This is a genomic window from Modicisalibacter sp. (assembly GCF_055145905.1).
Map to the genome: position 1 here is coordinate 1 of NZ_JBSREH010000016.1, position 55,596 is coordinate 55,596.

The following is a 55,596-nucleotide window of genomic DNA, read 5'->3' on the forward strand; positions in this document are numbered from 1 at the left end:
TCGGCCTCGGACGAGCAGACCCGGGGGATCGAGCAGATCAACCAGGCGGTGGCGCAGATGGACGAGGTCACCCAGCAGAACGCCGAGCGGGTACAGACCTCGGCGCGGGCCGCCCAGGAACTCGACGAGCAGGTGGTGCGCCTGGCCGAGGCGATGGGCGTGCTGCGCCTGAGCGGCAGCGGCCGGGAGCAGGTCGACCGCGAGACACGCTTCCGGGCCGCCAAGGCCCGCAAGCAGGGCGGCAGGGAGACTCCGGCGCTGAGCCACGGAAAGGCCGGCAAGTCGCAGGCCGGTTCATCCCGCAGCACCACGGCGGACAGTGAATGGGTGGCCTTTTGACTACCTGGACGGGGCCCGGCGATCCGGCGGGCGATAGCGCACCGGCCTCGACGCCGGGTCTGGATCGGGATCTGATCATGACCGATGCCGACTTCAATCGGGTGCGTCAGCTGATCTACCAGCGGGCCGGCATCGTGCTGGCCGAGCACAAGCGCGAGATGGTCTACAGCCGTCTGGCACGCCGCCTGCGGCTGTACAAGCTGACGCGCTTCGCGGACTACCTGGCGCGCCTGGAGCGGCAGCCGGATGCCCGCGAGTGGGAGGCCTTCACCAACGCCCTGACCACCAATCTCACGGCCTTCTTCCGCGAGGCGCACCATTTCCCGTTGCTGGCCGATCATGTCCAGCAGCGCAGCGGGCCGATTCGTATCTGGTGCGCGGCGGCGTCGACCGGGGAAGAGCCCTACTCGATCGCCATGACGCTCAACGAGGCGCTGGGCCCGCGTGCCCGCGAGGCCAGGGTGGTGGCCACGGACATCGATACCGACGCTCTGGCACGGGCCCGCGAGGCAGTCTACCCGCTGGAGCAGGTCCTCAAGTTGCCCGATGAGCGGCGCAAGCGCTTCTTCCTGCGTGGCGGCGGCGCCCGTTCCGGGTTGGCGCGTATCCGGCCCGAACTGATGTCGATGGTCGAATTTCGCCCGCTCAACCTGCTGGCGCCGTCCTGGCCGCTGGACGGGGGCTTCGATGCGATCTTCTGTCGCAATGTGATGATCTACTTCGACAAGGAAACCCAGGCGCGGATCCTCGACCGGTTCGTGCCGCTGCTCAAGCCGGACGGCCTGCTCTTCGCCGGCCATTCGGAAAACTTTTCCTACATCAGCAAGGCCTTTCGCCTGCGTGGACAGACGGTCTATGAACTGGCCGATTCAGCCTCAAGTCGCGCGGCGGTTCGCCGATAAGAAGAGACAATGCCCCGGCGGCTCGTACAGGAGCGGCCGGGCAATGGATAGGAGACCCTCTCTTGAGTGCCCGGAAGATCAAGGTGTTGTGCGTCGACGATTCGGCGTTGATTCGCGACCTGATGAGCGAAATCATCAACTCGCACGATGACATGGAAGTGGTGGCGACGGCACCCGATCCGCTGGTGGCACGTGACCTGATCAAGCGTACCAATCCTGACGTCCTGACCCTCGACGTGGAGATGCCGCGCATGGACGGCATCGACTTTCTCGAGCGGTTGATGCGGCTGCGTCCCATGCCCGTGCTGATGGTGTCGTCGCTCACCCAGGCCGGTTCGGAAGTGACGCTCAAGGCGCTCGAGCTGGGAGCGGTGGACTTCATCGCCAAGCCGCAGCTGGGCATTCGCAGCGGCATGCTCGAGTACAGCGAGATGATCGCCGACAAGCTGCGGGCCGCCGCACGTTCGCGACCGCGGGCCGCGCCCCGCAAGGACGCGCCGCGTGCCGCCGCCCCGGTCAAGGCACCGCTGATCTCGAGCGAAAAGCTGATCATCATCGGCGCATCGACGGGCGGCACCGAGGCCATTCGTCAGGTTCTGGAGCCGCTGCCCGCCAACGCGCCGGCGATCCTGATCACCCAGCACATGCCAGGCGGTTTCACGCGATCCTTCGCGGAACGGCTCGACCGGCTGTGTCGAATCGAGGTCAAGGAAGCCGAGGATGGCGAGCGTGTACTGCCCGGCCATGCCTACATCGCCCCCGGGGACCGCCACCTGAAGCTGGCGCGCAGCGGTGCCAACTATGTGGTCAAGCTCGATGACGGCGAGCCGGTCAACCGGCACCGCCCCTCGGTGGACGTGCTGTTTCACTCCGCCGCGGTCAACGCCGGCCGCAACGCGGTCGGCGCGCTGCTGACCGGCATGGGCCGCGACGGTGCCGCCGGACTGCTCGAAATGCGTCAGGCGGGCGCCCATACCCTGGCGCAGAGCGAGGAAACCTGCGTGGTATACGGCATGCCGCGGGAAGCCGTGGCGCTGGGTGCGGCCGCCGATGTGGTCGATCTCGACCAGGTGGCCTCGCGCATCATGCAGCTGGTCGCCGCCTCCGGACGTGCCCAGCGTGTCTGAATAATCACGATGCCGGCTGCAGGCGGCCGGCGAGTCTGTTGAATCCCCTGAACACATCGATTGAGAACGAGGAACGACGATGGCCGATAAGAACATGAGCATTCTGGTGGTCGATGACTTTCCCACCATGCGCCGCATCGTGCGCAGCTTGCTCAAGGAACTGGGCTACAACAACGTCGAGGAGGCCGAGGACGGTCAGGACGCGCTGGGCAAGCTGCGCGGCGGCAACTTCGAGTTCGTCGTATCCGACTGGAACATGCCGAATCTCGACGGCCTGGAAATGCTCAAGCAGATTCGCGCCGATGATGCCCTCAAGTCCCTGCCGGTGCTGATGGTGACCGCCGAGGCCAAGAAGGAAAACATCATCGCGGCGGCGCAGGCCGGTGCCAACGGTTATGTCGTCAAGCCCTTCACGGCCGCGACCCTGGAAGAGAAGCTCAACAAGATCTTCGAAAAACTCGGCAAGTGAGCGCCGCCGCGAAGGAGGGTTAGCCATGAGTGCTGAAGCGCAGCACGACGGAACACAGGCCAGCGACGACCTGATTCAGCGCATCGGCCAGTTGACCCGCATGCTGCGTGACAGCATGCGTGAGCTGGGGCTGGACAAGGAGATCGAGAAGGCGGCGGAAGCGATTCCCGATGCTCGGGACCGGCTCAGTTACGTCGCCTCGATGACCGAGCAGGCCGCCGAGCGGGCGCTCAATGCCATCGACCGGGCCCAGCCCCTGCAGGAGTCGCTGGAGGAGCGGGCCAAGTCACTCGATGCCCGCTGGGCCGAGTGGTTTGCCGAACCCAAGGAGCTCGATGAAGCCAAGGCGCTGGTGCAGGACACGCGCACTTATCTAAGCGACGTACCGGCGCAGACCAAGGCCACCAATGCCGAACTGTTCGAGATCATGATGGCCCAGGACTTTCAGGACCTGACCGGCCAGGTGATCAAGCGGATGATGGACATGATCCGCGAGATCGAGAATCAGCTGGTTCAGGTACTGCTGGACAACGTGCCCGACAGTGAAGATCGTCAGGAGCTGCGACGCTCGATCGAGAACGAGCGCGAGACGTCGCTGCTCAACGGCCCGCAGATCAAGCCGGAGGGCGAGGACGTGGTCAGCAGCCAGGACCAGGTCGACGACCTGCTGGACTCGCTGGGCTTCTGAGTGTGGTCGGCGCCTCGCGGCGCCGTTTTCACGATATCCCCTGGCGCGGCAATCGAGGATTAACGCTCGATTCGTCGCGCTTTTTGCGTGTTCGTCCGCCGGGCCTGCCACGCAGAATAAGCCACGACTCCGAATGGGCCAGGGTGTGGCATAAAGGCGATGGCCGAGGACAGCAGCGACGAGGACAAGACAGAAGACCCGACGCCACGACGCCTTGAAAAGGCGCGTGAAGAAGGGCAGATCGCTCGTTCGCGGGAGCTGACCACCTTTCTGATGCTGCTGGCCGGCGTGATCGGCCTGTGGAGCCTCGGTACACAGCTCTACGACCAGCTCGGCATGATGATGGAGCAGGCCTTCCTGTTCGACCGTGGCATCGCCTTCGATACCGCGCGGATGATGGCCAAGCTGTGGACCCTGGGTGAACACAGCCTGCTCGCCGTGCTGCCCCTGTTCCTGCTGCTGACTGTGGTGGCCGCCATCGCCCCGGCGCTGCTGGGAGGCTGGGTGCTGTCGGGCAAGTCGCTCAAGCCGCAACCCTCCAAGCTCAACCCGCTCAAGGGTCTCAAGCGCCTGGTGTCGTCGCAGATTCTCGCCGAGCTCTCCAAGGCGATTGCCAAGTCGCTGCTCACCGGCAGCGTGGCCGGGGTCTTCCTGTGGTTCAAGCGCGGTGAATTGCTCGGTCTGATGAGCCAGCCGCTCGAGCAAGCCTTGGCCGATGCGCTGCGCCTGGCGGCGATTTGCTGTGCGCTGATCGTGCTTTCGCTGGTGGTGGTGATTCTCATCGACGTGCCCTACCAGCTGTGGAGCCACAACAAGAAGCTGCGCATGACCAAGGACGAGATCAAGAAGGAGCACAAGGAATCCGAGGGTGACCCGCAGATCAAGGGGCGGATTCGTCAACAGCAGCAGGCCATGGCGCGCGGACGCATGATGAGCAAGGTGCCCGAGGCCGACGTGATCGTCACCAACCCGACGCACTACGCCGTGGCCCTGAGCTACCGTGACGGCGAGATGGGCGCGCCGCGGGTGGTCGCCAAGGGCGCGGACGCCGTCGCCGCGCGGATTCGCGAGATCGGCGACGAGCACCATGTACCCCGGCTCGAGGCACCGCCGCTGGCGCGGGCCCTGTATCGTCACGTCGACCTGGATCAGGAGATCCCGGTCGACCTCTACACGGCGGTCGCCGAGGTCATGGCCTGGGCCTTCCGCCTGCATCAGGTGCGTCGCGAGGGCGGCGAGACGCCCGAGCCGCCCGGCAACCTGCCGATACCGGCCGCCATGGATGACGACGCCGCATCGTCCCGCGAGGAGACGCCATGAATCTGATGGATACGCTGGGCCGCCAGAGCTGGCTCGGCGATGCCCGAATGAAGCTGCTGGCCGGGCCGCTGCTGATCATCATGATCCTGTCGATGATGATCCTGCCGCTGCCGCCGTTCGCGCTCGACATGTTCTTCACCTTCAACATCGCCATGTCGGTGATGGTGCTGCTGGTCAGCATGTTCACGCAGAAGCCGCTGGACTTCGCGGCGTTTCCCGCGGTGCTGCTGTTCACCACGCTGCTGCGCCTGTCGCTCAACGTGGCCTCGACCCGCGTGGTGCTGATGAACGGCGACGAGGGCGGCGACGCGGCCGGCAAGGTGATCGAGGCGTTCGGCGAATTCCTGATCGGCGGCAACTTCGCCGTGGGCCTGGTGGTCTTCCTGATCCTGGTGATCATCAACTTCATGGTCATCACCAAGGGGGCGGGGCGCATCGCCGAGGTGGGCGCGCGCTTCACCCTGGACTCCATGCCCGGCAAGCAGATGGCCATCGACGCCGACCTCAACGCCGGCCTGATCGGCGAGGAGGACGCCAAGCAGCGTCGCGCGGAGATCGCCCAGGAATCCGACTTCTATGGCTCGATGGACGGGGCCAGCAAGTTCGTGCGCGGTGACGCCGTGGCGGGCCTGATCATCATGGTGGTCAATCTGATCGGCGGGCTGCTGATCGGCGTGATCCAGCACGACATGGCGGTGGCCGACGCCGCGCGCACCTATGCCCTGCTGACCATCGGCGACGGCCTGGTGGCGCAGATTCCGGCGCTGGTGATCTCCACCGCCGCCGGTGTCACCGTCTCGCGGGTCAACACCGACCAGGACGTCGGCCAGCAGATGATCTCGCAGCTGTTCGCCAACCCCCAGGTACTGGTGCTGGCCGCCTGCGTGATGGGGCTGCTGGGGCTGGTGCCGGGCATGCCCAACCTGGTGTTCCTGCTGTTCAGTACCCTGCTGGGCTCGCTGGCCTGGTGGATGATCCGCCAGCGCGACGACAGGCTGGCCGAGCAGGCCATCCAGGAGGCGCCGCCGCCGTCGCCCGAGGTGCCCGAGGCCAGCTGGGACGACGTCCAGCTGGTCGACACCCTGGGGCTGGAAGTCGGCCATCGCCTGATCCCGCTGGTCGACCACCGCCAGGACGGCGAACTGCTGGGACGCATCAAGAGCGTGCGCAAGAAGTTCGCCCAGGAGGTCGGCTTCCTGCCGCCTGTGGTGCACATCCGCGACAACCTCGAGCTGGGGCCCAACACCTACGTGCTGACCCTGAAGGGCGTGGAGATCGGTCGCGCCGAGGCCCATCCCGGCAAGTGGCTGGCCATCGATCCCGGTCAGGTCTCGGGGCAGCTGGAGGGCACGCCGACCCAGGACCCGGCCTTCGGGCTGCCCGCCGTGTGGATCGACGCCGGCCAGCGCGAGCATGCGCAGGTCTACGGCTACACGGTGGTGGATGCCAGCACGGTGGTGGCGACGCATCTCAATCACCTGCTGCACCGCCACGCCGGCGACATGCTGGGGCGCCAGGAGACGCAGCAGCTGCTCGACAAGCTGGGCGAGGAGAGCAAGTCGCTGGTCGAGGACGTGGTGCCCAAGCTGGTGTCGCTGACCACCCTGCAGCGCCTGCTGCAGAACCTGCTCGAGGAGGAGGTGTCGATTCGCGACCTGCGGACCATCCTCGATACCCTGGCCGAGCATGCCACGCCCCAGAGCGACACCCAGGACCTGACCGCCGTGGTGCGCGTGGCGCTGGGCCGCGCGATCACTCAGCAGTGGTTCCCCGGCCAGGGCGAGCTGCACGTCATCGGCCTGGACGCCAACCTCGAGCAGGTGCTCAGCCAGGCGATGAACGGCGGCGGCGCCATCGAGCCGGGGCTGGCCGACACCCTGATGCAGCAGACCGAAGCGGCGGTGAACCGCCAGGAGGCCCTGGGCGAGCCCACGGTGCTGGTGGTGCCGCACAGCCTGCGTCCGCTGCTGTCGCGCTTCCTGCGCCGTCGGCTGCGCCAGCTGGTGGTCATGTCGCAGGCCGAGATTCCCGATGATCGAACCATCCGCGTCACCGCCCTGGTCGGAGGCCGTCAATAATGAGTGTCCAGCGTTTCGTCGGTGCCAACAGTCGCGAGGCCATGCGCCGGGTCCGGGCCGCGCTGGGGGATGACGCCCTGATCCTGGCCAATCGCCGGGTCGCCGAGGGCGTCGAGATCCTGGCGCTGGCCGAGGAGATGGTGCCCCCGGCCGAGCCGGGCCCGACCGGCGACGACACCCGCACCCTCGACGAGCCGCCGGATCGACCGGGCGGCGCCCATGCCGGGGCGGCCTCCCGCACCCAGCCGCCACCGGTGGCGGACGCTCCGCCGGCAGCGTCACGCCCGGAACCGCCGAAGCCTCGGCCGGAACCGTCAACGCCTGCCGAGAGCGCGCCTCCCGCCACGCCGGCGGACCCGCATCCGGGCGACCCGCATCCGGGCGACCCGCATCCGGGCGACCCGTTCGCCGCCTTCAGCGAACGGCTGCTCGGCGAGATGCAGGACCTGCGCGCGCTGCTGGTCGGCCGCCGGGACGCCGGTGCGCCCGTGGGCACGGCCGAGGACGACAATCGCGCGACGCTCAACCGACAACTGCAGGCCGCCGGTTACGGCAATGCCCTGGCGCGGGAGCTGCTCGACGCCCTGCCGCTGGAGCTCGTGCACGCCCCGGCGGACGAGGCGCTGGCCTGGCTGGAGCGGCAGCTGGTGTCGCGGCTGGCCGTGCTGGACGACGAGTCCCGACTGCTCGACGAGGGCGGCGTCTTCGCGCTGCTGGGGCCGACCGGCGTCGGCAAGACCACCACCACCGCCAAGCTCGCCGCCCGCTACGTGATGCGCCACGGTGCGGACGGGGTCGCGCTGGTGACCACCGACAGTTACCGGATCGGCGCTCACGAACAGTTGCGTATCTATGCCCGGCTCATGGGGGCCGAGGTGCATGCACTGGATGCCGAGGCGCCGCTGGACGACCTGCTCGCACGCCTCGCCGACAAGCGCCTGGTGATCATCGACACCGTGGGCATGAGCCAGCGTGATCGCCGGCTGGTCGATCAGGTGGCCATGCTGGGGCAGGGGGCACGCCCCGTGCGGCGGTTGTTGCTGCTCAATGCGGCGAGTCACGGCGAGACCCTCGAGGAAGTGGTCGAGACCTACCAGCGAGCCTCGCTGGCCGCGGGGGCACCGCTCTTCGGCGCGATTCTCACCAAGGTCGACGAGGCGCCGCGCCTGGGCGCGGTGCTGGACATCGCCATCCGCCACGATCTGCGGCTGCATTATGTGTCCCAGGGCCAGCAGGTACCGGAGGATCTGCGTCTGGTCGACCCGCATGAACTGGTCGGGCAGTCGCTGGCCACCGCCGACGACTCGGCGTTCGTCGGCGAACCGCTGGCCTGGCAGGCGACCCCCTCGGCGCGGCGTTGGCGGGGGCTGTCCCGCAGCCTGCTGGGTCAGGGTCGCTCACTGGCGGTAGTGATGGCACAGTTGCGGGCCCGGGTCGGCGGCTTCACCGCGCTCGACGCCGCCTGGCCATTGCTGACGATGCCGCTGTCGCGGCAACGGCTGCATCTCGACCGGGTGCGGGGGATGCCCGCGGCCCGCGAGGAGGACGCGGCGATGATGCTCTGGCCCCGCCATGTACCGATCAGGGGCAGCCAGTGTCGTCTGCCGGCCCTGTGTCTCAATGCCAGGGCCCTGCCGCTGGCAGCGCCCTGGCCGAGCCCCGGCCAGCCGGCGGGCGAGGCGGAAAAACTCTCGGCCGCCGAAGTGCGGCTGGGTACCGATCGCCATTTCCTGCCGCGCTGTCCGTCGGCGGCGGCCCGTCGCCATCTGCTGGACGCCGGCAGCGACTGGCTGGCGCTGGCCCAGGCCAACACCCGGGTGGTCTTCGAAGGCGAGCGCCTGCCGCTCAAGGCCCTTGCCGAGCAGGCGGATGCCGGGCACGAGGTGGCCTGCCGCTATCGGGGGCGGAGCGGGCGCCTGGCGACGGGTTGGCTGCCGGTATCGCTGAACGACGGCACCCCGGTACAGGCCTGGTTTGCGGTATTGCATGACCCCGACACCGGCCGTCGGCGCCTGACGCGTTACTGGCTGGCGGCGGACAAGGAGGCGGCTTCGCGCCCGGCATTGCTGGCCGCGCACCTGGTTGCCGAGGAGTGGAGCTCGCTGGCCGGCCGTGCCTGGCAATGGCTGGCGCCGGAAGCCGGCGAGGGTGTCGATACCGAGCTGCGTGCCTGGTTGGCCACCGCCCTGGCGGCCGTGGCGGTGCGGCTCGATCAGGAAGGCGATGACTGGGCGATGGACGTGCGCGGTCATCTGCTGGCGTTGCTGGGCGGTACACGCAAGCGCAGTGCCGCCGCCCTGCTCGAGGCCCTGTGGCACCTGCTGGCCGCCCGCGACGCCTTCGTGCTGGCGGCCGCACCACTGATGGGGGAGGTGACGACGCACCATGAGTGAAGGCGATCAGGCCGCCGGGCTGCGACGCTGGGCCGCCGAAATGGCGCCGGCGGCTGACGATGGCGAAGAGGGGGCAGCGCCGGAAACACCTGCCATGGCGGAGGAAACCGGGACGCCGACCTGGATTGCGGAGACGCTGGTTGAGCTGGCAGCATCTGCGTCCCTGGCGGCCGAGACGGCGCCCGCGCCCCGCCGGCTGCTGATGGTGCTGGGTCTGCCGGGCGGTGATGAGGCGGATACGCGGCCGGTCAGCGAGGCATTGGTGCGCTGGCAGGCGCAGGGGCAGCGCTGGGTTGGCGAGGCGGACGACTGGCGCATCGTGCCTACTTCGGTGGACAGCCCCCACCTGCCGGCACTGCTCGACGAGCAGTCGCGCTGGGCGCTGTGGGTGGGCAACGATGCCGATGCCTTTAGGCGCACCTATCGGCTGCTGAAACGCCTGGCACAGCGAGGCGGTCCGCGTCGCCTGCTGCTGGTGCACCCGCCGCTGGCCTCGCGAGCCGGGCTGCTGGCCAATCTTCAGCAGGCGGCGGCGAGCTTTTTCGGCTTCGAGTTGTGGATCGTGCCCGTCCGCCGGCGTCGGCGGCACGGTGCATGATCGGGGCGCGGCGTACGGCGGCCTGCCTGCTGTTGGTCGGCCTCGGGCTTGCCGGGTCTGCCCTCGGCGCGGGAAGCTGGGTCGGGCGGGCGCCGGCCGTGAATTTGGGCACGCCCGGGCGTGTGACAGCCGCCGAGCCCATCACGCCCCCGGCGGGGTTGCGACCCGGATTGATAACGTCCGTGTCCTGGCGTTTCCGAGCGCCACCGGGGCTCCCCGATCTGGAAGCCTGGCTGTGCCACCCACGCCGTTGCCTGCCGCTGACGGCGGCGCGCGGGCGAAGCGACGGGCTGCGCGGCCTGCCGGCGCGCGAGCCGCTGACCCTGCATTTTCGCCTGCCGCGCAATGCCCATGCCGGAGCGGTGCGTCTCACGGGGCTCCAGGTGATCGTCAACTACCGCGAGCCGCAAAAGGGTAAATAGCCTGATGCCCGGTCGGGTATTCGCCGCTTGGTGCCCCCTGCGAGAACGACATAATGCCGGTATCGGTGGCCGATCGGCGCCGCCACTGGCTGCAGGCTGGGAACCGAAGGATGTACACGGCACAAGGTAAAATCGATCAACGGGCCTTGCTGGACCAGTACCTGCCCGTCGTACGCCGACAGGCGCTGGCGCTTCAGGTCCGCCTGCCGGCCAGCGTCGATCTGGACGATCTCATCCAGGCCGGCATGGTGGGGCTGCTCGATGCGCTGGGCCGCTACAGCGCCGACCAGGGCGCGAGCCTGGCGACCTATGCCAGCCAGCGGATTCGCGGGGCGATGATCGACGAGTTGCGTAGTCGTGACTGGGTGCCGCGCAGCGTGCGGCGCAACGCCCGCGAGATCGACGAGACCATCCGCCGGCTCGAGCAGCAGCTGGGTCGCCAGGCCGAGGAGCGGGAAATTGCCGATGCTCTGGCGCTGGAGGTCGATGAGTATCGCCAGCGTCTGGCCGATACCAACGGCGGTCACCTGATGGGGCTCGACGAGATCATCGAGGAGGGCGGCGAGCCCGAGGCCGGTGACGGGGCGCCTCAGTCGCCCTTCGAGGCGCTGGCCGATTCGCAGCAGCGTGCGCGACTGGTCGCGGCGATCGAGCAGCTTCCCGAGCGCGAGAAGCTGCTGCTCGGCCTGTACTATCAGGAAGAACTCAACCTCAAGGAGATCGGCGCGGTCCTCGGGGTCAGTGAGTCCCGGGTCTGCCAGCTTCACAGTCAGGCGGTGGCACGCCTGCGCAGCCGGCTCAGAGCCGCCGAGGATGCCGAGGACGAGTACTGAATCGGCCGCCGTATCTTCTGTCTGTTGGTCGCCTGTCAACTCGAGGCGATCAGTGTGTCTTGGCGGATTCTCCTGCCGTTTTCGTTTCCTGCGCTCCGCCCGGGTGCTGCCACTGGCGTCGGATCTCTTCCGCGATCCGCTTGGCCACGTTGTTCCAGCTGTCTCCCAGGGCCTTGACCAGTGCCGGGTAGCCATCCTCCTTCAGCACTTCGTCGGTCTGGAAAGGCGTCTGGCGGCGAATGTCCCCCGCCCCGTCCCGCAGTTGCCACAGTCCTTCGGCGACGGCCCGGCCGTCGTAGCGTCCCTGAAACTGATCGACCTCCACAGAGAGATGCCAGGCCGTCTCGGGGCCGGCGCCCTCGAGCACCCGGGTTCCGGGCAGGTTTCGGCTCAGCCGGCGGCGCAGTGCCCGTGCCAGCTGTCGGTCAAGCGGTTCCGCCCACTGGTGTTGAGTGGCCGCCTGCAATCGTAGAGGGTCCGTCTGCAGCACGATGCCCGGGTCATCGAGATAACGGGCGAGGCGCACGTCATCGATGACCAGGGTGTGCTCCACCGGCCCTGACGACGTTTCCGCTGCCGCGTCGCTGTCGCCGGACGGCAGCAGGTAGCGCTGTGTCGTCGGCCCGCCGCCGGTGGCGCAGCCGGCCAGCAGAGCGCTCAACAGCAGCAGGCAAAGCGGCTTGGTGACTGGCATTCCTTGTCTCCCTGTCAACGATCGGCCTTCGGGGCCTGCGGGATGGGGTCGCTCGCCGGCCGGCGGTCGAAGATCAGCGCGTTGGGCTGCTCCTTGAGGGTTTTCGCCAGTGGTTGCAGGTCCCTGACCAGGCGTTCGATACCCTTGAGGGTATCGTTGAGCTGGCGGTAGGCCGCGGAGTTCGGCGACAGGCCGTCGAGCGTGGTGCGCAGGTTCTGAAGCGTGCGGTTGAGGTTGCCGGGGATCTCGCGGGTCGCCGGGTCGTCGAGCATGTCGCGCAGCGCTTCGGCGCTGTGCTGCACCTCCTCCAGGGTGGCCTGCGAGGTGGCCAGGGTCTGGTCGAGCTTGTGGAGAATCGGCTCCACCTGCAGGGCGTTGAGCTTGTCGAGCAGGTTGGAGACCTTCTGCTCGATCTGCGCGAAGCCGCCGGCGGTGGTGGGGAAGACCGTCTTGCCCTCGAAGGTTTCCGGCTGGTAGTCGCCGCGCAGTTCCTTGTCGAAGTTGAGGTCCACGAACAGCGCGCCGGTCAGCAGGTTGCCGGCCTTGAGCGAGGCGCGCAGCCCGTAGTCGAACATGCGCGTGAAGCGTTCGTGCCAGGCCTCGAGATCGATCGGCGCGTCGCTGCCGGCATTCAGCCGCTGGGGCTCGATGCGGATCAGCACGGGAATGGCGAAGCGCTGGCGGGTGTCGGGCTGGGGGGCGGTGAAACGCCAGGGCACGCTGACCACGGTGCCGACGCGTACACCGCGATATTCCACCGGCGAGCCCTTGGACAGTCCGCGTACCGTGTCATCGACCAGCAGCACGTATTCCAGATAGCGGTTGTAGGTCCCCTGCAGGGCGCTTTCCTCGTCGGGGAAGAGCTGATAGGTGCTGTCCGGCTCGGCCTTGGGGCCGGGCGCCACGTCCTCGGGGATGCCGAAGGTCACACCGCCGCCGACCACCGCCTCGAGGGATTCCACGTTCAGGCTGACGCCTTCGGAGTCGAGACTGACGTTGATTCCCGACGCCGACCAGAAGCGGGTCGCCTCGGTGATCAGCACGTCGTAGGGGGATTCGATGAACAGCCGGTGGTGCATTTCGCGATCCTCGGGATCGAAGGTGGCGTCCTCCACCCGACCCACCGTGAAGCCCTGGTAGGTGACCGGGTCGCCGACGCGCAGTGAACTGCCCAGCTGGCTGACCAGATTGATGCGGATGCCCTTGGCCCCAGGCGGGGCGACCGGCGGCTGCTCCAGCACCGTGAAATGGTAGCGGGATTCGTCGCTTTGCCCCGGCTGCAGCTGGATGTAGGCCCCCGATAGCACGGTATTGAGGCCACTGATGCCCTCGCGCCCGATGCGCGGCTTGACCACCCAGAACTGGGTACCCGCATTGAGCATGCGCTCGGCGTCCTCGCTCATCCGCGCGGTGACCACCGTGTGGGTCAGGTCATCCGACAGTCGCACACTCTCGACGCGACCGACCTCGACGTTGCGGGTCTTGATCAAGGTCTTGCCGGCCTCGATACCTTCGGCGTTGGGCATCTCTAGGGTGATCTGCGGACCGCGGCGGCTGACATTGTCATACACCAGCCACAAGCCCAGCAGCAGCGCGACCAGAGGCACGATCCAGATCGGCGAGATGCGGGACTGGGTGTGGCGGCGGGCGCGGTGCGCTTCAGGCATGAGAGGCTTCCTTCTCAGGGGGCCGGGGTGCCTGCCACAGCAGGCGCGGATCGAAGCTGATGGCGGCCAGCATGGTCAGCACGACCACGGCGGCGAAGGCCAGGGCGGCGGGCCCGGGGGTGATCGACATCAGGGCGCCGGCGCGGATCAGGGCGACGAGGATCGCCACCACGAAGACGTCGACCATCGACCAGCGACCGATCAGCTCGGTGAGACGATACAGCCGGGTGCGTGTCATGCGAAAGCGCCCGGCGCGATGGCGCAGCGCGTAGCACAGCCAGCCCAGGGCCAGCAGCTTGCCCACCGGGACCAGCACGCTGGCGACGAAGATCACCAGCGCCACGGGGTACGATCCCATCTGCCAGAGCTGCACGACGCCGCCGATGATGGTCGAGGGGTGGGCCTCGCCCAGGTGCGTGGTGATCATGATCGGGTAGAGATTGGCCGGCAGGTACATGAACGATGCAGCGATGATCAGCGCCCAGGTGCGCTGCAGGCTGTGAGGCAGCCGGGCATGCAGGCGCTCCCCGCAACGCTGGCAGCGGCCGCGCCCCTGTTCATCGAGGCGATTGACCAGCCCGCAGGTGGGGCAGCCCGCCAGACCCTGCTCGGCGGCCGTGGCCCCGGTACGGCTGTGGGCCGGAGCCAGCGGCTCGCCGGTCAGCGAGAACCACATCCAATCGCGGTCCAGTGACAGGGTGGTCAGCAGCAACAGCAGCGCGAAGGCGCAGAAGGCCCAGAAAGCGACCCCCAGGCTGATCGCGGCAAGGCTGGCGACCTTGATCAGGCTGACCAGCGCGCCGACGATGAACACGTCAGCCATCATCCACGGGTGCATGTGTTCCAGCGAGCGGGCGATGGTGCGGCTCAGGGGCAGGGGGTGTCGGCGCAGCAGGCCGATCTGCAGCCAGATCACGCTGCACAGATACAGCGCCGGCAGCACGGCGATGGTGAGCATGACGGCGATCGCCACCAGCGGCTGATGAAAGTGCACCAGGCTCGCGGCCGTATCGTAGAGCTCGATGCGATTGCCGACGCCGCTGATCTCGAAGCTGATGAAAGGGAAGCCCAGCGCCAGGGCGAGCGCCACCAGCGCGGCCATGGCCAGGGCCAGGCTGCGCTGGGCCGGCTGGGCGTGGCGGGTGACCAGGGTGTGACCACAACGCGGGCAGTCGGCCCGCTCGCCCGGACGCAGCGGCGGCAGCGCCACCAGCCAGTCGCACTCGTGGCAGACGCGCAGGCGCCGCCGCGTCCTCGGTGGCGGCGCGAGCGGCAGGCGGGGGGTGGCCGGCGAGGGCGTCCGAGGCATCACCGGCATGCAAGAGGTGCATTGGACATGTGGCTAGTGTAACCCTTTCAAGTCACGGGTCGAACACCGTTTCGTGCCCCCGCGGCTGGCCGCCGCGGTTGATCTTGGGCATCATGCGGCGTGCCGAAGCCGTTTCGGCTTCGATGGATCATGAATCAAGGGAGTCTACACGTGCTATTGGCAATCGCAGCCATTCTCGCCGGTCTCGTGCTGCTGGTCTGGAGCGCCGATCGCTTCATCGACGGTGCGGCGGCCACGGCCGCTCACCTGGGCGTGCCCTCGTTGCTGATCGGTATCCTGATCATCGGTTTCGGCACCTCGGCGCCGGAGATGATGGTCTCGGCGCTGGCGGCGCTGGATGGTAATCCCGGGCTGGCGCTGGGCAACGCCTACGGGTCCAACATTGCCAATATCGGCCTGATTCTGGGGGTGGTGGCCCTGGTCAGCCCCCTGGCCGTGCATTCCCAGGTCATCCGCCAGGAATTGCCGCTGCTGGGCGTGGCCACCCTGATCGCCGGTGCGTTGCTGCTGAACGGCACGATTTCGCGGTGGGATGGCGTGCTGCTGCTGGTCATGCTGGCCGGGGTGATGACACTGAGCGTGGTTCGTGCCCGCCGGCAGGGCCGGGACGCGCTCGGCGCCAACACCCAGGAGAGCATGGCCGAACACCCCATGTCGCTGCGTGCCGGCATTGTCTGGACGCTGGTTGGCCTGCTGCTGTTGATCGTCAGTTCGCGGCTGCTGGTGTGGGGGGCGGTCTACGTGGCCCAGGCCTTCGGTGTCAGCGACCTGATCATCGGCCTCACCATCGTGGCGCTGGGCACCTCGCTGCCGGAACTGGCCTCGTCGATCGCCGCCGTGCGCAAGAACGAGCACGACCTGGTGCTGGGCAATGTGGTGGGCTCCAACCTGTTCAACCTGCTGGCGGTGGTAGGCCTGGCGGCGGTGATCAAGCCGATCGGCGTCGATGCCGAGGTGCTGGTTCGCGACTGGCCGGTGATGGCGGTGCTGACGCTGGCCCTGCTGATCTTCGGTATCGGCGTGCGCGGGCAGGGGCGCATCAATCGGCTCGAGGCGCTCACGCTGCTGCTGGCCTACCTCGGCTACAACGCTTATCTGGTCAACACCCTCGTCACCGCGATCTGAGCGTTTGCGGGGAGCGCTCATTCCCCACGATACCCACCATGGCTCCCGGTCCGGCCGGGAGCCTCATGCGGCAACATGCCCCATCCGGGTGCGGCAACGCGCCCCATTCCATGCCTTAAGGGCATGCCACGGCGGGCGTATGATGATGGTCGAGCTTGCCTGGCTCGCGGGACGGGAGCGTCTACGCTGACAGGCAATGGTGAATCGTGAATGCCTGCGCGACGGCCAAGCGGCCCGAGAGACAACCAGCTTCGCAGCGACGATGATCCAGGCCCTGACTTCATCGAGGTATCGTCATGGAACTAGATCCGATCCTGCTGTCGCGATTGCAATTCGCATTCGTGGTGTCCTTCCACGCCATCTTCCCGGTCTTCACCATCGGGTTGGCCTCCTATCTGGCCCTGCTCTACGGGCTGTTCGTCAAGACCGGCAATCCTGCCTGGGAGCGCCTCGCCGAGTTCTGGACCAAGGTGTTCGCGGTGGTCTTCGGCATGGGGGTGGTCTCGGGCATCGTCATGTCGTTTCAGTTCGGTACCAACTGGAGCAACTTCGCCCAGGCCACGTCGAACTTCCTGGGACCGATGCTCAGCTACGAGGTGATCACCGCGTTCTTCCTCGAGGCCGGTTTCCTCGGCGTGCTGCTGTTCGGTCGTCATCGGGTGTCGCCCAAGGTCCACCTGTTCGCGGCGATCATGGTGGCGATCGGCACGCTGATCTCGGCGTTCTGGATCCTGGCCACCAACAGCTGGATGCAGACCCCGGCCGGCGTCGAGTACCGGGACGGCGTCTTCCATGTCACCTCCTGGCTGGAGGCGATCTTCAACCCGTCGTTCCCGTATCGCCTGGCCCACATGGTCATCGCCTCCTTCCTGACCGGCGGTTTCGTGGTGGCCGGGGTAAGTGCCTGGTACCTGCTGCGCGGTCACGATGTCGAGGCCAACCGCAAGGCGCTGTCGATGTCGCTGTGGCTGCTGCTGATCGCCGCGCCGGTGCAGGCCGTGGTGGGCGACATGCACGGGCTCAACACCCTGGAGCATCAGCCCACCAAGGTGGCGGCCATGGAAGCCAACTGGGAGCGCGAGTCCGGCGTGCCGCTGCTGCTGTTCGCGCTGCCCGACAAGAGCACCCAGAGCAACGACTTCGAGATCGGTATTCCGCATCTGGCGAGCCTGATCCTCACCCACGAATGGAACGGCGAGGTCCCCGGGCTGCGCGAGGCACCGGCCGACGAGCAGCCACCGGTCTGGATCACCTTCTTCTCGTTCCGCGTCATGGTCGGGCTGGGGCTGCTGATGATCGTCTTCGCCGTGGCCGGTCTGTTGCTGCGTCGCGGCGGGCGCCTGTACACCAGCCGGCCCTTCCTGCAGGGCCTGCGCCTGATGAGCGTGGCGCCGTTCATCGCGGTGCTGGCGGGCTGGTTCGTCACCGAGACGGGGCGTGCCCCCTGGCTGGTCTACGGCATGATGACCCAGGCTGAGGCGGTCACGCCGTCGCTGACCGGCGGCATGGCGCTGTTCACGCTGATCGGCTATGTGGCCGTCTACGCCGTGGTGTTCTATGCCGGCGTCTACTACCTCACCCGGGTGATTCGCCAGGGCATGACCGAGGAGGGCGAGGTCGAGGACGTTGAGCGGGCCATGCGCCCGCTGTCCGCGTCCCACGTGCCCTATGACGACGACTTCCGCGACGGCTACACCACCAGGAGCTGACCCATGGCGACTATCGACTTGTCTCTGATCTGGGCGGTGATCATCGCCTTCAGTGTCATCATGTACGTGCTGATGGACGGCTTCGACCTGGGCGTGGGGATCCTGTTTCCCTTCGCGCCGGATGAGGAGTCGCGCGACGTGATGATGAACTCCGTGGCGCCGATCTGGGACGGCAACGAGACCTGGCTGGTGCTGGGTGGCGCGGGGCTGCTGGGCGCCTTCCCGCTGGTCTACTCGATCCTGCTGCCGGCGCTCTACATCGGGGTGTTCCTGATGCTGGCCGGGCTGATCTTCCGCGGCATCGCCTTCGAGTTTCGCTTCAAGGCGCGGCGCTCGCGGCGCTGGTGGAACGTGGCCTTCGCCGGCGGCTCTGCGGTGGCCAGCTTCGCCCAGGGCGCCGTGGTGGGGACCTACATCCAGGGCTTCGAGACCGCGGACCGGGTGTTCACCGGCGGCGCGCTCGACTGGCTGACGCCGTTTTCGGTGCTGACCGGGCTGGGCATGATGGCCGGCTACGCGCTGCTGGGCGCCGCCTGGATCGCCATGAAGACCGAGGGTCATATCCAGCAATGGGCGCGCGGACTGGTACGCCCGCTGCTGCTGGCGGTGCTGGCCGTCTTCGTCGTGGTGAGCCTGTGGACGCCGTTCATCGATCCCAATGTCTGGGCGCGCTGGTTCGGCCACCTGGAAGTGATCTGGATCCTGCCGGTACTGGCGCTGGGCTGTGCGCTGCTGGTCTGGCGCGGTGCCGCCCGCGGGGGCGAGAAGCTGCCGTTTCTGGCGACCATGGGCATGTTCGTCTTCACCTACCTGGGGCTGCTGGTCAGCCGCTGGCCCTACGTGATCCCGCCCGACTACACGTTGTGGGATGCCGCCTCGGCGCCCGGCTCCCAGCTGTTCCTGCTGGTCGGGATGCTGTTCGTCATCCCCATCATTCTCGGCTACACCGGCTGGGCCTACTGGGTCTTCCGCGGCAAGGTGCGCCCCGGCGAGGGGTATCACTGAACTGACATGCTGGCCGAGAACACGACACCGCGTGCCTGGCTGGCCGAGCTGGCCGGCCGGGTGCGTGGCTGGCTGTGGCTGACCGGCGCCGCCGGGCTGCTGGCGGGGCTGTGCACCGTGGCGCAGATGGGACTGCTGGCCTGGCTGGTGGACCAGCTGGTGACCCGGTCGCGCGACCCCGCCGAGCTGAGCCCTGCCTTCGGCCTGCTGCTGGGCGTGCTGGCGCTGAGGGCCGTCGCCCAGTGGGCGCAGGAGCGGGCGGGCTTCGAGGCCGGCCGCCGCGTGCGTGAACGGGTGCGAGAGCAGCTGCTCGATCACCTGGTGGCGCTGGGGCCGGTCGGGCTCGGCGATCGCCACACGGCGGGGCTGGGCCAGCAGTGGGTCGAGCAGGTCGAGGCGCTGGACGGCTATTTCGCCCGCTTCCTGCCGCAGCTGGGGCTGGTGATGGCGCTGCCGCTGGTGATCCTGGCCGTGGTGGCCTGGCTCGACTGGCTGGCGGCGCTGCTGCTGCTGGCCTCGGCGCCGCTGATTCCGCTGTTCATGGCGCTGGTGGGCATGGGCGCCGAACGCCTCAATCGCGAGCAGTTCGAGTCGGTGACCCGGCTGGCCGGTCACTTCCTCGACCGGGTGCGCGGCATCGCCACTCTGCAGCTGTTCAACCGCGCCCAAGAAAGCACCCGGGAAGTGTATATCGCCGCCGACGACTATCGGCGTCGCAGCCTGCGCACGTTGCGCCTGGCCTTCCTGTCCTCGGCGGTGCTGGAGTTCTTTGCCTCGGTGGCGATCGCCGTGGTGGCAATCTATATCGGCTTCGGCCTGCTGGGTTACATCGCCTTCGGGCCCGCCGATTCGCTGACGCTGTTCAGTGGCCTGCTGATCCTGCTGCTGGCGCCGGAGTTCTTCCAGCCGCTGCGCACGCTCTCCCAGCATTACCACGACCGGGCCGCGGCACTGGGCGCGGCCGACGGGCTCGTCGCGCTGCTCAAGGAGCCGGCAGAGGCACCGTTCCAGACGGCGACGGGCTCCCGGGAGGCACCGTTCCAGACGGCGACGGGCTCCCGGGAGGCACCGCGTATAACGCTGAGGGGCGTGACGCTGCGCCATCGCGGGCGCGACGCCTGCCTGGGCCCTTTTGACCTGAGCGTGGCGCCGGGCGAGTGCGTGGCACTGGTGGGGCCGTCCGGCAGCGGCAAGTCGTCGCTGCTGCAACTGCTGGGCGGCTTCCTGGCGCCGGAGGGCGGCGAGGCGACGATCACGCCGCGTGGGCCGGCTGCGTGGATGGACCAGCGCCCCTGGCTGGTGCAGGGCAGCCTGGCCGACAACCTGCGCCTCGCCGCGCCGATGGCCGACGAGGCGGCGCTGTGGCAGGCGTTGCGCGAGGTGCGCCTCGATGGACTGGTGGCCGGGCTGCCGGCGGGGCTGGACACACCGCTGGGCGAGCGCGGAGTCGGACTGTCCGGCGGCCAGGCGCAGCGCCTGGCGCTGGCGCGGGTGTTCCTCGCCGAGGCGCTGCTGCTGCTGCTCGACGAGCCCACCGCGGGGCTCGATGCGGACACCGAGGCGGCGGTGATCGAGGCGCTGCAACGGCTGATGCGGCGCGGGGCGACGGTGGTGATCGCCACCCATCAACCCGCCCTGTGCGCGGCCGCCGATTGGGTGCTCGAGCTGACCTCGATGGATGCAAGCCGGGAGGCCGCGGATGTCTGAGCGTTGGAAGGTATCCACTTCAGGCCGCGATTCGCTGGTCGCGGACTTCCGCCCCTGGCTCGGCCGGCTGGGGCGTCGCCGTCGCCGCCTGTGGCTGGGCGGGGCGCTGATGCTGCTGACGGCGGCCGCGGGGATCGGTCTGCTGGCACTCTCCGGCTGGTTCATCACCGCGACCGCGGTCACCGGTGCCCTGATCGCGGCGGGCGTAGCGGCGACGCTCGAGGTCTACGTGCCGGGCGGCGGCATTCGTGCCTTCGCCGTGACCCGCACCGTGGCGCGCTACACCGAGCGTCTCTACAACCACGACACGGTGCTGCGGGTGCTGGCGGACCTGCGGGCCGATCTGTTCGCCGTGCTGGTGCGGCTGGACGGCCAGGCGTTGTCGCGGCTGCGGGCTGCGGAGTGGCTCAACCGCCTGACCGCCGATATCGATACCCTTGACGGCCTGTACCTGCGCCTGCTGGCGCCGCCGGTGGTCGCCCTGTTGGCGATGCTGGCGGTGGTGGGGCTGCTGGGGCTCATGGCGCCCCCGGTGGCTTGGGGAGCCGGCCTGGTGCTGATGGCGCTGTGGGGCTGGCTGGTGATCGGCCAGCCGGCCTGGGGGATGGCGCCCGGGCAGCGCGAGGTGGCGACCCGTGACCGGCTGCGCAGCCGGATGATCGAGCTGCTGCAGGGGCTGGCGGAACTGCGCGGCTACGGCACCCTGGCGCCACGGCGCGAGGGGCTGGCGGCACTATCCCGGCGGCTGTATGCCGATCAGCGCCGGCTGGCGTCGCGTCAGGGCGTCGCACAGGCGCTGGTCGGCTTCGGCGTGAGCGCGGCGGCGGTACTGGCGCTGTGGCTGGGCGCCCGGGCCCACGCCGCCGGGCAGATCGGCGCCGCGACCCTGGTCATGTTGCCGCTGGCGGTGCTGGCGCTCGGCGAGGTGTTCGGCGCCTTGCCGGGGGCCTTCACCCGGCTGGGGGGGACCCGCGCCGCGGCCCGCCGGCTCAACGCACTGGTCGCCACCTCGGGGCGGATTCGCCCGCCACGCGATGCACGGCGGTTGAGCGAGGTGATGCCGGCGCTGGCACTCGAGGGCGTCACGCTGCGCTATCCCGATGCCCTGACCGCGGCGCTCGACGACCTCTCGCTGACGCTGCACCCCGGTGAACGGCTGGCGCTGCTCGGGGCGTCGGGGGCCGGGAAGTCATCGATCGGCCAGCTGCTGACCCGCGAGATCGATCCGAGCACCGGGCGTGTCACCGTCGACGGCACCGATCTGCGCCAGGTCTCGCTTGACGACCTGCGCGAGCGCATCGCCTGCCTGACCCAGCACAGCGAGCTGTTTCAGGCCTCGGTGGCCGACAACCTGCGCCTGGCCGACCCCGAGGCCGACGAGGCCGCCCTGTGGCGGGTGCTCGAGGCGGTGGATCTGGCCGAATGGGCGCGTTCGCTGCCCGAGGGGCTGGAAACCCGGGTCGGTGAGTCGGGTCGCCGCGTCTCCGGCGGTCAGGCGCGGCGGCTGGCGTTGGCCCGGGTGCTGCTGCGTCCGGCGGACGTGGTGATTCTCGACGAGCCTTTCACGGGACTCGATGAGGCCACGGCCGCTCGGGTGGCGGCGCGCCTGGATACCTGGCTGGCCGAGTGCAGCGTGCTTTATCTGGCTCACGACGCCTCACGGCTGCCGGGTGTGACACGAGCGTTGACGCTGAGCGAGGGGCATCTACGGTAGCGACTTTGCCCAATTGGTCAGGTCAGGCAAGATGGAGGTTCCATCGACTGCGGAGGCCCATGATGCGTGACTGGCTGAAAACCCTGCCCAAGGCGGAACTGCACCTGCATATCGAGGGGACCCTGGAGCCGGAGCTGATGTTCGAGCTGGCCGGGCGCAACGGCATCACGCTGCCCTACGATTCGATCGAGGCGGTGCGCCGGGCCTATGATTTCCGTGACTTGCAGTCCTTCCTCGATCTTTACTACCAGGGCATGGCGGTGCTGCGTACCGCCGATGATTTCCGGGACCTGGCGATGGCCTACTTCCGCCGGGCCCGTGCGGAGGGCGTGGTCCACGTCGAGCTGATGTTCGACCCTCAGGCACATCTGGCACGCGGAGTGGCCCTGGCGGTGCCGTTCGAGGGGCTGCAGCGGGCGATGCGTCAGGCCGAACGCGAACTGGGGCTGTCGACGGCGTTGATCCTGAGCTTTCTGCGTGACCGGCCGGCCGAGGAGGCGATGGCGGTACTCGATCAGGCCGGCGACTACCTGGCTGTGGTCGATGCGGTCGGGCTGGACAGCGCCGAGCGGGGCAATCCGCCGGAGAAGTTCGCTGCGGTGTTCGCTCGGGCGCGTGACCTGGGTCTGCCCCGGGTCGCCCATGCCGGCGAGGAGGGGCCCGCGGATTACGTCCGTCAGGCCCTCGATGTGCTCGATGTCTGCCGGATCGATCATGGTGTACGCTCGCTCGAGGATCCGGCGCTGGTCGAGCGATTGCGCGAATCGCGAGTACCGCTGACGGTCTGCCCGTTGTCCAACCTGCGTCTGAAGGTGGTCGACACCCTGGAGGCGCATCCGTTACCGGCAATGCTCGACGCCGGCCTGAACCTGACGCTCAATTCCGACGACCCGGCCTATTTCGGCGGCGGCATGTTGGAGAACTTCCTGGCCTGTCGGCAGGCGTTCGGCTGGGATCGGGAAACCTTCCGGCGACTGGCCCGCAATGCGGTGGAGGCGGCGTTCATGACCCCGACGCGGCGCGAGACGCTGCTGGCGCGCATCGACGCGGCCTGAGCCTGGGTAGCGCAATCAGCAAACCGGGGGAGCGAAGAAAAAGGGGCGGCGTCTGGAGGAGCGAGCCGCCCAACAGCGCAAGTCGAGCGAAGAGGGTCAGGCCGGCTGGCCGGGTGCGTGCGACACCCGGTGCGTCGGTACGGCGTCGCGCTGGTGCACGCAGCGGCCGTTGGCCCAGGTGGCCAGAACGGTGCGATCGTCACCGAGAATCATCAGCGCGAAGAGCAGCTCGTCGAGGCGCCGGGCGCGCGCCGTGCGGCGTGACAGCAGCGGTGTGGCACGCGGGTCGAGTACCACCAGGTCCGCCTCGCCGCCCTCGCGCAGGCTGCCGATGTGCGCATCCAGGTGCAGGGCACGGGCGTTGCCCAGGGTCAGGCGGTAGAAGCCCTGCCAGGCGGTAAGCGGCTGGCCGAGCAGCTGGCCCACCTGATAGGCCGCCTTGAGGGTGCCGAAGCCGGACAGGTCGGTGCCGCCGCCCACGTCACTGGCCAGCGAGATGTTGAGACCCGCCTCGCGGCATGCCCGACGATCGAAAAGGCCGCTGCCCAGGTACAAATTGGAGGTCGGGCAGAAGGCGATGTTGGCGCCGGCCTGGGCGAGCCGCTTGCGCTCGCCGTCCGACAGATGAATGCCGTGGGCGAAGGTGCTGCGCGGCCCCACCAGGCCGTAGCGCTCGTAGACCGCCAGATAGTCGCGGGCCTCGGGAAATAGCTCGGCCACCCAGTCGATCTCGCCGCGATTTTCCGAGAGGTGACTCTGCAGGTGCAGGTCCGGTGCGTTGCGCAGTACGCCGCCGACGGCATCGAGCTGCTCGCGGCTCGAGGTGGGCGCGAAGCGTGGCGTCAGGGTATAGCCGAGCCGGTCGCGACCGTGCCAGTCGGCGATCAGCCGCTCGCTGTCGGCGATGCCGCCCGTGGCGGTGTCGGTCAGCGCCTCGGGCGCGTTGCGATCCATCAGCACCTTGCCGGCGAGCATCCGCAGCCCGCGCTTCCGGGCGGCGGTGAAGAAAGTATCCACCGACACGGGATGCGAAGTGCAGAACACCTGTGCGGTGGTGGTACCGACGCGTAGCGTCTCGTCGAGGAAGGCCTCGGCGACGGTCTCGGCGTGGGCGCGCTCGGCGAAGCGGCACTCCTCGGGGAAGGTGTACTCGTTGAGCCAGTCGAGCAGCTGACGGCCGTAGGAGGCCATGATGTCGAGCTGCACGTAATGCACATGGGTATCGATGAACCCCGGCAGGATCAGCTTGCCACGGTAGTCGACGACCTCGAGGCCGGCCGGCAGGTGCGGGGCGAGCGTGGTGTACTCGCCGATGGCGTGGATGCGGCCGTCCACCAGCCACAGCGCGCCGTCCTCGATGTGCAGGACGCTGCCCGGCTCCGGGGTGTCGCCCTCGCCGGGGTCGTTGAGAAAGCCGACCAGCGTGCCGCGCAGCAGGCGGGAATCGGTCATGTGGGGTCTCCAGAAGCGGTAGCGGGTGTCGGCCGTGCCGACGGCGATGGCGAAAAGGCGGCCCGCAGCGTGCCGGGGTCGACGCCGCGCTCGTCGTCACGCGCTTCGCGGGGCTTGAGGGTGAGCAGCTCGGCCACCACGGCCACGGCGATCTCGTAGGGCAGCTTGCCGTGGGCGCCCGGCACGCCGATCGGACAGCGTACGCGGCCCAGCGCGTCGGCGGTATGCCCGGCATCGCTCAGCCGGCGCCGGAAGCTTGCCCACTTGCTGGCCGAACCGATCAGGCCGATCGAGGCGCAGTCTCCCCGCGTGAGCAGGGCGTCCACCAGGGCGCGATCCTCGGCGTGGTCATGGGTCATCACCAGGGCGTGGCAGCCCGCGGGCAGGGCGGCGACGGCCGCCTCGGCCCGGGGTGCCGTGTGGCATGCGAGGCGAGGGCGATCGGCCGCCCAGTCGGGAAACGCGGAGCGGCGGCTGTCGTGCCACAGTACGCGCCAGGGCAGCGGTGCCATCAGCCTGACCAGCTCCTGGCCCACATGACCGGCGCCGAACAGGGCCACCGTCATTGCCGCGCCGGGAAACACCTCGAGCAGGACGTGGACATAGCCGCCGCAGCACTGGCCGGAGCGCGCGCCCAGCGGAAAGGCTTCCAGCCGGGTGCCCGGTTGCTCATGTGCCAGTGCCTGCCGGGCGGCGTCGATCACCTGAAACTCGAAGCTGCCGCCGCCCAGGGTATCGTGGACGGCATCGGCGGTGATCACCATCTTGGCGCCCGGCTCGCGCGGGGTGGAGCCCGCTGTGCCCACCAGGCTGGCCAGCACGTGGGGCTCGGCGGCGTCCTGCAGGCGATGCAGCGCCTCATGCCAGATCATGCTGCGCCTCCTGCGCGGTGGTCGACGCGCCGCCGCGGCGCAGGGCCTCGGCGGCCATCAGCACCCGCTCGGGCGTGGCCGGGGTGTCCAGCCGCGGGCAGACGCGGTAGTCCGCGAGGCTGGCCAGGGCGTCGCGCAGCGCCGACCACACCGACATGCCGAGCATGAAGGGCGGCTCGCCCACCGCCTTGGAGCGGTAGATGCTGGCCTGCGAGTTGGGGTGACCCTCGAGCAGCTCGACATTGAACACCGGCGGCTGGTCGCCGAAGGCGGGAATCTTGTAGGTCGCCGGGCCGTCGGAGATCAGCCGGCCCTGGGTGTTCCACTTGAGTTCCTCGCTGGTCAGCCAGCCCATGCCCTGGATGAAGCCGCCCTCCACCTGACCGATGTCGATGGCCGGGTTCAGCGAGTCGCCGACGTCGTGAAGGATGTCGACCCGGGTGAGGCGATACTCGCCGGAGAGGGTGTCGACCTCGACCTCGGAGACCGCCGCGCCGTGGGCGTAGTAGTAGAAGGGGCGGCCCTTGCCGGTCTCGCGGTCGTAGTGGATCAGCGGCGTCGAGTAGAAGCCCTTGGCCGACAGCGACACGCGGCCCAGGTAGGCGGCCTGCACGAGCTCGCCCCAGGGGATGCGGCGGTTGAAGGCGACGAGCTCGCCGCCTTCCAGGCGCATGCCTTCGCGGTCTATCTGGTAGTGCTCGGCGGCGAAGTCGAACAGCCGCTCGCGCAGCTGGCCGGCGGCGTCGCGGGCCGCCATGCCGTTGAGGTCGGCGCCGCTCGAAGCCGCGGTGGGCGAGGTGTTGGGCACCTTGTCGGTGCGCGTGGCGGTGATGCGCACGCGCCGGGTATCGAGGCCCAGCTCGCGGGCCACCACCTGACAGACCTTGGTGTGCAGGCCCTGGCCCATCTCGGTGCCGCCGTGGTTGATCATCACGCTGCCGTCGGTATAGACGTGCAGCAGGGCACCGGCCTGGTTGAGGTGCTTGGCGGTGAACGAAATGCCGAACTTCACCGGCGTCAGTGCCAGGCCCTTCCTGACCACGGGGCTCGTGGCGTTGAACGCGGTGATCGCCTCGCGGCGCTGCCAGTAGTCGCTGCTTGCCTCGAGGCGTTCGATGAGCTCGCTCATCAGCGGATACTGGTCGACGGTCTGGCCATAATGGGTCACGTCGCGCTCGGCGCGGTAGAGGTTGCGCTTGCGCACCGCCAGCGGATCCTCGCCGACGTGGCGGGCGATGTCGTCCATCGCCGCCTCGATGATCATCATGCCCTGCGGGCCGCCGAAGCCGCGAAAGGCGGTGTTGGAGGCGGTATGGGTGCGGGCGCGATGGCCGGTGACGCGGGCGTCACCCAGCGAATAGGCGTTGTCGGCGTGGAACATGGCGCGGTCGACCACCGCCTCGGAGAGATCCGGTGAATAGCCGCAGTCGCCGATCACGGTGATGTCGCCGCCGGCGAGCACGCCGCGGGCGTCGAAGCCCAGCCGGTAGCGGTTGTGGAACGGATGGCGCTTGCCGGTGGCGCGCATGTCCTCGGCACGCGGTAGGCGCAGCCGGGCGGCGCGTCCCGTGCGCCGGGCGACGAGTGCGGCGATGCACGCCCAGGGCGAGGCCTGTGTCTCCTTGCCGCCGAAACCGCCGCCCATGCGCCGGGTCTCCACGGTCACCGCATGGAAGGGGATGTCGAGCACCTCGGCGACCAGCTTCTGGGTCTCGCTGGGATGCTGGTTGGAGGTGTAGACGACGACGCCTTCGTCCTCGGTCGGCGTGACCAGGCACGCCTGGCCTTCCAGGTAGAAGTGCTCCTGCCCACCGACGAACTGTTCACCCTCGAGCGTGAACGCGGCGCCCGCCAGGGCCGCCTGCCAGTCGCCGCGCTCCTGAACGTGGGTGGGGCGAACCACGTCGCCGCGCTCGGCACTGGCGACCGGGTCGAGGCTCGCCGGCTGTTCGTCGATCTCGACGACGGCTTCCCTGACTGCCAGGCGCGCCGCCTTGTAGCTGGTGGCGGCGACCGCGAAGAGCGTCTGGCCGAGGTAGCTGATCTCGTCGTCGACGAACAGCGGATCGCCGGGAAAGACCGGGCCGATATCCGTGTGGCCCGGCACGTCGACCACGGTAATGACGTCGACCACGCCCGGGGCGCGCTTGACCGCCTCGAGATCGAGCCGGGTCAGGCGCCCGTGGGCCACCGGCGAAAAGCCCAGCGCCACGTGCAGGGCATCGGCGGGCGCCGGGATGTCGTCGATATAGGCGGCGCGGCCGGTGACGTGCTTGATGGCACTCTCGTGGGCCTGGGCCTTACCCGCACCATTGGCTCGGGTTTCACGGGCCTCGCGTGCCAGGGGGCCGTCGCCCTTGTTGCGACCGTCCTGATCCTGCCGGGCGCGGGCCGACTCGGCGTCGACCTGAGCCGGCTGGCCCGAGGCGGGGGCGGTATCGGGCGCCGTCCGGGAAAGCTTAGTGAGCGTACGCATCGAGACACACCTCCGTGGCCGGGTTGTTGTCAGTATCGAGGGTCAGGCGCAGCCGCTCCAGCAGATTGGTCGCCGTGACCAGGCGATACTCGCGGGAGCCGCGCACGTCGTCGAGCGGGTCGAATTCGCCGCGCAGGGTGGCCCTGGCCGTCGCGAAGAGCGCCAGGCTCGGCGTCTGGCCTTCCAGCACGGCTTCGGTGGCGCCGGCGCGCCTGGGGATGCCGGCCATGCCGCCGAAGGCCAGATGCACGTCACGCATCACGCCATCCTCCAGACGCCAGGCGAAGGCGGCGAGCACCGCGGAGATGTCGTCCTCGCGGCGCTTGGAGACCTTCCACACCTTGAGCTGGCGGCCTTTGGCCGGCCTGGGCACGAAGATCGCGCTGAGGAATTCGCCGTCCTTGAGCGCCGTCTTCTTGTAGTCGAGGAAGAACTCGCCGATGGGCAGTTCGCGTTCGCCGTCGGGGCCATCGAGGCGCAGGGTCGCATCGAGAGCGAGCAGCACCGGCGGGGTATCGCCGATCGGCGAGGCATTGGCGACGTTGCCGCCCATGGTGGCGCGGTTGCGGATCTGCTGCGAGGCGAAGCGGTGCATCAGGTGCGAGAAGGCCGGGTAGGCGTCTTCAAGCAGCGGTTCGAGCCGGCGGTAGGTGACGCCGGCGCCGATCCACCAGCCGTCCTCGGTTTCGTCGATGTGCTGCAGTTCGGCGACCCGGGAGAGGTCGATCAGCGCATCGAGTGGCTTGAGCTGCTGGGTGCTCTCCAGCCACAGGTCGGTGGCGCCGGCGACCAGGCGCGCCGTGGGCAGGCGCCGACGCAGGTCGCGCAGTTCGGCGAGATCGCGGGGGCGGGCGAAGGCCTCGGGCGTCTCGCTCGATGCCGAGGGCTGCCGGGTGGCGTCGTAGGCCAGGGCGGCGATGTTGCCCGGCAACTGCGGGTCGTCGGCCCAGGTTGGATGGGTGTCCGGATAGTCGTTCATGCGCAGGGCCGCCTCGCGGATCGGCCGGTAGCCGGTGCAGCGGCACAGGTTGCCGCCGAGTGCCGCCTCGAGGCGTTGCGGTGTCAGCGGGGCGGGGGCGCGCCGCTGGGCGTCATGCAGTGTGAACAGCGACATCACGATCCCCGGCGTGCAGAAACCGCATTGACTGCCGTGACAATCGACCATCGCTGCCTGAACGGGGTGCAGGGCGTCGCCGCGGGCGAGCCCCTCGACGGTGACCAGGTGGCAGCCGTCGAGTTGGTGAGCGGGCATGATGCAGGCATTGGCCGTCCGATAGGTCAGTTCGCCGCTGTCGTCCGGCGTGCCGATGGCCACGGTGCAGGCGCCACAGTCCCCCGAGGCGCAGCCTTCCTTGGTGCCGGTGTAGCTCAGGTGCACGCGCAGCAGTTCGAGAACGCTGGTGTCGGGCGGCACGTCGCGGCACTGCCGGCGCTGCCCGTTGAGATAGAAGTCGATCATCACGGTGACTCGTTGTTGTTGCTATCGGGTGTCATAGTATTTTGACCAAATGGTCAGGTTTGTGAAGCGTGGCGTATCCACCCGGGGAATGCAAGCCATCCATGGAGAGGCCGGTGTGGCGCCGGTGGTGCGTTGAGTCTGCCGGCGAGCTGGGGCAAGCTGGCGGCTTTGAGCGGCAGGATGAGCCGATGACGACCCCGACACCAGCCGATGTCACGCGCACGCGGGTGCGCAATGAACAGCAGATACTCGACGCCGCCGAGGACGTCTTCGCGCGTCACGGTTATCGCGGTGCCAGTGTGCAGGCCATTGCCGAGGCTGCCGGGCTGCCCAAGTCCAACGTGCTGTACTACGTCGGCAGCAAGCGCAAGCTCTACGTGGCGTTGCTCGAACGCATGATGAGCCGCTGGAACGCCATGCTCGATGACATCAGTGTCGAGGACGACCCCGCCGAGGTGCTCGAGGCGTTCATTCGCAGCAAGATGACCTTGACGCGAACGCACCCTGAAGGCTCGCGGCTGTTCGCCGCCGAAGTGCTGCAGGGCGCCCCCTTCCTTCAGGAGTACCTGCGCGGCGAGCTGCGTGAGTGGGTCCATCAGCGTGCTCGCGTCTTCGAGCAGTGGAGCGAGCGCGGCCTGATGGACCCGGTCGATCCGGTGTGGCTGATCTTCCTGATCTGGTCGGCGACGCAGCACTATGCCGACTTCGAGGCCCAGGTGCTGGGCATTACCGATCGGGAGCGACTCGACGATGCGGACTACCAGTCGGTCACCGACTTTCTCTGTCAGGTCATTCTCAAGGGGTGCGGTGTGACGTCGCGCCGATCCTGATCGGCGAATCGGCACGACGAGAGCCGACGGCGGCTCAGAACTTCCAGGTCACCATGGCCTGCGGGTTGTGCTCGTCGGCACCCTCGATACCGTACTTGTTCTTCCAGTACTGGTACTCGACGCCGGCATAGAAACGATCGCTGGCTCCCCAGAAATCCCCCCACATCGAGCAGCAGTTGCGGGGCGCTGTTGATGTTGTGCCCGACATGCCCTTCCGATCCGGCATAGTCGAAATGGCCCTTGAACAGCCACTTCGTGCTGCCGAGGTCGAAGTGTGATCCCCACACTAGGGTGACCTGCCAGGTATTGCCGGGCAGGTCGGTATCGTCGCGCACGTAGGTATTGAGCTGGAAATAGTCCATGCCCGGCACGTCGAGATCGAAGCCCAGCCCGTAGAGGCGGCGATTGATGTTCTCGCCCATCTCGAGCTGGCCGGCGATCAGCACGTCGGTGATGGGGCCGGCGCTCAGGTCGTTGCCGGTGATCTTGCCCAGGCTCAGGCGCGGGGCATATTCCCCGTAGATGTTGGGCAGGGTCTTGCCGTCGCGGTCGCCTTCGAGGTTGGTGTAGTCGAAGAAGAAGTAGTTGTCGCCGTACTCCCAGCCGTTGGCCACCTCGTAGGTGGCGATGCTGCGCTGCCTGTCGCCGAGTGCGTAGTCCCAGCCCTTGAGCAGCGACAGCGATGCCTGGGTCCAGGCGTGGGCGGTACCGGTGACGCTGACCAGGAGCAGGCCGGCGGTGCAGGCGGAGACGAGGCGGTTCGGTGCTGAAGCCTGAATCATGCTTCCCTCTTTGTATGCGATATTTGTTTTTGTTGTGAGTCACAACGGTATACAAAAATAGCATTATTTGTGCACTTTTTTTGTGGGTGCAGGTGTGTTCATGGATAATTCGAAAGGATTCACTGTGCTGGGAGACGAAACGCGGTGACTCTTGCCGCCGCCCAGGTCAGGCTGTAGAAGATTGCCATGGCCGCACGCCCTGAGCCGTTTGCCCCGTGGCGCCGAACCCTGCCGGGGAGTGGCCCGTGCCGGGAGGTCGGCGGCAGGACAGCGCAATCGGGTATACATGGTCTTGAGCCGCATAACGTGCGATGGTGGTCGCAGTGCGGTGTAACGAGGAGAAGGGCAATGACCACATCCTGGCAGGAGACGGTGCTGGCCGATGTGTCGGGGCGCGGGCGGATCAGTGACCCGCAGATCGTCGAGATGATCCGTCAGGCGGTGCTGACCCAGCGTCTGCCGCCGGGGACCCGATTGCCCGAGGTGACGCTGGGCGAGATCTTCGGGGTCAGTCGCTCGGTGGTGCGCAAGGCACTGACGCGGCTGGCCTCGGATCACGTGATCGTGCAGCAGCCCAATCAGGTGGCGCGCGTGGCGGCGCCGAGCGTCGAGGAAACCCGCGAGATCTTCGCCGCGCGTCGTCTGATCGAGGGTGAGGTGGCGGGGCTGCTCGCCGGCAATCTGAGCACCGAGCAACGCCATGAACTGGCCGCGCTGATCGAGCGTGAGCAGGAAGCCCATGAGCGGGGTGACGAGGCGTCGCGCGTGGAGTGTTCGCTGGCCGTTCACCGTTACCTGGCCGACCAGTCACCCAATCGGGTGCTGGGCGCCATGCTGGCGGATCTGATCCTGCGCACCTCGATTGTCATTGCCTTGTACAAGCGTCCGGGGATGGAAGCCTGTTACCTGGATCACGACCATGCCGATCTGCTGACGTTGCTCGAGAGCGGCCCGGCGGAAGCGGCTCGTCGCCGCATGCACGATCATCTGAGTGAGCTGGAGGCGCTGCTCGACCTGCGCCCCCAGGAGGCGCGCATTGATCTGGCCTCGATCCTGGGTGGTGTTGCCTGAACGATCGAGCCGAAAATTATCTGTACAAGGCTTGTACTAAGGTTGGGCCTGGTCTATGGTGAGAGCGTGTTCAACGCTCCCTGCTGTCCCGTTTGAGCACCTTTGGGCCGGCTCCCTCCTGGACCGGCCCCTTCTTGTACAGTCTTTTATTTGCCGTCACTTCAGCGTGTATCCTTCCAGAGTTGCAGCAGTGCTGCCTTGACCCCCTTGCGGCGCGCCGTGTATTCCGCCTCGCGCCGGGCGTTGGCGCGCTGAGCCGCGGTCATGGTGGGCGTTTCTTCGTCGCCCAGGCCGACGGTCAGGCGTCTGCCGGTTGGCGCGGGGCGAGGCTCGCGAGCGGCCGATGCGTGAAGGCTGCTCGCTGTGGAAGACGGGTTCATGGTCATGGGGCTCTCCTTTGCCGCATTCGATGGGTGGGGTTGGCTTCCTGTTGTATCCAACAGGTTTCAAGATTTCATGCCCGGCGGGTCGAAATCATGGCTGGCACCATCGGTCATAGGCATCGGGACCGGGCGAACCCACGGTGAGCAGGTCGGGGTCGACGCCGTCAATATCCCCCCGATTCTGCCATTCGTGGACGGTGTCGCAGTATTCCTGCTGGCTGGGCGTAGTGAAGGCCGGTTTCGAGGAGGCGGGCTTCAGGGCTACCAGTCCCATGGCGGCCAGCACCATCCCGGTGGTTCCGAATGCAATGCTTTTATGCATTTTATGTTTCCCTGCGTAACGTTGCGTTAAAAAATCTAGCAGGTCTTCCGCAGGGAGCAAGCCGGCAAGGGGCTGGCGTCGTTCAAGACAATGACGTGCATCATCAGGTGGGGGGGGGGCGGAGGTCGTGGCCTGGTCGGGCGGCTCTGCGCCGGCATCTCCGGTCAGCGGTGCTGTTTGCACCAGCTGGCGTAGGTGTCGGGATCGCCGGAGCCGGCGGCGAGAAGGTCCGGGTCAGGTCCTTCAGTGCCGCCCAGCTTTTGCCACTCCTGGATTTGTTCGCAGTATTGCTGTTTTTCGCGGAGGGTGGCGTTTGAAGGCGCCGAGCTCTGGTAGGCGTGGTAGGCCACGATGGCGATGATCGCGAGGATACCCCCTGTCACGCTCAGGGCTGCGAGTTTATACATGGGTCAGTTCGCTTTGTAATTCAATGTTACAAATTTAGCAGTTGGCGGGCGGGGTTCAAGCAAAGGCGCCGGTCGTGCGAGGAGCACGGCATGAGCCGCGTGACGAGCGACGGTAGAAAAACGAAAAAACGCCACCCGGCATGACCCGTGAGTGGCGGCTTTTCTTGATTTTTTGGTCGGAGCGACTGGATTCGAACCAGCGACCTCTGCAACCCCATTGCAGCGCGCTACCAAGCTGCGCCACGCTCCGATAATATTTCGCGATTGGCGAAAGCCTGTGTGCCTTGCCTGCGAACGAGGCATATATTACGGATTTTTCCGCGAGGTGCAAGTGCTAATTGCACTTGGCATTCAGTCGGTTGGAGGCTTGCGCGATTCCGTCGGGCAAGCGGCATGAAATACGACTTTCGTAGTATGATTGGCCTTCGCGATACGACAAGATACAGGGGGAGCGTGACATGCCGTTGATCGTGGGGATGAGTGTCCTGCTGGGGTGCCAGTTCATCGGGGAGTTGCTGGTCAGAGCCTTGACGGTACCGGTCCCGGGGCCGGTGATGGGCATGGTGGTGCTGCTGATCGGCCTGATGATCCATGGCCGGGTGCCCAGTGCCCTGCGGTCGGCCGGGGAAGGGCTGCTGCGCTACCTGACGTTACTGTTCGTGCCGGCAGGGGTCGGCATCATGGTGCACTTCGGCCTTATCGGGGCGGATATCTGGGTGCTGCTGGTGACGCTGGTGGTGTCCACCGCACTGACGATTGCGGTGACCGCCAAGGTGCTGGATCGCCTGACTCGGCGCCGTTCGGGCGGGGGTGAGGCATGAGCCTGGCAGGTCTCGATCAGCTCTGGGTCTACCTTTCCGGCAATCCGCTGGTTTCGCTGCTGGCGACGCTGGTCGCCTTCTATCTGGCGACACACATCAACCGTTTACTGGGACGTTCGCCCTTCGCGCACCCGGTGCTGGTAGCCATTGCGCTGTTGATCGCCTTCCTTCTGCTCACCGGCATCGATTACGCGACCTATTTCGAAGGGGCGCAGTTCATCCATTTTCTGCTGGGGCCGGCCACGGTGGCACTGGCGATTCCGCTTTTCGATCATCGCGAGCGGGTGCGTCGCATGCTGGTGCCGATTCTGGTCGCCTGTCTCTCCGGCATCATCACCGCCGTGAGTTCGACGCTGGGACTGGCCTTGCTGCTGGGCGCGCAGAAATCGGTGCTGCTGTCGCTGGCACCACGCTCGGTGACATCGCCGATCGCCATGGGGATTGCCGAGCAGATCGGCGGCATTCCGTCGCTGGCCGCCGCGCTGGTGCTGCTGACCGGCTCCGTGGGGTGCGCCCTGGGGCCGTGGATCCTGAAAACGCTGCGTATCGATGACCCCAGCGTCAAGGGGTTTACCATGGGGCTGGCGGCTCACGGGTTCGGCACGGCGCAGTGCTTCGCCTCGATGGGTGCCATGGCGGGTGCCTTTGCGGGGCTGGCGATGGGGCTGACCGGGATGTTGACGGCCTTCATTCTGCCCCTGATTGTTCGGCTCTTCGGGCTATGATGCGTCGGGCTGCCACTACAGCTCTTCCCAGATGCGTTCACGCAGGTCGTGAGAAAGCTCGCTGACCTTGTGGAAGCGCTGCATGGCCGCGTCCGCGACGTCCATGGCGGCCTCCTGATAGCAGCTGGACAGTTCGGCGGGAGTCGGCGTGTCCTGATTGCACAGGCAGCGCGAGACTTTTTCGCCTGAAGTGGCCACTACCTTGAGGAATTCCGCCTCGTGCTGCATGGCCTCGCCGAGAGCCTGCAACCAGGCCAGCTGCATCCGGGCGAGGGGGGTCGAGGTTTCCATCCATTGCTGCAGCCACCAGGTCGTCAGTGATGCATTGTCCTCGAGGGCGGCCATCGCCGGGCGCTTGCGGGTCCTTGAATCCGCCATGGCGAACTCTCCTGTGGGTGACCGGAATTGGGCTTGAGTATAGATGCTGAGACTGACGATGAAGGCGGTATATACGACGACGTCGCTCGAACCCTGACCGAGGTCATGGCCGAGGAGCCGGCCGTTGCCCGGGGTGCTGTGATTCGCCGTCCTGTTGGCCTGTCACGACGGTTGGGTCGGCAGGGCGGGCAACGTATACTGCGCGGATTTTGCAGGAAAGAGCCAGCGAGGATTGCATGAGTGTCACCACGGCCTGGATATTGTTGCTGGTCGGCCTGGCCCTGGTTGCCGGGCTGGCGGGCTACGCCTTTTCCCTCTGGCGTGAAGTGGGGCGCCGCCGACGCTTTCGCGAGGAGGAGGTGCAGCGAGCCAACCGCAACTGTCTGGAAAGTCTGGACACCATCGCCCGGGCCATGCTGGCCGAGCAGGTGGACCTGACCGAGGGTAGCTGGCGCTGCAAGGTGCTGCTGGAGATCATCGATCCCCAGTTGCTGGAGCGCGATGCCTTCCGGCCCTTTGGCGAAGTCCACCGTCGCACGTCACACCTGCACACCCATTCGGCACGCCGCGCCCTTTCGCCACGCGAGCGCATGCACGAGGACCGCGAGCGGCTGACGGTGGAGTCGGAGCTGCGCCAGGATGTGCTTGCCGCTGCCCAGGCGGTGCTGGATTTCAAGCAGCGCTGGCCGGCCAGCCTGCACTGATTGCCCCTCATACAGGAGTCCCGACATGTCCCTGTCACTGCTGGATACGCCGCTGACCGAGATCCGTCACGCTCTGCACGCTCATCCCGAACTGTCGGGCGATGAGGCGCGAACCGCCGAGCAGGTTGCCCTCTGGCTGGAGGAAGCCGGGGCGGATGCCGTGCTGCGCCGCCTGGGGGGCCACGGAGTGGCGGCTGTATTCCGGGGGCGCGCTCCCGGGCCGCGGGTGATGCTGCGTGCGGAACTCGATGCGCTGCCGATTCGCGAGCAGGGGGAGCGCTCCTGGCGCTCGTGTCATGAGGCCGTGGCACACAGCTGCGGCCATGATGGTCACATGAGCGCCCTGCTGGGTGTGGCTCAGCATCTGGCGAAACGGCGGCCCGCGCGGGGTGAGGTGGTGCTGCTGTTTCAGCCGTCGGAAGAAACCGGCGACGGAGCGGGGCGCATCGTCGACTCGGCGGCCTTCGAGGCGATTCGGCCGGATCATGTCTATGCCATGCATAACCTGCCCGGACGGCCGCTCGGCGAGGTTTCCGTGCGGTCCGGGGCATTCAGTTGCGCGTCTCGGGGGCTGGTCGTGCGGCTCAACGGGCTGTGCTCGCATGCGGCGCATCCCGAGCTGGGGCGGAGTCCGGCGATGGCCATGTGTCGCATCCTGCAGGGGCTCAAGCGCCTGCCCCAGCAACTGCCCGACGATCATGGACTGGTCATGGTCACGCTGATTCATGCGCGCCTGGGCGAGGTGGCTTTCGGCACCTCGCCGGGGCAGGCGGAGGTGATGGCCACCCTGCGGACCGCCAGCGACGACATGATGCGGGCGCTGGCTGAAGCGGCGGTTTCCCTGGTGCAGACGGAGGCCGAGGAGGACCAGTTGGGGGTCGAGATCGACTGGTGTGACGTGTTCGCCGCCACCGTCAATGCGCCTTCGGCCGTGTCGGTGATCGAGACGGTGGCACGGCAGCAGGCGATGCCGCTGGACGAGCTTGACGTCGCGCATCGCTGGTCGGAGGACTTCGGCGTGCTGGCGGCGAGCGGCGAAGGGGCCATGTTTACGCTGGGCAGCGGCGAGCAGTGCCCTCCCTTGCATCACCCGGCGTATGATTTTCCTGATGCATTGCTTGATCAGGCTGTCACCCTGTTCACCGGCATCGTGGGTCATCATCTAGGCTGATGGACTGAGTGGCCGGGGTTTGCATCGTCCCTGGCCTTGCGTCACGATGATGCCTGCTATTCTTGTTGGGAATTTGTCGTTGATAGCGGCAAGGGAAAGAGGAAGCGCTGGCCGACTCTGCGGTGCTGTGCTTTCTTTTCAGGGGAATGCGTCGACCAAATCAGCGCGTCCCCGGATTTGGGTTCGCAATGTTTGGAACCCGCCAAGTAACGACACGTTACGCTGAGCGCTGTGTTAAGAAGGAGTCTTACATGAAGAAATCAACGACTGGCTTGCTGCTTGGTTCCGCCCTCGTGATTGGTTTGTCGGGCTGTGCCAGCTCCGGCTCCCAGTCCATGAGTGGCGACACTCAAAAGGATGCCTGGTATCAGTCTCCGTTCGTCTGCGGCCTGGCCGGCGGTTTGATCGGCGGCGGTATCGGCTATGCCTCCAGCAGCGACGCCGACGAGGAAGATGGTGCAGCCATCGGCAGCGTGGCGGGTGCCACGGCCGGCGCGCTCCTGTGTGCCGATTACGGCAGTCAGGCGGCCGACAGTGACGGTGACGGCGTGCCCGACGAGCGTGACCAGTGCCCGAACACTCCGGCCGGTGTTGCCGTGGATGCCGACGGCTGCCCGCTTGATACCGACGGTGACGGTGTGCCGGATTACAAGGACGAGTGTCCGGGAACCCCGGCCGGTGTCGAAGTCGATGCATCCGGTTGTCCGCTGGACTCCGACGGTGACGGCGTCCCCGACTACATGGATCAGTGCCCCGACACCCCGGCGGGTGCCGATGTCAATGCGCTGGGCTGTGAAGCCGACGTGGTGCTGAAGGATGTCAACTTCGAGTTCGACTCCGCGCGCCTGACCTCTCAGGCCGAGTCGATCCTCGATGGCGTGGCCGAGAAGCTGGCCAGCAACCCCAGCGTACGAGTGCGCCTCGAGGGCCATACCGATGCCATCGGCACCGAAGCCTACAACAAGGACCTGTCTCAGCGCCGTGCGAACTCCGTCAAGGATTACCTGGCTTCCCAGGGCATCGCGGCGGATCGCATGAAGGCCATCGGTTATGGTGAATCCCAGCCGATCGCCACCAATGAGACCCCGGCCGGGCGCGCCAAGAACCGTCGCGTCGAGCTGGGCGAGTGGACCCAGCAGTAAGCAGATCGGGTTCGCAACGACCACGTCCGCCACGGCGGGCGTGCGACACGAAAGGGGCGCTTCGGCGCCCCTTTCTGTTGTGACGATCCCCGGCGGCCTGTTTGCCGTCGTCCGGAAACGGGCCATGCGCGCATGAGCGTCTCGGCCGGGGTGGACGCTCGGTACGCCGGCTGCTAATGTCGTTGCCCTTTCGAGTGTCGCTTCCGGCACCGTCCTCATGTCGGGCCGCTCAAGGGCGCCGGGGCCATGATGGCCGGTGGCGATGACTCGACGTATCGCGACTTACACTGACCAACTCCGCGACATGTGATCCCTGGTATGGATCACCACTGCGCTCAAGGATGCCTGATGCCCATCGTGACTCTCCCGGACGGCAGCCAACGCTCGTTCGATGCCCCCCTTACCGTCATGCAGCTCGCCGAATTGATCGGTCCGGGGCTGGCCAAGGCCTGTGTGGCCGGCAAGATCGACGGCGTGCCGGTCGATGCCGCCGACCTGATCGACCATGATGCCGAGGTGGCGATTCTGACCGCCCGGGATCCCGAAGGCCTGGAGGTGATTCGTCATTCCTGCGCCCACCTGATCGGTCATGCGGTCAAGCAGCTTTACCCGGATGCCAAGATGGCGATTGGCCCGGTGATCGACGACGGCTTCTATTACGACATCGACTTCGGACGTTCGGCGACGCCCGAGGATCTCGAGGCGATCGAGAAGCGCATGAAGCAGTTGATCGACAGGGACTACGACGTGGTCCGCGAGTATGTCGATCGTGATCAGGCCATGCTGACCTTCCTGCATCGCGATGAGCCCTACAAGCAGGAGATCGTGCGCGAAATTCCGGAAGGCGAGACGATCCGGCTCTATCACCACGAAGAATACACGGACATGTGTCGCGGCCCGCACGTGCCCAACACGCGGCATCTCAAGGCCTTCAAGCTGACCAAGCTGGCCGGGGCCTACTGGCGTGGCGACGCCAGCAAGCCGATGCTGACGCGCATCTACGGAACGGCCTGGCCCGACAAGAAGCAGCTCAAGGCCTATCTCAAGCGGCTGGAAGAAGCCGAGAAGCGCGACCATCGCAAGCTCGCCCGGAAGATGGACCTCTTCCACCTGCAGGAAGAGGCGCCGGGCATGGTCTTCTGGCATCCCAACGGCTGGACCATGTATCAGGCTCTCGAGCAGTACATGCGTCGCGTGCAGATCGAGAACGGTTACCAGGAGATCAGGACGCCGCAGGTGGTGGACCTGTCACTGTGGAAGAAGTCCGGCCACTGGGGCCACTACTCGGAGCTGATGTTCGCCACCGAGTCCGAGAAGCGCGAGTACGCGGTCAAGCCGATGAACTGCCCGTGCCACGTGCAGGTCTTCAACCAGGGGCTGAAAAGCTACCGGGACCTGCCGCTGCGCCTGGCGGAGTTCGGCAGCTGTCACCGCAACGAGCCGTCGGGCTCCCTGCACGGCCTGATGCGAGTGCGCGGCTTCACCCAGGACGACGCCCACATCTTCTGTACCGAGTCGCAGATCCAGGCCGAGGCGGAGGCGTTCATCGCGCTGACGCTCAAGGTCTACAAGGATCTGGGTTTCGAGGATGTCGAGCTCAAGCTGTCGACGCGTCCCGAGTCCTTCGTCGGCGAGATCGAGGACTGGGAGCGGGCCGAGAAGGGGCTTGCCGAGGCGCTCGACGCCTCCGGGCTCGAGTGGGAGCTGCTGCCCGGCGAAGGCGCCTTCTACGGCCCCAAGATCGAGTTTTCCCTGCGCGACTGCCTGAACCGCGTCTGGCAGTGCGGCACGCTGCAGCTCGATTTCAACCTGCCCGGCCGCCTGGGCGCCCAGTACGTCGACGAGGACGGCTCGCGCAAGACGCCGGTGATGCTCCACCGTGCCATCCTCGGATCCTTCGAGCGCTTTCTGGGGATTCTCATCGAGCACTATGCCGGTGCCATGCCGTTGTGGCTGGCCCCCCAGCAGGCCGTTGTGTTGACGATCACGGATGCACAGCGCGATTATGCGCTCGCCGTGGAGCAGCGCCTGCAGAAAATCGGTCTGCGCGTCAAGGCGGACTTGAGGAACGAGAAGATCGGCTTTAAAATCCGTGAGCATACGCTGCAGAAGGTTCCCTACCTGCTGGTCGTGGGGGACAAGGAAATTGAATCGGATTCAGTCGCCGTTCGTACCCGTAGTGGTGAGGATCTGGGCAGCATCAGGGTCGATGACCTGATCGCCCGACTCGAGGCAGAGCGGGGCTGACGATAACGTTAACCTGAACGGAGACGTAACGATCAAGCGGAACAATCAGCGCGGGCGTCCACAGGACAAGCGCCCTCCCATGAACGACCGCATCCGTGAAGACGAAGTGCGGTTGATCGATAGTGACGGTGAGCAGGTTGGTGTGGTGCCGACCCGTGAAGCGCTCGAGCGCGCCGAAGAGGCTGGCATGGATCTCGTGCAGATTTCCAATGCCGACCCCATCGTCTGTAAAATCATGGATTACGGTAAATTTCTTTTCGAGCAGAAGAAGCAGAAGTCGGCTCAGAAGAAAAAGACCAAGCAGATCCAGGTCAAGGAAGTCAAGTTCCGGCCTGGTACCGACGAGGGCGATTATCAGGTCAAGCTCAAGAACCTGACTCGCTTTCTCGAAGGGGGTGACAAGGGCAAGGTCACCCTGCGATTCCGGGGGCGTGAGATGGCGCACCAGGACATCGGCCGCAAGCTGATGGAACGGATCGCCGCCGACCTCGAGGAACTGGCCAGTGTGGAGTCCTTCCCCAAGATGGAAGGCCGCCAGATGGTCATGATTCTGGCCCCCAAGAAGAAGTGATCCGAGGGCAGTTGAACGGGTGGTCGCGCGGCAAGCGCGGCCATCGGCCACGGATTTTCTAAAGAACCCGAGCGGAGACTTTCTCCATGCCGAAGATCAAGAGCAACAGTGGCGCGGCCAAGCGCTTCAAGAAGACGGCCAACGGCTTCAAGCACAAGCAGTCGTTTCGTAGCCACATCCTGACCAAGAAGTCCACCAAGCGTAAGCGTCAGCTGCGCGGCATGAAGCAGATCCACGACGCCGACAAGGCGCTGATCCGCCGCATGCTGCCCAATCTGTAACGCCTTGGTCGAATTCATTAACGTCAGGAGATTGCCATGACTCGCGTCAAGCGTGGCGTTGTAGCACGCCGCCGTCACAAGAAAATCATGAAGCAGGCCAAGGGCTACTACGGTGCCCGGTCTCGCGTGTTCCGCGTTGCCAAGCAGGCGGTCATCAAGGCAGGCCAGTACGCCTACCGCGACCGTCGTCAGCGCAAGCGCCAGTTCCGTGCGCTGTGGATCTCGCGGATCAATGCCGCGGCCCGTCAGAACGGTCTGTCCTACAGCCGCTTCATCGCCGGCCTCAAGAAGTCCGGCATCGAGATCGACCGCAAGGTCCTGGCCGATCTCGCCGTTCACGAAAAGGCTGCCTTTGCCGCTATCGTCGAGAAGGCCAAGGCTGCCCAGTAAGCGAGATGACCACCGGTAGCCTGTTCGGTTGCCGGTCATGCATCGTGAACGTCACAGGGGAAGAGCAGCCGCTCTTCCCCTGTTTTTTTGGACCCGCATTCCGGGATCCCTGACTCAGAATCGGAGCGTAACGGATGGAGCACCTATCCACTCTGGTCAACGAGGCTCGCCAGGCCATCCAGGCTGCCGAGACGGTCGCAGCGCTGGATGAGGTCCGGGTACGTTATCTGGGCAAGAAGGGCGAGATCACCGCCTTGCTCAAGGGCCTGGGCAAGCTGCCGGCCGAGGAGCGTCCTCGTGCCGGCGAACAGATCAACCAGGCCAAGCAGGCGCTCAGTGCCGACCTCGAGACACGCCGCCAGGCGCTCGAGCAGGCGGCGCTGGAAGCCCGCCTGGCCGAGGAGCGTGTCGATGTCACCCTGCCGGGCCGTGGTTCGGCGACGGGCGGCCTGCACCCGGTGACGCGCACGCTGGAGCGCATCGAGGGTCTGTTTACCCATATCGGCTTCGATGTGGCCGTCGGTCCCGAGATCGAGGACGACTATCACAACTTCGAGGCACTCAATATTCCGGCGCACCATCCGGCGCGCGGCATGGCCGATACCTTCTACTTCGACGCCAGCCGCCTGCTGCGTACCCACACCTCGCCGGTGCAGGTGCGGACCATGGAGAGCCAGGCGCCGCCGATCCGCATCGTGTGCCCGGGGCGCGTCTATCGCAGCGATTCCGACCTGACCCACACACCGATGTTCCACCAGGTCGAAGGGCTTCTGGTGGACGAGGACGTGAGCTTCGCGGACCTCAAGGGCACCATCGAGGACTTCCTGCACGCCTTCTTCGAGCGCGACGACCTGTCGGTGCGCTTCCGGCCGTCGTACTTCCCGTTCACCGAACCCTCCGCGGAAGTGGATATCCAGTGCGTGATGTGCAGCGGCGATGGGTGTCGGGTCTGTTCGCACAGCGGCTGGCTCGAGGTCATGGGCTGCGGCATGGTGCACCCCGAGGTGTTCCGGCACTCCGGCATCGACAGCGAACGCTACAAGGGCTTTGCCTTCGGCATGGGCGCCGAACGCCTGGCCATGTTGCGCTACGGCGTGAACGACCTGCGGCTGTTCTTCGAGAATGACCTGCGCTTTCTGCGCCAGTTTGCCTGAGCGACACAAGGAGACGGGATCTCAAGATGAAATTTTCCGAACAATGGCTGCGTGAGTGGGTTTCGCCGGCCCTGTCGACCCAGGCGCTGGCCGACCAGATCACCATGGCGGGCCTCGAGGTGGATGCCGTCGAGCGCGTGGCGAGCGATTTCAACGGAGTTGTGGTTGCCGAAGTGATCAGCCGCGAGCCGCACCCCGATGCCGACAAGCTGAACGTCTGCCGTGTCGATGATGGTTCCGGCGAGCCGGTGCAGGTGGTCTGCGGTGCCCCCAACGTCGCCGCCGGCCAGAAGGTGCCGTTCGCCCGTGTGGGGGCGGTGCTGCCGGGCGACTTCAAGATCAAGAAGGCCAAGCTGCGGGGCGTTGAGTCGCGCGGGATGATCTGCTCGGCCTCCGAGCTGGGGCTGGAGGAGGAAACCTCCCCGGGGATCCTCGAGCTGCCGACTTCCGCGCCGACCGGCGAGGACTTTCGGGCGTGGCTGTCGCTCGACGACCACACCATCGAGATCGACCTGACGCCCAATCGGGGCGACTGCCTGAGTCTCAAGGGGGTGGCGCGGGAGGTCGGCGTGCTCAATCGCATGGCCGTCGACTCGCCGGCGATCGTCGAGCAGCCGGCCGTCTGCGAGGACACCTTCCCGGTGGCGGTCAGCGCCCCCGAGGCCTGTCCGCGCTATGTCGGCCGGGTGGTGCGCGGCGTCGCCGTCGGTGCGGAAACGCCGCTGTGGATGGTCGAGCGACTGCGTCGCAGCGGGGTGCGCTCGATCAGTGTCATCGTCGACATCACCAACTATGTGATGCTCGAACTGGGACAGCCGATGCACGCCTTCGATCTGGCCGAGCTGTCACGGACGATCGAGGTACGTTACGCCCGCGAGGGAGAGACCCTGGTACTGCTCGACGGCCAGGAGATTGCGCTGCGCCCCGACACCCTGGTGATCGCCGATGCCGACAAGCCGCTGGCCATGGCCGGCATCATGGGCGGTGAGCATTCCGGCGTGAGCGATTCGACCCGCGACGTCTTCCTCGAGTCGGCCTTCTTCACGCCCCTGGCGGTAGCCGGCAAGGCGCGCTCCTACGGTCTGCACACCGACTCCTCGCATCGCTTCGAACGCGGTGTCGATCCGGCGCTGACCTGGCAGGCGATCGAACGCGCCACCGAGCTGCTGACCCGCATCGCCGGCGGTCGGCCCGGGCCGGTCAGCGAGACGGCAAGTCCCGATCACCTGCCCACCGAGCGCCGGGTCCGGCTGCGTGCCGAGCGAATCGAGCAGTGCCTGAATCTGGCTCTGCCCGGTGAGGAGGTCGTCGAGATCCTCGACCGGCTGGGGATGCCGGCGGTGGTCGAAACACCGGGTGTCTGGCAGGTCAGCGTGCCCAGCTGGCGCTTTGATGTGGCCATCGAGGAGGACCTGATCGAGGAGCTGGCGCGCATTCATGGCTACAATCGTCTGCCGGCTCGACGGCCGCCGGTTCGCCTGGGGCTGAGCGCTGACAATGAAGCACGACAGCCGCTGGCACGGCTGCGGCGTCAGCTGGTGGCCCGCGACTTTCAGGAAGCCATCACCTACAGCTTCGTGGCCCCTGATCTGCAGGCTCTGCTGGCGCCCGACGTCACGGCACCGCGTCTGGCCAACCCCATCTCCAGCGACATGTCGGTGATGCGGGCCAGTCTGTTCCCGGGACTGGTCAAGGTGCTGATGCACAATCTCAACCGCCAGCAGAGCCGGGTGCGGCTGTTCGAGGCGGGGCTGGTCTTCCGCGGCGAGCTCGATGCGCTCGAGCAGGTGCCCATGCTGGGCGCGCTGGTCGCCGGTCCGCGCAGTCCCGAAGGCTGGGCGGGGGGCCGTGATGCGGTGGACTTCTTCGATCTCAAGGGGGATCTGGAAAGCCTTTTCGCCTTGAGCGGCAGCGAGCACGACTGGCGCTTCGAGCCGGCGCTGCATCCGGCGCTGCATCCGGGCCAGACGGCGCGCATCCTGCATGACGGCCATCCGGTCGGCTGGATCGGTGCGCTGCACCCCGGCGTCCGCCGTGAACTGGGCATCAAGACCGAAACCTTCGTGTTCGAGGTCGAGCAGACAGCGCTGCTCAAGGGCCGGCTGCCGCGTTTCACGCCGCTGTCGCGTTTCCCCGAGGTGCGCCGCGACCTGGCGCTGGTGGTGGAAGCGACGGTGCCGGTCCAGGCGTTGCTCGATACGCTGCGCGAGCAGGCCGGCGAATGGCTGACCGACCTGCATCTGTTCGACGTCTATCAGGGCAAGGGCGTGGCCGACGGCTACAAGAGCCTGGCCCTGGGCTTGACCTGGCAGCATCCTTCGCGCACGCTGAATGATGAGGAAATCAATCAGTTAGTCGAGGCGATCGTTGCCGAGTCGAAGCATCGCTTCGGTGCCGAGCTGCGCGGCTGATGTCGTCATCCTGCACGAGGGAGTGATCATGGGGGCGTTGACCAAGGCGGAACTGGCCGAACATCTGCATGCCGAGCTGGGCGTGTCCAAGCGTGAAGCCAAGTCGATGGTGGAAGCGTTCTTCGAGGAGATTCGTGGCTGTCTGCGCGAGAACGAACAGGTCAAGCTGTCGGGGTTCGGCAACTTTGATCTGCGCGACAAGCGCGAGCGTCCCGGTCGCAATCCCAAGACGGGCGAGGAGATTCCCATTTCGGCGCGCCGTGTGGTCACGTTCCGCCCGGGGCAGAAGCTCAAGGCGCGAGTCGAGAGCTACGACGGGCCCCATGACTGAGCACATGCCGAACTGACGGACGAGACGCAAAGGGCCCCACCTTGACGGTGGGGCCCTTGTCGTAGCGAAAGCGGAAATGGGCTCAGGGAAACAGCTGGGAAAGGCGGGTGGCCAGCATGATGTTGCCGGAAGCCTTGAGGCGACCGGACATGAAGGCCTGCATGCCGCTGAGCTCGCCGCTCATGACATCCTTGAGCGTTGCGCTGTCAGTGCTCAGTGTGACGGAGGGATCGTCGTGTTCACCGGACTGGATATCCAGCGTGCCATCCTGAACCGTCAGATAATAATCGTCGGCATCGCTGATGTGGAACTGAAAGGTTTCGTCCATGCCCTGGGCGGCCTGAGAGTCGAAACGGGACCGTAGCATGTCGATGACGCGGGAGGCGTTGCTCATGAAGACTTCCTGATCTGGGCAATGACGTCCCTGTAGCGTATTTAAAACAAGTGTTTGAATCAAGCGTGGCGTTGCGGAAGACATGTCGCGACGGCGCTGCTGCCCGAGGAGGTGACGAGCGTGAACGAGTGGATTGCACACTATGGGTTGTTCCTGGCCAAGATAGCGACGCTGGCGGTTGCGGTACTGGCCGTACTGGCGGTGGCGTCCCGTTGGCGTGGCGGTGACTCGGAGCGCTCCCGGCTGCGGGTCGAGGAATGGAACGCGCGCTACCGCTCACGGCAGCGCAAGCTGCGTCTGGCCGCCCTCGACAAGAAAGCGCGGCGAGCGGCGCTCAAGGCGTTCAAGCGCGAGGACAAGCGGCGTCCCGAGGCGGCGGATTCGGCCGCGGCCGGACGTGTCTGGGTCATCGATTTTCATGGCGACATCAAGGCGTCGGGTACCCGGCGGCTGGCCGAGGAAGTGTCGTTGCTCCTCGAGAGCGCGGAGCAGGGCGATGAAGTGGTCGTGCGTCTGGAATCCGGCGGTGGTCTCGTGCATGCCTACGGACTGGCCGCCGCCGAACTGGACCGCCTGCGTGACGCCGGGTTGCGGACCACGGTGTGTGTCGACAAGGTGGCGGCGAGCGGCGGCTACATGATGGCGTGCTGCGCCGACCGGTTGCAGGCGGCTCCGTTCGCCGTACTGGGGTCGATCGGGGTGGTGGCCCAGCTGCCCAACCTGCATCGCCTGCTCAAGCGTCACGATATCGATGTCGAGCTGCTCACGGCCGGCCGTTACAAGCGCACCCTGACGGTGTTCGGCGAGAATACCGAGGAGGGGCGCGAGAAGTTCGTCGAAGATCTGGAAAACACCCACGCGCTGTTCAAGGCGTTCGTGGCCGAGCGGCGTCCGGCCCTGGATATCGAGGCTATCGCCACCGGCGAGATCTGGTACGGCCGTCAGGCTCTGGAGAACGGACTGATCGATGCCGTGACCACCAGCGAGGCCTATCTGCTCGAGCGCATGCGCGAGACCCGGGTCTTCCATATCGCTCTCGAGCAGCGTCGCGGCCTGGCCGAGCGACTGGGCATGGGCGTGTCGCAGGGCGTCGAGCGTGGGGTCCAGCGGCTCTATGAAGTGCTCGAGGCGAGCCGCTGGCAGCGTCGCTGACGGCGTGGAGTCAGCGGCCGGTGAACAGGCCGGCGAGGGTTTCCACCAGGGCTCGCGCGTGATTGCCGTGCAGCGAATAATAGATGGTCTGGGAGGCGCGTCGCGTGTTGACCAGACCTTCCCGACGCAGGATGGCCAGGTGCTGCGACAGGGCAGACTGGCTCAGGGACAGGCGCTTGTTGAGTTCCGAGACCGACAGCTCCGTGTCGTCGAGCAGGCACAGGATGCGCAGCCGGTTCTCGTTGGCCATGGCCTTGAGCAGGTTGGTGGCGTTGGCGATCGCCGGACTGTCGGGATCGAGCAGCCGGGCGGCTGACTGACGAGTGCTCATTGGGGATCTCCTGGGATAACGGGCCACGCGTTCGATGCGTGGTTCGGGCCGCGTTTTATGGTTGTTGTCGTCGGCGGCGTCTGCCGGGCGATGCATTATTGTTCCATGGCAGGCTCGACGGCGGGATGGACCATCGGTGCGCTTGTGCCCGGCAGTGGCGCGTCTGCCTTCATTACTGATTTAGTGAATTGTCATTCACGCTGCAAATGTCCGACAGTCATTGATTTAACGAAAAATCATCGGAAAGTGTTTCGGCGGCATTAACAGACCGCCTGGGTGTCGACAATGTTTTCATCGAAACCGGTGCCAGGGCCTGTCTTTCCGTAAGCGAGGCGGTTTTTAGCCGATGGTATGAAGGTAAACGCTGGAGGCTGTTCTAGAGTGTCAACAATCGGCGGGCTTTGTGGCCTGCCGGGCCGACAACAATTCTCTCGACACGGCAGGAACTCCATGAGCGCGTATCAGGCCGAATACCAGCGATCGATCGAGCAACCGGAAGCCTTCTGGGCGGAGCAGGCGCAGCGAATTCCCTGGTTCACGCCACCCGAGCGCATTCTCGAATACGACGAGCACGGGCATGCGCGCTGGTATGGGGACGGCGTGCTCAACACCTGTCATGTGGCCATCGACCACCATGTCGAGAGCGGGCGGGGCGAGCAGCCGGCGATCCACTGGGATTCGCCGGTCAGCCGGTCGCGGCGGACGCTGAGCTACCGTGAGCTGCGCGATGAGGTTGCGCGCTGTGCCGGGGCGCTGCGTGATCTGGGGGTCGAGAAGGGGGATCGGGTGGTGATCTACATGCCCATGGTGCCCGAGGCGCTGATCGCCATGTACGCTTGTGCCCGGCTGGGGGCGGTGCACTCCGTGGTCTTCGGCGGTTTCGCGCCCCATGAGCTGGCGGTGCGCATTGACGATGCACAGCCGCGCGTGGTCATCGCCGCGTCCTGCGGTATCGAGTTCGAACGGGTGGTGCCCTACAAGCCGATCCTCGATGCCGCCCTGGCGCAGAGCACGCACCGGCCGGATGCCTGCGTGATTCTCCAGCGGCCGTCGCTGAAGGCCGAGATGGGGGCGATCGATCACGACTGGGCGGAGGTGGTGGGGCAGGCGCAGCCGGCCCCCTGCGTGCCCGTGGCGGCGACCGATCCACTCTATATCCTGTATACCTCCGGGACCACGGGCAAGCCGAAGGGGGTGGTGCGCGATCACGGCGGCCATGCCGTGGCGCTGCACTACTCGATGAAACGTGTCTACGGCATGACCCCCGGCGAGGTGTTCTTCTCCGCCTCTGACGTGGGCTGGGTCGTGGGGCATTCCTACATCGTCTATGCGCCGCTGATCTACGGCTGCACGACGCTGGTCTACGAGGGCAAGCCGGTGCGCACCCCCGACGCGGGCGCCTTCTGGCGGCTGATCGAAACCTACAGGGTCAACGTCTTCTTCACGGCGCCGACGGCCTTCCGGGCGATCAAGAAGGAAGACCCGGATGGACGACACCTGCCACAGTACGACATCAGCAGCCTGCGGACGCTGTTTCTGGCCGGCGAGCGACTCGACCCGCCGACCTTCTACTGGCTGGAAGGGCTGCTCGATGTGCCGGTGATCGACCACTGGTGGCAGACCGAAACCGGCTGGCCGATCGCCGCCAACCTGCAGGGGCTCGAACCCATGCCGACCAAGGCGGGGTCGGCCACCATGCCGGTGCCGGGCTATGCCGTAGCGGTGCTGGACCCCCACGGCGAGCCCGCGGCTCCCGGCGAGCAGGGCAGCGTGGTCATTCGCGAACCGATGCCGCCCGGCTGCCTGGCGGGTATCTGGCGGGACCCGCAACGCTTCCAGCGCGCCTACCTGTCCACCTTCCCCGGCTGCTATCTGACCGGGGACGGCGGCTACTTCGATGAAGAGGGCTATCTGTTCATCATGGGGCGCACCGACGACGTCATCAATGTCGCCGGCCATCGCCTGTCCACCGGCGAGATGGAGGAAGTCGTCGGTGAGCATCCGGCAGTGGCCGAATGCGCGGTCATCGGCATCCAGGACCCGATAAAGGGCCAGGTGCCGATTGCACTGGTAATTCCCAAGGATGGTTACGATGGCGATGACGAGGCGCTGGAAGCGGCCCTGGGCGAGCGGGTGCGCGAGCGCATCGGGGCCATCGCCAGTCTGCGTCAGGTGCTGGTGGTGTCGCGGCTGCCCAAGACCCGCTCCGGCAAGATCCTGCGCAAGCTGCTGCGCAACATCGCCGACGGCGAGCGCTACGGCGTGCCCTCGACCATCGACGATCCGGCGAGCCTGCAGGATGTTCACGAAGCGATGATCGCCCGTGACGTCGGTCAGGCTGATCAGGCGCACCCCGCGGATTGAGCTGCTCCTCGGGCGTCAGGAGGGCGGCGGTGCTTGCTATGGGCCGGCGCCCTCGATCAATCCGGCTATCACCGTCTTGACAAGAAAGGCGCCCATCCCGGCTCCCAGAACCACGAACAGCATCACGGTCCCCAGTCGGCCGGCCTGCGAACGGCGAGCCAGGTCCCAGATGATGAAGCCCATGAACAGCATCAGGCCGCCGATCATTACCGGGGTGACCCAGGCTTCGAAAACACGTGTCATGCCCTGTTCTCCCGTGGCCAAAAGGCCAGTATAACCCGATGCCGGGGCACGCAGGCGGCGGTGTTCGCCCTGCCGTCGATGCCGGTTTCATGGTAGTATCCGAGCAAATTTCTCAAGCAAGTCGCGGACATGCCTACGCTGAAGATCTTTGTCGGTACCGTGTACGGCGGTGCCCTGGATGTTGCCGAACAGGTCAAGCCCCTTTTCGAGGACGCCGGTTACAGCGTTACCGTGCTGGAGCAGCCGACGCTGGAGGACCTGGTGGACCCGCTGCCGGATCTGGCGCTGTTCTGTGTATCCACCACCGGTAGCGGCGATCTGCCCGGCAACCTGACGCCGTTCGCCCGGGCGCTGCAGGAGCGTCACCCGGTGCTGACCGAGCTGCGCTACGGCCTGATTGCGCTGGGTGACAGTTCCTACGGCGACACCTACTGCGGCGGCGGCCGCCAGCTCGATGCTCTGCTCGAGGACCACGGCGCCCGCCGTCTCGGCGAGCGCCTGGAGGTTGACGCCATGGAAACCTTCATGGCCGATGACGAGGCGCTGCCCTGGGCCGAGCGGTGGATCGACGAACAGGCGCTGCGTCAGGCTTGAGGAGCGAATCGTGAAGCAACGGGTGATGACGCCGGAGCGCGTCAGTGTGCTGGTCGGCGTTGTGGTTGCGATGCTGGCCAATCTGCCGCGTTATCTGACGGCACCGGGGCAGTCGGAACGTGCCATGCTGCTGGGCGTGGCACTGGGGGTGGTGGCCATCGTGGCGCTGCTGTCGTGGCGGCTGCTCGATGCCGCAGCGCGTCAGCGCCTGCCGGGCCTGTTCAGGCGGCTGGGAGTGGCGCTGGCGGTGGGGCTGGTTGCGGTGGCTCTGCTGCAGTGGAGCCAGGGTGGCATCGAGCGCTGGCTGTGGCTGTCACATGGCACCACGCTGGGCTTGCTGGGGTACGCCATTCTCGTGGGGTGGCGTCGCCGCGCGCGGTCCTGAGTCGCGAGGTGTGCTCGTGAGTGCAGCGCCCCGGCCGTTCGGCCGGGGCGCTGTCGTTTTCACGGGGCGTCAGGTTGCGGTCAGGTGAGGGTGTAGCAGGGGACGTAGTCACTACCCGGCAGCTTCATGCGGCCCTGGTCGACGAAGGATCCCAGCAGGGCGTCCAGACGCTGCATCAGTGTTTCCTCAGCATGCAGGCGGAACGGCCCGCGGGCCTCGATGGCCCGGATGCCGGGTTCCTTGACGTTGCCGGCGACGATGCCCGAGAAGGCGCGCCGCAGGTTGGCGGCCAGTTCGTGGACGGGCTGCTGGCGGTGCAGTGCCAGGCCGGCCATGGCTTCATGGGTGGGCTCGAAGGGTTGCTGGAAGTCCGGCTGCACGTTCAGGCGCCAGTTGAAGTAGAAGGCGTCGTGGTGGGCGCGGCGGAACTCGGTGACTTCGTCGATGCCTTCACGCATGGCGCGGGCCACGCCGACCGGATCGTCGATCAGGATGCGGTAGCGCCGGCCGACGGCCTCGCCCAGCGTGTAACGCAGGAACTCGTCGATGCGCTTGAAATAGTCGGCGGCGCTCGAGGGGCCGGTCAGGATCACCGGGAAGGGGGTGTCAGCGTTGGCCGGGTGCAGCAGGATGCCCAGCAGGTAGAGAATCTCCTCGGCGGTGCCCACGCCGCCGGGGAATACGATGATGCCGTGCCCGACCCGCACGAAGGCCTCGAGGCGTTTCTCGATGTCGGGCATCACCACCAGTTCGTTGACGATGGGGTTGGGCGATTCGGCCGCGATGATGCCGGGCTCGGAGATGCCCAGGTAACGGCCCTGCCGACGGCGCTGCTTGGCATGCGCCACGTTGGCACCCTTCATCGGCCCCTTCATGGCCCCCGGGCCGCAGCCGGTGCAGATGTCTAGGTCCCGTAGGCCCAGGTGGTAGCCCACGTCCTTGGTATAGTCGTACTCTTCGCGCGAGATGGAGTGCCCGCCCCAGCAGACCACCAGGCTGGGTTCCCGCGATGACTTGAGAGCGCCGGCGTTACGCAGGATATGAAAGACGGCGTTGGTGGTGCCTTCGCCGGTGGACAGGTCGAAGCGCGGCTGCTGCTGAATCTCATTGTAGACGTAGACGATGTCGCGCAGCACTGCGGAGAGATGCTCGCGGATGCCGCGGATCATGCGCCCGTCGACGAAGGCGTCGGCCGGGGCGTTGATCAGCCGCAGACGGATACCGCGGTCCTGCTGCAGCACCTCGATATCGAAGTCGTGGAAGGCTTCCATGACCGCCAGCCCGTCATCGGTGACCGAGCCGCAATTGAGCACCGCGAGGGCACAGCGCCGGAGCAGGTCGTGCAGGCCGTTGGCGGAGGTGTCGCGCAGTCGGTTGACCTCCTGCTGCGAGAGGACCTCGAGGCTGCCTTCGGGAGATATCGTGGTGGAGATTGTTTCGGGCATTGAAGGGTCCTTGTCATGCCATCGTCAAGCGTCGGGCCGCACCATCCGAGCGGCGGCGGCTCCTGCGGGCCGTGTTCGTCCAGCCGGCCATTGAATTCGATGCTAACACGCCGCCGAACTCCCCGCAGCGCTGCGGGAGGCGCGCATTTTTGGTAAGCTTTTCCCGGCATCCCGGTCGACGACATCCCGGTCGAATCCGGAGGTGACGATGGCGTCGTCGTCGAGGCCGCGCCACCCGGCCCATGAATCCCCTCTGAGTGGACTGCCGTTTCATGTTCAATGCCCAGTACTTTCGCACGTTCATCACGCTGGTGGAGACCGGCAGCTTCACGCATACGGCGCGTCGGCTCGACATGACCCAACCGGGGGTCAGCCAGCATATCCGCAAGCTCGAGAAGTATCTCGGCAAGCCGTTGCTCAACCGTCATGGTCGGCGTTTCACCCTCACCGAAGCCGGCCGCCGAGCCTATGACTACGCGGTTCGGCTGTTCGCCGAACACGAGCATTTTCGCCATTCGCTGGACAATGAATCCCTGCATTCCGGCGAATGCCGGGTCGCCTCGCCGGGCAGTGTCGGCTTGATGTTCTATCCCTTTCTGCTGGGCTATCAGCAGATGCATCCCGGCCTGACGATCAACTACAGCTTCGCCTTCAATCACGAGATCGTGCAGGACGTGCTGGCCGGGCGTTACGACCTGGGCGTCGTCACGGATGTGGTCAAGCATCCGGACCTGAGTTACGAACCCTGGCATCAGGAGCCATTGTGTCTGGTGGTGCCGGCCGACTTCGCCGGCACGTCCCTGCAGGAGTTGATGGCGCTGGGCTTCATGAATTACTCGGACGGCCTGAACAACGCCGGACAGTTGCTGCGTGCCAATTTTGCCGGTGAGTTCCGGTCCATGAGCCATTTTCCCCGTCAGGGATTCACCAACGAGGTGGCCATGGTGCTGGATGCCGTGGCGCGCGGGCTGGGCTTCACGGTGGTCTCGCGGCTGGTGCTCGAGACCTCGCCCTGGCAGCGCCAGGTCAAGGCGCTGACCCTGCCCAATCAGGTCTACGAGTCGCTGTATATCGTCACCCAGTCGGGCAGCGAGCTGCCGCGTCGCTACCAGCAGCTGCTCGATGACTTTCGCGAGGAGCGGCGCAACACGCTCTACGGGCTGGTCGAGGAGCCGGGTTTCGACACCTGAGTGGCGAGCGGTTCGGGCAATGCCCGGCCGTCCGGATTCCGGTCGGTCCCTGAACGAAACGGCCCCGCCATGAGCGGGGCCGTTGTCGTCTGCGGCGTCACCCGCGATGCCGGTCAGTCACGATAGGCATCGATGCTCGGGCAGGAGCAGATCAGGTTGCGATCACCGAAGACGTTGTCCACCCGGTTGACTGCCGGCCAGACCTTGGCGGCCTTGACGGCGTCCGAGGGGAAGGCGCCCATTTCGCGATCGTAGGGGCGCTCCCAGGCGGCGTCCATCAGGTCGGCCATGGTGTGCGGTGCATTGACCAGCGGGTTGTTGTCCAGCGGCCACTCGCCGGCTTCCACGCGGCGAATTTCCTCGCGGATCGCGATCATGGCGTCGCAGAAGCGGTCGATCTCGAAGCGCGACTCCGACTCGGTGGGCTCGATCATCAGGGTGCCCGGCACCGGGAAGGACATGGTCGGCGCGTGAAAGCCGTAGTCCATCAGGCGCTTGGCGATATCCTCTTCGCTGATGCCGGAGTCGGCCTTGAGCGGGCGGATGTCGATGATGCACTCGTGGGCCACGGTGCCGTTGACGCCGCGGTACAGCACCGGGTAGTGCGCCTCCAGGCGCCGGGCGATGTAGTTGGCATTGAGAATCGCCAGCTCGGTTGCCTCGCGCAGGCCGCGTGCGCCCATCATCTTGATGTAGGCCCAGGAGATCGGCAGGATCGAGGCGCTGCCGAAGGCCGCCGCCGAGACCGCACCGCTGTCCTCGCGCACGCCCGGCAGCGGCGTGACCACATGGTTGGACACGAAGGGCGCCAGATGCGCCTTGACGCCGATCGGTCCCATGCCCGGACCGCCGCCACCGTGGGGGATGCAGAAGGTCTTGTGCAGGTTGAGGTGCGAGACGTCGCCGCCGAAGTCGCCGGGGCGGGTGATGCCCACCTGGGCGTTCATGTTGGCGCCGTCGATGTACACCTGGCCGCCGTGATCATGAACGATCCGGCACACCTCGCGCACGGTTTCCTCGAAGACCCCGTGGGTGGAGGGGTAGGTGATCATGATCGCCGACAGCTGCTCGCTGTGCTGCTCGGCCTTGGTGCGCAGGTCGTCGATGTCGATGTTGCCGCGCTCGTCGCACTCCACCACCACGACCTTCATGTGGGCCATGGCCGCCGAGGCGGGATTGGTACCGTGGGCCGAGCTGGGAATCAGGCAGATGTCGCGATGCCCCTGGCCCTGGGCGGCCTGATAGCGGCGGATGGCCACCAGGCCGGCATATTCGCCCTGGGCGCCGGAGTTGGGCTGCATCGAGATATGGTCATAGCCGGTGATCTCGACCAGAAAGGCGCTCAGCTCGTCGATCATCTGCTTGTAGCCGACCGCCTGGTCGCTCGGCGCGAACGGGTGAATGTTCGCGAACTCCGGCCAGGTGATGGGGATCATCTCGCTGGTCGCGTTGAGCTTCATGGTGCATGAGCCCAGCGGAATCATCGCGTGGGTCAGCGACAGGTCGCGATTCTCCAGGCGCTTGAGGTAGCGAAGCATCTCGGTTTCGCTGCGATAGCGCGTGAAGTTGGGGTGCGTCAGGTAGGCCGACTCGCGGGTCTGGCCTTCGGGGATGCCGCCGAGGTTTTCGGCGATGACCGCATCATCCAGTGCACTGACCGACAGGTCGTGCTCTTCGCCCAGCAGGACATCGAACAGTACCGCCACGTCGGCCGGGGTGGTGGTCTCGTCGAGACTGACGCCCACGCGGCCGTCCGCATGGAAGCGCAGGTTGACCTCGTGGGTCAGGGCACGGCCGTGGATCTTGCCGGCATCGACGCCGGTCAGGGTCAGGGTGTCGAACCAGCTGGTGTTCTCCAGGGCGACGCCCTTGCGACGCAGTCCCTCGGCCAGAATGGAGGTCAGGCGGTGAATCCGCGTGGCGATGGTGCGGATGCCCTCAGC

The 55,596-nt window shown here is 66.7% G+C and carries 52 protein-coding genes, 1 tRNA gene and 1 pseudogene (1 of these 54 only partly in view); 36 read left to right on the forward strand and 18 right to left on the reverse strand.

Annotation, left to right across the window (positions count from 1 at the left end):
• The 11 genes and pseudogenes from ACTCB7_RS05535 to ACTCB7_RS05585 all read left to right on the forward strand — a co-directional run.
• Positions 1 to 339: pseudogene (locus ACTCB7_RS05535) on the forward strand (methyl-accepting chemotaxis protein); the annotation flags it as partial.
• Positions 340 to 416: 77 nt separating this feature from the next.
• Entirely contained in the window at positions 417 to 1,241 is an 825-nt protein-coding gene (locus tag ACTCB7_RS05540; protein WP_463005863.1) for a CheR family methyltransferase, read from the forward strand.
• A gap of 62 nt (positions 1,242 to 1,303) precedes the next feature.
• Complete coding sequence (locus ACTCB7_RS05545) at positions 1,304 to 2,368, forward strand: protein-glutamate methylesterase/protein-glutamine glutaminase (protein WP_463005864.1); 1,065 nt, start codon at positions 1,304 to 1,306, stop codon at positions 2,366 to 2,368.
• A 79-nt stretch (positions 2,369 to 2,447) separates the two neighbouring features.
• Positions 2,448 to 2,837: a chemotaxis response regulator CheY gene (gene cheY, locus ACTCB7_RS05550; RefSeq protein WP_463005865.1), complete on the forward strand. Its 390-nt coding sequence runs from the start codon at positions 2,448 to 2,450 to the stop codon at positions 2,835 to 2,837.
• Positions 2,838 to 2,862: 25 nt separating this feature from the next.
• The gene (cheZ, locus tag ACTCB7_RS05555; RefSeq protein WP_463005866.1) at positions 2,863 to 3,525 is read left to right on the forward strand and encodes a protein phosphatase CheZ; all 663 of its coding nucleotides are present in this window, start codon (positions 2,863 to 2,865) and stop codon (positions 3,523 to 3,525) included.
• A 159-nt stretch (positions 3,526 to 3,684) separates the two neighbouring features.
• Positions 3,685 to 4,845: a flagellar biosynthesis protein FlhB gene (flhB, locus tag ACTCB7_RS05560; protein ID WP_463005867.1), complete on the forward strand. Its 1,161-nt coding sequence runs from the start codon at positions 3,685 to 3,687 to the stop codon at positions 4,843 to 4,845.
• The gene (gene flhA / locus ACTCB7_RS05565; RefSeq protein ID WP_463005868.1) at positions 4,842 to 6,923 is read left to right on the forward strand and encodes a flagellar biosynthesis protein FlhA; all 2,082 of its coding nucleotides are present in this window, start codon (positions 4,842 to 4,844) and stop codon (positions 6,921 to 6,923) included. Before flhB ends, flhA begins: the two co-directional genes overlap by 4 nt.
• Positions 6,923 to 9,316 (forward strand): flagellar biosynthesis protein FlhF, encoded by a 2,394-nt coding sequence (flhF, locus tag ACTCB7_RS05570; RefSeq protein WP_463005869.1) that lies wholly within the window; start codon positions 6,923 to 6,925, stop codon positions 9,314 to 9,316. The genes flhA and flhF overlap by 1 nt, the downstream gene beginning before the upstream one ends.
• Positions 9,309 to 9,914 carry a hypothetical protein gene (locus ACTCB7_RS05575; RefSeq protein ID WP_463005870.1) on the forward strand — a complete coding sequence of 202 codons (606 nt, stop codon included), beginning with the start codon at positions 9,309 to 9,311 and terminating at the stop codon, positions 9,912 to 9,914. Before flhF ends, ACTCB7_RS05575 begins: the two co-directional genes overlap by 8 nt.
• Entirely contained in the window at positions 9,911 to 10,336 is a 426-nt protein-coding gene (locus ACTCB7_RS05580; protein WP_463005871.1) for a flagellar protein FlhE, read from the forward strand. The genes ACTCB7_RS05575 and ACTCB7_RS05580 overlap by 4 nt, the downstream gene beginning before the upstream one ends.
• A gap of 110 nt (positions 10,337 to 10,446) precedes the next feature.
• On the forward strand, positions 10,447 to 11,169 hold the full coding sequence (locus ACTCB7_RS05585) for an RNA polymerase sigma factor FliA (protein WP_463005872.1): 723 nt from the start codon (positions 10,447 to 10,449) through the stop codon (positions 11,167 to 11,169).
• Between the two features lie 49 nt (positions 11,170 to 11,218).
• Here the strand turns inward: ACTCB7_RS05585 and ACTCB7_RS05590 are convergent, their stop codons facing one another.
• Genes ACTCB7_RS05590 through ACTCB7_RS05600 form a run of 3 tightly spaced genes read right to left on the reverse strand, consistent with a single transcriptional unit; the run spans position 11,219 to position 14,839 of the window.
• A complete protein-coding gene (locus ACTCB7_RS05590; protein WP_463005873.1) occupies positions 11,219 to 11,863 on the reverse strand; it encodes a PqiC family protein in 645 nt (214 codons plus the stop codon).
• Between the two features lie 14 nt (positions 11,864 to 11,877).
• On the reverse strand, positions 11,878 to 13,530 hold the full coding sequence (gene pqiB, locus ACTCB7_RS05595) for an intermembrane transport protein PqiB (RefSeq protein WP_463005874.1): 1,653 nt from the start codon (positions 13,528 to 13,530) through the stop codon (positions 11,878 to 11,880).
• Complete coding sequence (locus ACTCB7_RS05600) at positions 13,523 to 14,839, reverse strand: PqiA/YebS family transporter subunit (RefSeq protein WP_463006020.1); 1,317 nt, start codon at positions 14,837 to 14,839, stop codon at positions 13,523 to 13,525. Before ACTCB7_RS05600 ends, pqiB begins: the two co-directional genes overlap by 8 nt.
• Positions 14,840 to 15,010: 171 nt before the next feature.
• Between ACTCB7_RS05600 and ACTCB7_RS05605 the strand changes: the two genes are divergently transcribed.
• The 6 genes from ACTCB7_RS05605 (at position 15,011) to ACTCB7_RS05630 (ending at position 23,175) form a co-directional block, all read left to right on the forward strand.
• Positions 15,011 to 15,985 carry a calcium/sodium antiporter gene (locus ACTCB7_RS05605; RefSeq protein ID WP_163648823.1) on the forward strand — a complete coding sequence of 325 codons (975 nt, stop codon included), beginning with the start codon at positions 15,011 to 15,013 and terminating at the stop codon, positions 15,983 to 15,985.
• A gap of 296 nt (positions 15,986 to 16,281) precedes the next feature.
• Entirely contained in the window at positions 16,282 to 17,694 is a 1,413-nt protein-coding gene (locus tag ACTCB7_RS05610; protein ID WP_224415016.1) for a cytochrome ubiquinol oxidase subunit I, read from the forward strand.
• A 3-nt stretch (positions 17,695 to 17,697) separates the two neighbouring features.
• On the forward strand, positions 17,698 to 18,699 hold the full coding sequence (gene cydB / locus ACTCB7_RS05615; protein WP_163648820.1) for a cytochrome d ubiquinol oxidase subunit II: 1,002 nt from the start codon (positions 17,698 to 17,700) through the stop codon (positions 18,697 to 18,699).
• 6 nt (positions 18,700 to 18,705) lie between these two features.
• Positions 18,706 to 20,406 (forward strand): thiol reductant ABC exporter subunit CydD, encoded by a 1,701-nt coding sequence (cydD, locus tag ACTCB7_RS05620; protein WP_163648818.1) that lies wholly within the window; start codon positions 18,706 to 18,708, stop codon positions 20,404 to 20,406.
• Positions 20,399 to 22,120 (forward strand): thiol reductant ABC exporter subunit CydC, encoded by a 1,722-nt coding sequence (gene cydC, locus ACTCB7_RS05625; RefSeq protein WP_463005875.1) that lies wholly within the window; start codon positions 20,399 to 20,401, stop codon positions 22,118 to 22,120. Before cydD ends, cydC begins: the two co-directional genes overlap by 8 nt.
• A 62-nt stretch (positions 22,121 to 22,182) precedes the next feature.
• Positions 22,183 to 23,175, forward strand: coding sequence for an adenosine deaminase (locus ACTCB7_RS05630; RefSeq protein WP_224416784.1), 993 nt, complete (start codon positions 22,183 to 22,185; stop codon positions 23,173 to 23,175).
• 96 nt (positions 23,176 to 23,271) lie between these two features.
• On the opposite strand, the gene guaD is transcribed toward ACTCB7_RS05630, so the two are convergent.
• From guaD to xdhA, 4 genes are read right to left on the reverse strand one after another with little or no spacing between them, the layout of a single operon-like run.
• Positions 23,272 to 24,627, reverse strand: coding sequence for a guanine deaminase (gene guaD / locus ACTCB7_RS05635; RefSeq protein ID WP_463005876.1), 1,356 nt, complete (start codon positions 24,625 to 24,627; stop codon positions 23,272 to 23,274).
• Positions 24,624 to 25,499, reverse strand: coding sequence for a xanthine dehydrogenase accessory protein XdhC (xdhC, locus tag ACTCB7_RS05640; protein ID WP_463005877.1), 876 nt, complete (start codon positions 25,497 to 25,499; stop codon positions 24,624 to 24,626). The genes guaD and xdhC overlap by 4 nt, the downstream gene beginning before the upstream one ends.
• Complete coding sequence (xdhB, locus tag ACTCB7_RS05645; protein ID WP_463005878.1) at positions 25,486 to 27,975, reverse strand: xanthine dehydrogenase molybdopterin binding subunit; 2,490 nt, start codon at positions 27,973 to 27,975, stop codon at positions 25,486 to 25,488. The genes xdhC and xdhB overlap by 14 nt, the downstream gene beginning before the upstream one ends.
• On the reverse strand, positions 27,959 to 29,434 hold the full coding sequence (xdhA, locus tag ACTCB7_RS05650; protein WP_463005879.1) for a xanthine dehydrogenase small subunit: 1,476 nt from the start codon (positions 29,432 to 29,434) through the stop codon (positions 27,959 to 27,961). Before xdhA ends, xdhB begins: the two co-directional genes overlap by 17 nt.
• Before the next feature lie 188 nt (positions 29,435 to 29,622).
• On the opposite strand from xdhA, the gene ACTCB7_RS05655 reads away from it, so the two are divergent.
• Positions 29,623 to 30,264, forward strand: coding sequence for a TetR family transcriptional regulator C-terminal domain-containing protein (locus ACTCB7_RS05655; RefSeq protein ID WP_463005880.1), 642 nt, complete (start codon positions 29,623 to 29,625; stop codon positions 30,262 to 30,264).
• Here ACTCB7_RS05655 and ACTCB7_RS05660 read toward each other — a convergent pair.
• The gene (locus ACTCB7_RS05660) at positions 30,219 to 31,046 is read right to left on the reverse strand and encodes an outer membrane protein OmpK (RefSeq protein WP_463005881.1); all 828 of its coding nucleotides are present in this window, start codon (positions 31,044 to 31,046) and stop codon (positions 30,219 to 30,221) included. The two genes, ACTCB7_RS05655 and ACTCB7_RS05660, sit on opposite strands and share 46 nt — an antisense overlap.
• Before the next feature lie 348 nt (positions 31,047 to 31,394).
• On the opposite strand from ACTCB7_RS05660, the gene ACTCB7_RS05665 reads away from it, so the two are divergent.
• A complete protein-coding gene (locus ACTCB7_RS05665; protein ID WP_463005882.1) occupies positions 31,395 to 32,117 on the forward strand; it encodes a GntR family transcriptional regulator in 723 nt (240 codons plus the stop codon).
• A 161-nt stretch (positions 32,118 to 32,278) separates the two neighbouring features.
• On the opposite strand, the gene ACTCB7_RS05670 is transcribed toward ACTCB7_RS05665, so the two are convergent.
• The 4 genes from ACTCB7_RS05670 to ACTCB7_RS05685 form a co-directional block, all read right to left on the reverse strand.
• Positions 32,279 to 32,503, reverse strand: a complete 225-nt coding sequence (locus tag ACTCB7_RS05670) for a hypothetical protein (protein WP_463005883.1) — start codon at positions 32,501 to 32,503, stop codon at positions 32,279 to 32,281.
• A gap of 88 nt (positions 32,504 to 32,591) precedes the next feature.
• Positions 32,592 to 32,822, reverse strand: coding sequence for a hypothetical protein (locus ACTCB7_RS05675; protein WP_463005884.1), 231 nt, complete (start codon positions 32,820 to 32,822; stop codon positions 32,592 to 32,594).
• A gap of 164 nt (positions 32,823 to 32,986) precedes the next feature.
• On the reverse strand, positions 32,987 to 33,229 hold the full coding sequence (locus tag ACTCB7_RS05680) for a hypothetical protein (RefSeq protein ID WP_463005885.1): 243 nt from the start codon (positions 33,227 to 33,229) through the stop codon (positions 32,987 to 32,989).
• Positions 33,230 to 33,402: 173 nt separating this feature from the next.
• A tRNA-Pro gene (locus ACTCB7_RS05685) sits at positions 33,403 to 33,479 on the reverse strand.
• 208 nt (positions 33,480 to 33,687) lie between these two features.
• Between ACTCB7_RS05685 and ACTCB7_RS05690 the strand changes: the two genes are divergently transcribed.
• Both ACTCB7_RS05690 and ACTCB7_RS05695 read left to right on the forward strand, forming a co-directional pair.
• The gene (locus ACTCB7_RS05690) at positions 33,688 to 34,050 is read left to right on the forward strand and encodes a CidA/LrgA family protein (protein ID WP_463005886.1); all 363 of its coding nucleotides are present in this window, start codon (positions 33,688 to 33,690) and stop codon (positions 34,048 to 34,050) included.
• Entirely contained in the window at positions 34,047 to 34,775 is a 729-nt protein-coding gene (locus tag ACTCB7_RS05695; protein WP_463005887.1) for an LrgB family protein, read from the forward strand. Before ACTCB7_RS05690 ends, ACTCB7_RS05695 begins: the two co-directional genes overlap by 4 nt.
• Before the next feature lie 15 nt (positions 34,776 to 34,790).
• On the opposite strand, the gene ACTCB7_RS05700 is transcribed toward ACTCB7_RS05695, so the two are convergent.
• Complete coding sequence (locus ACTCB7_RS05700; protein ID WP_463005888.1) at positions 34,791 to 35,153, reverse strand: hypothetical protein; 363 nt, start codon at positions 35,151 to 35,153, stop codon at positions 34,791 to 34,793.
• A 236-nt stretch (positions 35,154 to 35,389) separates the two neighbouring features.
• On the opposite strand from ACTCB7_RS05700, the gene ACTCB7_RS05705 reads away from it, so the two are divergent.
• From ACTCB7_RS05705 to ihfA, 10 genes are all read left to right on the forward strand, one after another.
• Entirely contained in the window at positions 35,390 to 35,857 is a 468-nt protein-coding gene (locus ACTCB7_RS05705; protein WP_463005889.1) for a DUF2489 domain-containing protein, read from the forward strand.
• A gap of 25 nt (positions 35,858 to 35,882) precedes the next feature.
• Positions 35,883 to 37,028, forward strand: a complete 1,146-nt coding sequence (locus ACTCB7_RS05710; protein ID WP_463005890.1) for an amidohydrolase — start codon at positions 35,883 to 35,885, stop codon at positions 37,026 to 37,028.
• A gap of 251 nt (positions 37,029 to 37,279) precedes the next feature.
• The gene (locus ACTCB7_RS05715) at positions 37,280 to 38,170 is read left to right on the forward strand and encodes an OmpA family protein (protein ID WP_463005891.1); all 891 of its coding nucleotides are present in this window, start codon (positions 37,280 to 37,282) and stop codon (positions 38,168 to 38,170) included.
• 348 nt (positions 38,171 to 38,518) lie between these two features.
• Entirely contained in the window at positions 38,519 to 40,417 is a 1,899-nt protein-coding gene (gene thrS / locus ACTCB7_RS05720; protein WP_463005892.1) for a threonine--tRNA ligase, read from the forward strand.
• A gap of 31 nt (positions 40,418 to 40,448) precedes the next feature.
• Complete coding sequence (gene infC / locus ACTCB7_RS05725; RefSeq protein WP_318010298.1) at positions 40,449 to 40,988, forward strand: translation initiation factor IF-3; 540 nt, start codon at positions 40,449 to 40,451, stop codon at positions 40,986 to 40,988.
• Positions 40,989 to 41,074: 86 nt separating this feature from the next.
• Positions 41,075 to 41,269, forward strand: a complete 195-nt coding sequence (gene rpmI / locus ACTCB7_RS05730; protein WP_463005893.1) for a 50S ribosomal protein L35 — start codon at positions 41,075 to 41,077, stop codon at positions 41,267 to 41,269.
• Between the two features lie 36 nt (positions 41,270 to 41,305).
• Entirely contained in the window at positions 41,306 to 41,659 is a 354-nt protein-coding gene (rplT, locus tag ACTCB7_RS05735; RefSeq protein ID WP_129138398.1) for a 50S ribosomal protein L20, read from the forward strand.
• Between the two features lie 134 nt (positions 41,660 to 41,793).
• Complete coding sequence (pheS, locus tag ACTCB7_RS05740) at positions 41,794 to 42,813, forward strand: phenylalanine--tRNA ligase subunit alpha (RefSeq protein ID WP_463005894.1); 1,020 nt, start codon at positions 41,794 to 41,796, stop codon at positions 42,811 to 42,813.
• Between the two features lie 26 nt (positions 42,814 to 42,839).
• A complete protein-coding gene (gene pheT / locus ACTCB7_RS05745; RefSeq protein WP_463005895.1) occupies positions 42,840 to 45,224 on the forward strand; it encodes a phenylalanine--tRNA ligase subunit beta in 2,385 nt (794 codons plus the stop codon).
• 28 nt (positions 45,225 to 45,252) lie between these two features.
• On the forward strand, positions 45,253 to 45,555 hold the full coding sequence (gene ihfA, locus ACTCB7_RS05750) for an integration host factor subunit alpha (protein WP_163648758.1): 303 nt from the start codon (positions 45,253 to 45,255) through the stop codon (positions 45,553 to 45,555).
• An 82-nt stretch (positions 45,556 to 45,637) separates the two neighbouring features.
• Here the strand turns inward: ihfA and ACTCB7_RS05755 are convergent, their stop codons facing one another.
• Positions 45,638 to 45,949: an SCP2 sterol-binding domain-containing protein gene (locus ACTCB7_RS05755; RefSeq protein ID WP_463005896.1), complete on the reverse strand. Its 312-nt coding sequence runs from the start codon at positions 45,947 to 45,949 to the stop codon at positions 45,638 to 45,640.
• A 120-nt stretch (positions 45,950 to 46,069) separates the two neighbouring features.
• On the opposite strand from ACTCB7_RS05755, the gene sohB reads away from it, so the two are divergent.
• On the forward strand, positions 46,070 to 47,101 hold the full coding sequence (sohB, locus tag ACTCB7_RS05760; RefSeq protein ID WP_463005897.1) for a protease SohB: 1,032 nt from the start codon (positions 46,070 to 46,072) through the stop codon (positions 47,099 to 47,101).
• A 10-nt stretch (positions 47,102 to 47,111) separates the two neighbouring features.
• On the opposite strand, the gene ACTCB7_RS05765 is transcribed toward sohB, so the two are convergent.
• On the reverse strand, positions 47,112 to 47,432 hold the full coding sequence (locus tag ACTCB7_RS05765) for an ArsR/SmtB family transcription factor (RefSeq protein ID WP_463005898.1): 321 nt from the start codon (positions 47,430 to 47,432) through the stop codon (positions 47,112 to 47,114).
• A gap of 351 nt (positions 47,433 to 47,783) precedes the next feature.
• On the opposite strand from ACTCB7_RS05765, the gene ACTCB7_RS05770 reads away from it, so the two are divergent.
• Entirely contained in the window at positions 47,784 to 49,796 is a 2,013-nt protein-coding gene (locus tag ACTCB7_RS05770) for a propionyl-CoA synthetase (protein WP_463005899.1), read from the forward strand.
• Positions 49,797 to 49,832: 36 nt separating this feature from the next.
• Here ACTCB7_RS05770 and ACTCB7_RS05775 read toward each other — a convergent pair whose 3' ends face one another.
• On the reverse strand, positions 49,833 to 50,039 hold the full coding sequence (locus ACTCB7_RS05775) for a DUF2788 domain-containing protein (RefSeq protein ID WP_463005900.1): 207 nt from the start codon (positions 50,037 to 50,039) through the stop codon (positions 49,833 to 49,835).
• A 129-nt stretch (positions 50,040 to 50,168) separates the two neighbouring features.
• On the opposite strand from ACTCB7_RS05775, the gene ACTCB7_RS05780 reads away from it, so the two are divergent.
• Positions 50,169 to 50,633, forward strand: a complete 465-nt coding sequence (locus ACTCB7_RS05780) for a flavodoxin (protein ID WP_463005901.1) — start codon at positions 50,169 to 50,171, stop codon at positions 50,631 to 50,633.
• Positions 50,634 to 50,643: 10 nt separating this feature from the next.
• Positions 50,644 to 51,018, forward strand: coding sequence for a hypothetical protein (locus ACTCB7_RS05785; protein ID WP_463005902.1), 375 nt, complete (start codon positions 50,644 to 50,646; stop codon positions 51,016 to 51,018).
• 80 nt (positions 51,019 to 51,098) lie between these two features.
• Here ACTCB7_RS05785 and ppnN read toward each other — a convergent pair whose 3' ends face one another.
• Positions 51,099 to 52,463, reverse strand: a complete 1,365-nt coding sequence (gene ppnN / locus ACTCB7_RS05790) for a nucleotide 5'-monophosphate nucleosidase PpnN (protein WP_463005903.1) — start codon at positions 52,461 to 52,463, stop codon at positions 51,099 to 51,101.
• Positions 52,464 to 52,735: 272 nt separating this feature from the next.
• On the opposite strand from ppnN, the gene ACTCB7_RS05795 reads away from it, so the two are divergent.
• Positions 52,736 to 53,653 carry a LysR family transcriptional regulator gene (locus tag ACTCB7_RS05795; RefSeq protein WP_224414990.1) on the forward strand — a complete coding sequence of 306 codons (918 nt, stop codon included), beginning with the start codon at positions 52,736 to 52,738 and terminating at the stop codon, positions 53,651 to 53,653.
• 113 nt (positions 53,654 to 53,766) lie between these two features.
• Here ACTCB7_RS05795 and gcvP read toward each other — a convergent pair whose 3' ends face one another.
• A protein-coding gene (gene gcvP / locus ACTCB7_RS05800; RefSeq protein ID WP_463005904.1) for an aminomethyl-transferring glycine dehydrogenase crosses the window boundary here: on the reverse strand, positions 53,767 to 55,596 show its 3' portion. It continues 1,065 nt past the right edge of the window; only the last 1,830 of its 2,895 coding nucleotides appear in the window; the start codon falls outside the window, past its right edge — the gene reads right to left on this strand; the stop codon is at positions 53,767 to 53,769.

Bases quoted from the DNA above. Each gene is read 5' to 3' on its own strand.
- ACTCB7_RS05540 (WP_463005863.1), top strand. From the start codon at position 417: ATGACCGATGCCGACTTCAATCGGGTGCGTCAGCTGATCTACCAGCGG.
- cheY (WP_463005865.1), top strand. From the start codon at position 2,448: ATGGCCGATAAGAACATGAGCATTCTGGTGGTCGATGACTTTCCCACC.
- cheZ (WP_463005866.1), top strand. From the start codon at position 2,863: ATGAGTGCTGAAGCGCAGCACGACGGAACACAGGCCAGCGACGACCTG.
- flhB (WP_463005867.1), top strand. From the start codon at position 3,685: ATGGCCGAGGACAGCAGCGACGAGGACAAGACAGAAGACCCGACGCCA.
- flhA (WP_463005868.1), top strand. From the start codon at position 4,842: ATGAATCTGATGGATACGCTGGGCCGCCAGAGCTGGCTCGGCGATGCC.
- flhF (WP_463005869.1), top strand. From the start codon at position 6,923: ATGAGTGTCCAGCGTTTCGTCGGTGCCAACAGTCGCGAGGCCATGCGC.
- ACTCB7_RS05575 (WP_463005870.1), top strand. From the start codon at position 9,309: ATGAGTGAAGGCGATCAGGCCGCCGGGCTGCGACGCTGGGCCGCCGAA.
- ACTCB7_RS05580 (WP_463005871.1), top strand. From the start codon at position 9,911: ATGATCGGGGCGCGGCGTACGGCGGCCTGCCTGCTGTTGGTCGGCCTC.
- ACTCB7_RS05585 (WP_463005872.1), top strand. From the start codon at position 10,447: ATGTACACGGCACAAGGTAAAATCGATCAACGGGCCTTGCTGGACCAG.
- ACTCB7_RS05590 (WP_463005873.1), bottom strand. From the start codon at position 11,863: ATGCCAGTCACCAAGCCGCTTTGCCTGCTGCTGTTGAGCGCTCTGCTG.
- pqiB (WP_463005874.1), bottom strand. From the start codon at position 13,530: ATGCCTGAAGCGCACCGCGCCCGCCGCCACACCCAGTCCCGCATCTCG.
- ACTCB7_RS05600 (WP_463006020.1), bottom strand. From the start codon at position 14,839: ATGCCTCGGACGCCCTCGCCGGCCACCCCCCGCCTGCCGCTCGCGCCG.
- ACTCB7_RS05610 (WP_224415016.1), top strand. From the start codon at position 16,282: ATGGAACTAGATCCGATCCTGCTGTCGCGATTGCAATTCGCATTCGTG.
- cydB (WP_163648820.1), top strand. From the start codon at position 17,698: ATGGCGACTATCGACTTGTCTCTGATCTGGGCGGTGATCATCGCCTTC.
- cydD (WP_163648818.1), top strand. From the start codon at position 18,706: ATGCTGGCCGAGAACACGACACCGCGTGCCTGGCTGGCCGAGCTGGCC.
- cydC (WP_463005875.1), top strand. From the start codon at position 20,399: ATGTCTGAGCGTTGGAAGGTATCCACTTCAGGCCGCGATTCGCTGGTC.
- ACTCB7_RS05630 (WP_224416784.1), top strand. From the start codon at position 22,183: ATGCGTGACTGGCTGAAAACCCTGCCCAAGGCGGAACTGCACCTGCAT.
- guaD (WP_463005876.1), bottom strand. From the start codon at position 24,627: ATGACCGATTCCCGCCTGCTGCGCGGCACGCTGGTCGGCTTTCTCAAC.
- xdhC (WP_463005877.1), bottom strand. From the start codon at position 25,499: ATGATCTGGCATGAGGCGCTGCATCGCCTGCAGGACGCCGCCGAGCCC.
- xdhB (WP_463005878.1), bottom strand. From the start codon at position 27,975: ATGCGTACGCTCACTAAGCTTTCCCGGACGGCGCCCGATACCGCCCCC.
- xdhA (WP_463005879.1), bottom strand. From the start codon at position 29,434: ATGATCGACTTCTATCTCAACGGGCAGCGCCGGCAGTGCCGCGACGTG.
- ACTCB7_RS05655 (WP_463005880.1), top strand. From the start codon at position 29,623: ATGACGACCCCGACACCAGCCGATGTCACGCGCACGCGGGTGCGCAAT.
- ACTCB7_RS05660 (WP_463005881.1), bottom strand. From the start codon at position 31,046: ATGATTCAGGCTTCAGCACCGAACCGCCTCGTCTCCGCCTGCACCGCC.
- ACTCB7_RS05665 (WP_463005882.1), top strand. From the start codon at position 31,395: ATGACCACATCCTGGCAGGAGACGGTGCTGGCCGATGTGTCGGGGCGC.
- ACTCB7_RS05670 (WP_463005883.1), bottom strand. From the start codon at position 32,503: ATGACCATGAACCCGTCTTCCACAGCGAGCAGCCTTCACGCATCGGCC.
- ACTCB7_RS05675 (WP_463005884.1), bottom strand. From the start codon at position 32,822: ATGCATAAAAGCATTGCATTCGGAACCACCGGGATGGTGCTGGCCGCC.
- ACTCB7_RS05680 (WP_463005885.1), bottom strand. From the start codon at position 33,229: ATGTATAAACTCGCAGCCCTGAGCGTGACAGGGGGTATCCTCGCGATC.
- ACTCB7_RS05690 (WP_463005886.1), top strand. From the start codon at position 33,688: ATGCCGTTGATCGTGGGGATGAGTGTCCTGCTGGGGTGCCAGTTCATC.
- ACTCB7_RS05695 (WP_463005887.1), top strand. From the start codon at position 34,047: ATGAGCCTGGCAGGTCTCGATCAGCTCTGGGTCTACCTTTCCGGCAAT.
- ACTCB7_RS05700 (WP_463005888.1), bottom strand. From the start codon at position 35,153: ATGGCGGATTCAAGGACCCGCAAGCGCCCGGCGATGGCCGCCCTCGAG.
- ACTCB7_RS05705 (WP_463005889.1), top strand. From the start codon at position 35,390: ATGAGTGTCACCACGGCCTGGATATTGTTGCTGGTCGGCCTGGCCCTG.
- ACTCB7_RS05710 (WP_463005890.1), top strand. From the start codon at position 35,883: ATGTCCCTGTCACTGCTGGATACGCCGCTGACCGAGATCCGTCACGCT.
- ACTCB7_RS05715 (WP_463005891.1), top strand. From the start codon at position 37,280: ATGAAGAAATCAACGACTGGCTTGCTGCTTGGTTCCGCCCTCGTGATT.
- thrS (WP_463005892.1), top strand. From the start codon at position 38,519: ATGCCCATCGTGACTCTCCCGGACGGCAGCCAACGCTCGTTCGATGCC.
- rpmI (WP_463005893.1), top strand. From the start codon at position 41,075: ATGCCGAAGATCAAGAGCAACAGTGGCGCGGCCAAGCGCTTCAAGAAG.
- rplT (WP_129138398.1), top strand. From the start codon at position 41,306: ATGACTCGCGTCAAGCGTGGCGTTGTAGCACGCCGCCGTCACAAGAAA.
- pheS (WP_463005894.1), top strand. From the start codon at position 41,794: ATGGAGCACCTATCCACTCTGGTCAACGAGGCTCGCCAGGCCATCCAG.
- pheT (WP_463005895.1), top strand. From the start codon at position 42,840: ATGAAATTTTCCGAACAATGGCTGCGTGAGTGGGTTTCGCCGGCCCTG.
- ihfA (WP_163648758.1), top strand. From the start codon at position 45,253: ATGGGGGCGTTGACCAAGGCGGAACTGGCCGAACATCTGCATGCCGAG.
- ACTCB7_RS05755 (WP_463005896.1), bottom strand. From the start codon at position 45,949: ATGAGCAACGCCTCCCGCGTCATCGACATGCTACGGTCCCGTTTCGAC.
- ACTCB7_RS05765 (WP_463005898.1), bottom strand. From the start codon at position 47,432: ATGAGCACTCGTCAGTCAGCCGCCCGGCTGCTCGATCCCGACAGTCCG.
- ACTCB7_RS05770 (WP_463005899.1), top strand. From the start codon at position 47,784: ATGAAGGTAAACGCTGGAGGCTGTTCTAGAGTGTCAACAATCGGCGGG.
- ACTCB7_RS05775 (WP_463005900.1), bottom strand. From the start codon at position 50,039: ATGACACGTGTTTTCGAAGCCTGGGTCACCCCGGTAATGATCGGCGGC.
- ACTCB7_RS05780 (WP_463005901.1), top strand. From the start codon at position 50,169: ATGCCTACGCTGAAGATCTTTGTCGGTACCGTGTACGGCGGTGCCCTG.
- ppnN (WP_463005903.1), bottom strand. From the start codon at position 52,463: ATGCCCGAAACAATCTCCACCACGATATCTCCCGAAGGCAGCCTCGAG.
- ACTCB7_RS05795 (WP_224414990.1), top strand. From the start codon at position 52,736: ATGTTCAATGCCCAGTACTTTCGCACGTTCATCACGCTGGTGGAGACC.